44 protein-coding genes and 1 pseudogene (1 of these 45 only partly in view) are annotated in these 57047 nt (G+C 75.6%); 18 read left to right on the top strand and 27 right to left on the bottom strand.

Annotation, left to right across the window (positions count from 1 at the left end; genetic code table 11):
* Positions 1–497, top strand: partial view of a virginiamycin B lyase family protein gene (locus tag ACZ6Y7_RS24180; protein WP_465760013.1) — the 3' portion only. 391 nt of this gene lie to the left of the window's left edge; the window shows 497 of its 888 coding nt (coding positions 392–888); its start codon lies beyond the left edge, outside the window; its stop codon occupies positions 495–497.
* On the opposite strand, the gene ACZ6Y7_RS24175 is transcribed toward ACZ6Y7_RS24180, so the two are convergent.
* The 3 genes from ACZ6Y7_RS24175 to ACZ6Y7_RS24165 are packed head-to-tail and all read right to left on the bottom strand — an operon-like array spanning position 488 to position 4999.
* The gene (locus ACZ6Y7_RS24175) at positions 488–1045 is read right to left on the bottom strand and encodes a GAF domain-containing protein (RefSeq protein ID WP_465760012.1); all 558 of its coding nucleotides are present in this window, start codon (positions 1043–1045) and stop codon (positions 488–490) included. The genes ACZ6Y7_RS24180 and ACZ6Y7_RS24175 overlap by 10 nt on opposite strands.
* On the bottom strand, positions 1029–1886 hold the full coding sequence (locus ACZ6Y7_RS24170; RefSeq protein ID WP_465760011.1) for a S8 family peptidase: 858 nt from the start codon (positions 1884–1886) through the stop codon (positions 1029–1031). Before ACZ6Y7_RS24170 ends, ACZ6Y7_RS24175 begins: the two co-directional genes overlap by 17 nt.
* Positions 1883–4999 (bottom strand): adenylate/guanylate cyclase domain-containing protein, encoded by a 3117-nt coding sequence (locus ACZ6Y7_RS24165; protein WP_465760010.1) that lies wholly within the window; start codon positions 4997–4999, stop codon positions 1883–1885. Before ACZ6Y7_RS24165 ends, ACZ6Y7_RS24170 begins: the two co-directional genes overlap by 4 nt.
* A gap of 383 nt (positions 5000–5382) precedes the next feature.
* Between ACZ6Y7_RS24165 and ACZ6Y7_RS24160 the strand changes: the two genes are divergently transcribed.
* The 3 genes from ACZ6Y7_RS24160 to lanKC all read left to right on the top strand — a co-directional run bounded on the left by ACZ6Y7_RS24160 (position 5383) and on the right by lanKC (position 9845).
* Positions 5383–5556 carry a hypothetical protein gene (locus tag ACZ6Y7_RS24160; protein WP_465760009.1) on the top strand — a complete coding sequence of 58 codons (174 nt, stop codon included), beginning with the start codon at positions 5383–5385 and terminating at the stop codon, positions 5554–5556.
* 218 nt (positions 5557–5774) lie between these two features.
* Positions 5775–7100, top strand: coding sequence for an MFS transporter (locus tag ACZ6Y7_RS24155; protein ID WP_465760008.1), 1326 nt, complete (start codon positions 5775–5777; stop codon positions 7098–7100).
* A 126-nt stretch (positions 7101–7226) separates the two neighbouring features.
* Positions 7227–9845, top strand: coding sequence for a class III lanthionine synthetase LanKC (gene lanKC / locus ACZ6Y7_RS24150; RefSeq protein ID WP_465760007.1), 2619 nt, complete (start codon positions 7227–7229; stop codon positions 9843–9845).
* A 47-nt stretch (positions 9846–9892) separates the two neighbouring features.
* Here lanKC and ACZ6Y7_RS24145 read toward each other — a convergent pair whose 3' ends face one another.
* Positions 9893–11749, bottom strand: a complete 1857-nt coding sequence (locus ACZ6Y7_RS24145) for an AfsR/SARP family transcriptional regulator (protein ID WP_465760006.1) — start codon at positions 11747–11749, stop codon at positions 9893–9895.
* Positions 11750–12420: 671 nt separating this feature from the next.
* On the opposite strand from ACZ6Y7_RS24145, the pseudogene ctaD reads away from it, so the two are divergent.
* The 3 genes and pseudogenes from ctaD to ACZ6Y7_RS24130 all read left to right on the top strand — a co-directional run.
* Positions 12421–14163: pseudogene (ctaD, locus tag ACZ6Y7_RS24140) on the top strand (aa3-type cytochrome oxidase subunit I); the annotation flags it as partial.
* A 286-nt stretch (positions 14164–14449) separates the two neighbouring features.
* The gene (locus ACZ6Y7_RS24135) at positions 14450–14986 is read left to right on the top strand and encodes a hypothetical protein (protein ID WP_465760005.1); all 537 of its coding nucleotides are present in this window, start codon (positions 14450–14452) and stop codon (positions 14984–14986) included.
* A gap of 173 nt (positions 14987–15159) precedes the next feature.
* Positions 15160–15876: a response regulator gene (locus tag ACZ6Y7_RS24130; RefSeq protein ID WP_465760004.1), complete on the top strand. Its 717-nt coding sequence runs from the start codon at positions 15160–15162 to the stop codon at positions 15874–15876.
* A 24-nt stretch (positions 15877–15900) separates the two neighbouring features.
* On the opposite strand, the gene ACZ6Y7_RS24125 is transcribed toward ACZ6Y7_RS24130, so the two are convergent.
* Positions 15901–16284, bottom strand: coding sequence for a hypothetical protein (locus tag ACZ6Y7_RS24125; protein WP_465760003.1), 384 nt, complete (start codon positions 16282–16284; stop codon positions 15901–15903).
* 101 nt (positions 16285–16385) lie between these two features.
* Between ACZ6Y7_RS24125 and paaI the strand changes: the two genes are divergently transcribed.
* Positions 16386–16799, top strand: coding sequence for a hydroxyphenylacetyl-CoA thioesterase PaaI (gene paaI, locus ACZ6Y7_RS24120; protein ID WP_465760002.1), 414 nt, complete (start codon positions 16386–16388; stop codon positions 16797–16799).
* 20 nt (positions 16800–16819) lie between these two features.
* Here the strand turns inward: paaI and ACZ6Y7_RS24115 are convergent, their stop codons facing one another.
* The 11 genes from ACZ6Y7_RS24115 to ACZ6Y7_RS24065 all read right to left on the bottom strand — a co-directional run bounded on the left by ACZ6Y7_RS24115 (position 16820) and on the right by ACZ6Y7_RS24065 (position 30717).
* A complete protein-coding gene (locus ACZ6Y7_RS24115; protein WP_465760001.1) occupies positions 16820–18088 on the bottom strand; it encodes a phenylacetate--CoA ligase family protein in 1269 nt (422 codons plus the stop codon).
* A 13-nt stretch (positions 18089–18101) separates the two neighbouring features.
* Positions 18102–19001 (bottom strand): SDR family NAD(P)-dependent oxidoreductase, encoded by a 900-nt coding sequence (locus ACZ6Y7_RS24110; protein WP_465760000.1) that lies wholly within the window; start codon positions 18999–19001, stop codon positions 18102–18104.
* Complete coding sequence (locus ACZ6Y7_RS24105; RefSeq protein WP_465759999.1) at positions 18998–20311, bottom strand: MFS transporter; 1314 nt, start codon at positions 20309–20311, stop codon at positions 18998–19000. The genes ACZ6Y7_RS24110 and ACZ6Y7_RS24105 overlap by 4 nt, the downstream gene beginning before the upstream one ends.
* The gene (locus ACZ6Y7_RS24100) at positions 20308–21534 is read right to left on the bottom strand and encodes an AMP-binding protein (protein ID WP_465759998.1); all 1227 of its coding nucleotides are present in this window, start codon (positions 21532–21534) and stop codon (positions 20308–20310) included. Before ACZ6Y7_RS24100 ends, ACZ6Y7_RS24105 begins: the two co-directional genes overlap by 4 nt.
* Positions 21531–22583 carry an ATP-grasp domain-containing protein gene (locus tag ACZ6Y7_RS24095; RefSeq protein WP_465759997.1) on the bottom strand — a complete coding sequence of 351 codons (1053 nt, stop codon included), beginning with the start codon at positions 22581–22583 and terminating at the stop codon, positions 21531–21533. The genes ACZ6Y7_RS24100 and ACZ6Y7_RS24095 overlap by 4 nt, the downstream gene beginning before the upstream one ends.
* Positions 22580–24112, bottom strand: a complete 1533-nt coding sequence (locus tag ACZ6Y7_RS24090) for a KamA family radical SAM protein (RefSeq protein ID WP_465759996.1) — start codon at positions 24110–24112, stop codon at positions 22580–22582. The genes ACZ6Y7_RS24095 and ACZ6Y7_RS24090 overlap by 4 nt, the downstream gene beginning before the upstream one ends.
* Positions 24113–24140: 28 nt before the next feature.
* Positions 24141–25847, bottom strand: coding sequence for a class I adenylate-forming enzyme family protein (locus tag ACZ6Y7_RS24085; RefSeq protein ID WP_465759995.1), 1707 nt, complete (start codon positions 25845–25847; stop codon positions 24141–24143).
* Between the two features lie 230 nt (positions 25848–26077).
* A complete protein-coding gene (locus ACZ6Y7_RS24080) occupies positions 26078–27487 on the bottom strand; it encodes a flavin monoamine oxidase family protein (protein ID WP_465759994.1) in 1410 nt (469 codons plus the stop codon).
* Positions 27488–27618: 131 nt separating this feature from the next.
* Complete coding sequence (locus ACZ6Y7_RS24075; RefSeq protein ID WP_465759993.1) at positions 27619–27918, bottom strand: acyl carrier protein; 300 nt, start codon at positions 27916–27918, stop codon at positions 27619–27621.
* Positions 27908–29464, bottom strand: coding sequence for an AMP-binding protein (locus ACZ6Y7_RS24070; protein WP_465759992.1), 1557 nt, complete (start codon positions 29462–29464; stop codon positions 27908–27910). Before ACZ6Y7_RS24070 ends, ACZ6Y7_RS24075 begins: the two co-directional genes overlap by 11 nt.
* A 278-nt stretch (positions 29465–29742) precedes the next feature.
* The gene (locus tag ACZ6Y7_RS24065; protein ID WP_465759991.1) at positions 29743–30717 is read right to left on the bottom strand and encodes a helix-turn-helix transcriptional regulator; all 975 of its coding nucleotides are present in this window, start codon (positions 30715–30717) and stop codon (positions 29743–29745) included.
* 551 nt (positions 30718–31268) lie between these two features.
* On the opposite strand from ACZ6Y7_RS24065, the gene ACZ6Y7_RS24060 reads away from it, so the two are divergent.
* A complete protein-coding gene (locus ACZ6Y7_RS24060; protein WP_465759990.1) occupies positions 31269–32588 on the top strand; it encodes a thioester domain-containing protein in 1320 nt (439 codons plus the stop codon).
* Positions 32589–32645: 57 nt separating this feature from the next.
* Here ACZ6Y7_RS24060 and ACZ6Y7_RS24055 read toward each other — a convergent pair whose 3' ends face one another.
* The gene (locus ACZ6Y7_RS24055; protein WP_465760112.1) at positions 32646–34343 is read right to left on the bottom strand and encodes a sensor histidine kinase; all 1698 of its coding nucleotides are present in this window, start codon (positions 34341–34343) and stop codon (positions 32646–32648) included.
* Positions 34344–34836: 493 nt separating this feature from the next.
* Between ACZ6Y7_RS24055 and ACZ6Y7_RS24050 the strand changes: the two genes are divergently transcribed.
* Positions 34837–35721: a universal stress protein gene (locus ACZ6Y7_RS24050; RefSeq protein WP_465759989.1), complete on the top strand. Its 885-nt coding sequence runs from the start codon at positions 34837–34839 to the stop codon at positions 35719–35721.
* Between the two features lie 131 nt (positions 35722–35852).
* On the opposite strand, the gene ACZ6Y7_RS24045 is transcribed toward ACZ6Y7_RS24050, so the two are convergent.
* The 3 genes from ACZ6Y7_RS24045 to ACZ6Y7_RS24035 are packed head-to-tail and all read right to left on the bottom strand — an operon-like array spanning position 35853 to position 38850.
* Positions 35853–36338, bottom strand: coding sequence for a copper chaperone PCu(A)C (locus tag ACZ6Y7_RS24045; RefSeq protein ID WP_465759988.1), 486 nt, complete (start codon positions 36336–36338; stop codon positions 35853–35855).
* On the bottom strand, positions 36335–38692 hold the full coding sequence (locus ACZ6Y7_RS24040) for a heavy metal translocating P-type ATPase (protein ID WP_465759987.1): 2358 nt from the start codon (positions 38690–38692) through the stop codon (positions 36335–36337). The genes ACZ6Y7_RS24045 and ACZ6Y7_RS24040 overlap by 4 nt, the downstream gene beginning before the upstream one ends.
* On the bottom strand, positions 38689–38850 hold the full coding sequence (locus tag ACZ6Y7_RS24035) for a hypothetical protein (protein WP_465759986.1): 162 nt from the start codon (positions 38848–38850) through the stop codon (positions 38689–38691). Before ACZ6Y7_RS24035 ends, ACZ6Y7_RS24040 begins: the two co-directional genes overlap by 4 nt.
* Positions 38851–39824: 974 nt before the next feature.
* Between ACZ6Y7_RS24035 and ACZ6Y7_RS24030 the strand changes: the two genes are divergently transcribed.
* Positions 39825–41210, top strand: coding sequence for an erythromycin esterase family protein (locus ACZ6Y7_RS24030; RefSeq protein ID WP_465759985.1), 1386 nt, complete (start codon positions 39825–39827; stop codon positions 41208–41210).
* 428 nt (positions 41211–41638) lie between these two features.
* Positions 41639–42286 carry a hypothetical protein gene (locus ACZ6Y7_RS24025; protein WP_465760111.1) on the top strand — a complete coding sequence of 216 codons (648 nt, stop codon included), beginning with the start codon at positions 41639–41641 and terminating at the stop codon, positions 42284–42286.
* A gap of 204 nt (positions 42287–42490) precedes the next feature.
* On the opposite strand, the gene ACZ6Y7_RS24020 is transcribed toward ACZ6Y7_RS24025, so the two are convergent.
* Positions 42491–43216, bottom strand: coding sequence for a TetR/AcrR family transcriptional regulator (locus ACZ6Y7_RS24020; protein ID WP_465759984.1), 726 nt, complete (start codon positions 43214–43216; stop codon positions 42491–42493).
* Positions 43217–43327: 111 nt separating this feature from the next.
* On the opposite strand from ACZ6Y7_RS24020, the gene ACZ6Y7_RS24015 reads away from it, so the two are divergent.
* Positions 43328–43642 (top strand): putative quinol monooxygenase, encoded by a 315-nt coding sequence (locus ACZ6Y7_RS24015; RefSeq protein WP_465759983.1) that lies wholly within the window; start codon positions 43328–43330, stop codon positions 43640–43642.
* Positions 43643–43974: 332 nt separating this feature from the next.
* Here the strand turns inward: ACZ6Y7_RS24015 and ACZ6Y7_RS24010 are convergent, their stop codons facing one another.
* The 3 genes from ACZ6Y7_RS24010 to ACZ6Y7_RS24000 all read right to left on the bottom strand — a co-directional run bounded on the left by ACZ6Y7_RS24010 (position 43975) and on the right by ACZ6Y7_RS24000 (position 46668).
* Positions 43975–44373 (bottom strand): PIN domain-containing protein, encoded by a 399-nt coding sequence (locus ACZ6Y7_RS24010; RefSeq protein WP_465759982.1) that lies wholly within the window; start codon positions 44371–44373, stop codon positions 43975–43977.
* A 115-nt stretch (positions 44374–44488) separates the two neighbouring features.
* On the bottom strand, positions 44489–44902 hold the full coding sequence (locus ACZ6Y7_RS24005) for a PPOX class F420-dependent oxidoreductase (RefSeq protein WP_465759981.1): 414 nt from the start codon (positions 44900–44902) through the stop codon (positions 44489–44491).
* A 341-nt stretch (positions 44903–45243) separates the two neighbouring features.
* Positions 45244–46668, bottom strand: coding sequence for a D-alanyl-D-alanine carboxypeptidase family protein (locus ACZ6Y7_RS24000; protein WP_465759980.1), 1425 nt, complete (start codon positions 46666–46668; stop codon positions 45244–45246).
* Positions 46669–46829: 161 nt separating this feature from the next.
* On the opposite strand from ACZ6Y7_RS24000, the gene ACZ6Y7_RS23995 reads away from it, so the two are divergent.
* Positions 46830–47027: a hypothetical protein gene (locus tag ACZ6Y7_RS23995; RefSeq protein ID WP_465759979.1), complete on the top strand. Its 198-nt coding sequence runs from the start codon at positions 46830–46832 to the stop codon at positions 47025–47027.
* Between the two features lie 134 nt (positions 47028–47161).
* On the opposite strand, the gene ACZ6Y7_RS23990 is transcribed toward ACZ6Y7_RS23995, so the two are convergent.
* On the bottom strand, positions 47162–48535 hold the full coding sequence (locus ACZ6Y7_RS23990; protein ID WP_465759978.1) for a serine/threonine-protein kinase: 1374 nt from the start codon (positions 48533–48535) through the stop codon (positions 47162–47164).
* A 388-nt stretch (positions 48536–48923) separates the two neighbouring features.
* Here ACZ6Y7_RS23990 and ACZ6Y7_RS23985 point away from each other — a divergent pair, with 388 nt between their 5' ends.
* Positions 48924–50084: a HEAT repeat domain-containing protein gene (locus ACZ6Y7_RS23985; protein ID WP_465759977.1), complete on the top strand. Its 1161-nt coding sequence runs from the start codon at positions 48924–48926 to the stop codon at positions 50082–50084.
* Positions 50085–50107: 23 nt separating this feature from the next.
* On the opposite strand, the gene ACZ6Y7_RS23980 is transcribed toward ACZ6Y7_RS23985, so the two are convergent.
* A complete protein-coding gene (locus ACZ6Y7_RS23980) occupies positions 50108–50902 on the bottom strand; it encodes a TetR/AcrR family transcriptional regulator (protein ID WP_465759976.1) in 795 nt (264 codons plus the stop codon).
* An 81-nt stretch (positions 50903–50983) separates the two neighbouring features.
* Between ACZ6Y7_RS23980 and ACZ6Y7_RS23975 the strand changes: the two genes are divergently transcribed.
* Positions 50984–51835 carry a siderophore-interacting protein gene (locus ACZ6Y7_RS23975; protein WP_465759975.1) on the top strand — a complete coding sequence of 284 codons (852 nt, stop codon included), beginning with the start codon at positions 50984–50986 and terminating at the stop codon, positions 51833–51835.
* Between the two features lie 278 nt (positions 51836–52113).
* Here ACZ6Y7_RS23975 and ACZ6Y7_RS23970 read toward each other — a convergent pair whose 3' ends face one another.
* The gene (locus ACZ6Y7_RS23970) at positions 52114–52281 is read right to left on the bottom strand and encodes a hypothetical protein (protein ID WP_465759974.1); all 168 of its coding nucleotides are present in this window, start codon (positions 52279–52281) and stop codon (positions 52114–52116) included.
* Between ACZ6Y7_RS23970 and ACZ6Y7_RS23965 the strand changes: the two genes are divergently transcribed.
* On the top strand, positions 52280–55732 hold the full coding sequence (locus ACZ6Y7_RS23965; RefSeq protein WP_465759973.1) for a S8 family serine peptidase: 3453 nt from the start codon (positions 52280–52282) through the stop codon (positions 55730–55732). The two genes, ACZ6Y7_RS23970 and ACZ6Y7_RS23965, sit on opposite strands and share 2 nt — an antisense overlap.
* A gap of 202 nt (positions 55733–55934) precedes the next feature.
* On the top strand, positions 55935–56906 hold the full coding sequence (locus ACZ6Y7_RS23960; RefSeq protein ID WP_465759972.1) for an alpha/beta fold hydrolase: 972 nt from the start codon (positions 55935–55937) through the stop codon (positions 56904–56906).
* Positions 56907–57047: the final 141 nt, after the last annotated feature.

Here is a 57047-nt window from a genome sequence, read left to right as displayed (position 1 = left end):
CGCTGCCGGTCGCCGGGGCCTTCCCCTCGATGATCACGGCCGGGCCGGACGGCGCGCTGTGGTGCACGCTCAACCAGGCGGACGCGGTGGCCCGGATCGGCACGGACGGGGAGGTGACCGTCCACCGGCTGCCCACGGCGGGGACCGCGCCGGTGGGGATCACCGCCGGGACCGACGGCGCGCTCTGGTACGTGGGCATCGGCGGCGGGCTGGTCGGGCGGATCACCGTGGACGGCGCGGTGACGGAGTACCCGCTGGCCGACCGGGCCGCCAAGCCGCACGCGATCGCGGCCGGGCCGGACGGCCGGCTCTGGTTCACCGAGTGGGGCGCCGGACGGATCGGGGTGCTCACCCCGGACGGGCGGCTCGACGGCCACCCGATCCCGGGCGGGGGCGCCGAGCCGCACGGCATCGCCGTCGCCCCGGACGGCGCGGTGTACGCGGCGCTGGAACGCGGCGAGATCCTCCGGATCGCGCCGGGGGAGGGTCAGGCCTGACGGCGCAGCAGTTCCTCCAGGTCGGCCAGCAGGCCCAGGGCGGCGGCGCGGTCGGGGACCGGCTCCGGGGCCGGGGTGCGCTCGGCGATCACCCGCAGGGCGGCGGCGGCCTGACGGGCGAACAGCGCCAGCAGGTCCAGCTCGGGCAGGCTGGAGCGGGCCTGTGGGGCCGGGTCGAGGACCTCCAGGACGCCGAGGACCCGGCTGCCGTGGGTGAGCGGGGCGGCCATCAGGGCGTTCGGGACGTAGGCGGTGGACTCGGCGAAGTCGCGGTCGAAGGTGCGGTTGGCGGCCAGGTCGTCGACCACCATCGGCTCGCCCGAGGCGGCGACCCAGCCGGCGATGCCCCGGCCGGCCGGGAAGCGGCGGCCGACCAGGGACTCCTCGCCGCGCCCGGAGACGGCCTGGAAGACCAGCTCCCCGGCGGTCTCGTCCAGCAGGCAGACCGAGCCGGCCTGGGCGCCGAAGATCGCCCGGGCGACGTCCACCACGGACTGCAGCAGTTCGCGGGCCAGCGGATCGACGGCGGGGTCAGTGCTGAGGGTCATCGGGCGCCTCCGGGGTGGGGGTGGTCGGGACCTTGACGTTGGCCGCGGTGAGGTAGAGCGCGCTCTTCAGCTGGAAGGTGGTCAGCCTCGGCCGCCGGGACAGGATGCGGGCGCAGAGCCCGGCCACGTACGGGGTGGCGAAGCTGTTGCCGGTGGTGCGGATGGTGGCACCGCCGAGCCAGGGCACCCGGACGTTCTGGCCGGGGGCGAAGAACTCCACCGGCGGCGCCGGGTTGTACAGGTGCAGGGCCGGGTCGTCCTCCTGGTGGCTGCCCACCGAGATGACCGAGGAGAACCGCCACGGGAAGCTCTCCACCGGGGTGTTGTGGGCGGAGGCGACGATCGCGGTGCGGGCGAAGAAGGCGTCGTCGGCGATCGCGTGCAGCTCCTCCAGGAAGCGGGTCCGGGTGGTGGAGAGGCTGAGGTTGACGACGTCGAAGCCCTGCCGGACGGCCCAGCGGAGCCCGGCGATCAACATGTCGCCGGTGCCGGTGAAGCGTTCGCCGAGGACCCGGACGCTGTAGAGCTCGCAGTCCGGGGCGGTGCGGCGGATGATGCCGGCGCAGGCGGTGCCGTGGCCGCAGGTGTCGCCCGCGGTGTCCGGGCGGACGGCGAGCTCCCGGGTGACCGGGTCCTTGACCACCGCCCAGGAGCCCTGCAGCGGGCCGACCAGGGGGTGGTCGGGCTCGATGCCGGAGTCGACCACGCAGACCCGCACGCCCCGGCCGGTGCCCTGCTCGGAGGCGGTGCCGCCGTCCGGGCCGACGGCGTCGGCGAGCACCGTCAGCTCGTCGGGGGTGCGGTCGCGCAGGCTCCAGGTCAGCCCGTCCGGGCCGCTCACCGGGTGCCCCCGAGCCGTTCGGCGCGCCGGATGCCCGGCAGGTGGCCCTTGGCGGCGAAGCGGTCCCGGGCGGTGGCGGCGGCCGTGGCGGCCTCGGCGGGGCGGTCCAGCAGCAGCAGGGCGTGCGCGCGGTCCAGCGCGGTCAGCGCCTGCAGCAGCAGCGACTCGGTTGCCTGGGCGGCGTTCAGCGCGGCCGCGGTGAGGTCCAGCGCGGGCTGGGCCTCGCCCCGCGCGGCGGCCAGCCGGCCGCGCAGCGCGTCCAGTTCGACGGCGAGCACCGGGGGCAGCGCGGTGGCCGCGTCGGCGCCGTCCAGGTGGCGGGCGGCGTGGGCCGGGCGGTCGGTGTCCAGCAGGACGCGGGCGGTGGTGAGGGCGAGCCGGGGCAGCGGGGCGGCGGTGCCCTGGCGGCGGGCGATCTCGGCGGCGTCGGCCAGCAGGTCCAGGGCCTGGTGGGACTGGCCGGTGGCGGCCGCGGCCTGGGCGGTCAGCGCGGGCAGCGCGACCATCGCCTCGGCCAGCGACAGCTCCCCGGCCAGGCCGTTGGCCTCGGCGAGCAGCAGCTCGGCCTCCTCGGGGCGGTCGCGCAGGGCCAGCAGGACGGCCAGCGGGCCGTTCAGCGCGACCCGGACGGTCCGGCGGCCGGCGCCGTGCTCGGCGAGCAGGGCCCGCAGCCGGAAGGTGGCGTTCGGGACGGGCTCGGGGCCGGCCAGCAGCGAGGCGGCCAGCGCGGCCAGCACCGCGGCCCGGTCCAGCTCGGCGTCGGTGCGCGAGACGTGGTCGAGCGCCTGGTCGAGCAGCCGCTCGGCCTCGGTGTGCCGGCCCGCCAGCAGGTGCTCCTCGGCCAGCCGCAGCCGGGCCCGGGCCTGGCCGAGGTCGTCCCCGGTGTCGGTGAACAGCGGCAGCACGGCGCGGGCGGTGGCGGCGGGCTGGTCCTGACCGGGCGGCAGGCCGCGGGCGGCCAGGGCGAGCCGGGCGTGCGCGGCGTCCAGCGGGTCGGCGGCCGCGTCGCGCACCTGCGCGAGGACGGGCAGCGCCTCGTCGGCGCGGCCGAGCGCCAGCCGGGCCTCGCCGAGGCGGCGCAGCACCGGGCCGGCGGAGCGCTCGTTGGGGTAGTGCAGCCGGACGGCGCGCTCCAGCAGGTCGGTGGCGGTCGGCAGGTCGGCCCGGGCGAGGGCCTGGGCCCCGGCGGCGCCGAGGGCGGCGGCGGCACGGGTGCGCAGGGCGTCGGTGCGGGCGTCGAGCAGGCCGAGTTCCAGCCGGTAGCGGTGGGCGCGCTCCAGGTGGCCGCCGACGGCGGCGTCCCCGGCGGTGCGGACGGCCGGCAGGTCGGCGGCGCGCTCGTGGCGCTCGGCGCGGGCCCGCTTGGACATCGACTGGTAGACCGACTCCTGGACCAGGCCGCTGCTGAACCGGTAGCCGGTGCCGGCCGCTTCGACCAGGCCGCGCTCGGAGAGCCGGGCCAGCGCGGCACGCAGCCGGGGCGGGGTGTCGTCGCCGGCGGTGGGCGGGTCGGCCGGCAGGCCGTCGATCGGGCCGGTGAAGACGTCGTCCTCCGGCTCGGCGAAGGCGTCCTGGTCGGTGCCGCCGTGGGTGAGCTCGGCCAGCTCGGCGGCGGTGAAGGCGCGTCCGAGGACGGCGGCGAGGTCCAGGGTGGCGCGCTCGTCGCGCTCCAGTCCGTCGATCTGGGCGCTGAGCAACGCCCGTCCGCTGGGCGGGAGTTCGTCGGCGAGGGCGGGGCCGTCGGCCTCGGTGAGGGCGGCCAGCAGCTCCTCCAGGTGCAGCGGGTTGCCCTCCGCCCGCTCCAGCAGCCGGGAGGGCACCGCGTCCTGGTGGGCGCTCAGCTCGGTCAGCTGGGCGGCCAGCAGGGCGGATTCGTCCCAGGACAGGCCGCCGACCGCGAGCGTCGGCAGCTCCGGACGGGAGGCCGGGAGCTCGGGACGGGCCAAGCAGAGCAGCAGGACGGGGGCGGAGCCGAGCACCTCGGTCAGCCGCTCGGCGGCGTCCAGCAGGGCCGGGCCGGCCCACTGGCAGTCGTCCAGGACGAGCACGGCGGGGCGCTCCACGGTGCGTCCGCGCAGGATCGCGGCCAGCAGCTCCAACGACTGCCCGGTGCCGACGCCCGGCGCGGTCGCCTCGTCCAGCCGGGCCAGCGCCTCGGCCGGGGCCGCGCCCTCGGGCTCGTCCAGCAGGGTGCGGACGGCCTCGGCGAGCGGAGCCGGCACGCCCTGCTCGCCGAAGCTGCGGCAGCGGGCGGTGCCGCAGCGCGCGCTACGCCGGCCCACCCGCTCGCGCCACTCGCGCACCAGGCGGGTCTTGCCGATCCCGGCCTCGCCCGCCACCAGCAGCAGCTCGGCGCCGGAACCGCCCGCCACCCGGGCCAACGCGGCGTCCAGGTCGGCCAGTTCGCGCTCCCGGCCGACCAGCGGGACGTCGAAGCGGCGCAGCAGCTCCGGGTCGTCCTCGTCCAGGCCGACCAGGCGGTAGGCGGTGACCGGCTCCGCCTTGCCCTTGAGCTGCAGCGGGCCCACCTCGTCCACCTGGGCGGCCGGGCCGGCCGCGCGCAGCGTCTGCGGGCCGATCAGCACCTGCCCGGGCGCGGCCCGGGTCTGCAGCCGGGCGGCGATGTTCACGGTCTCGCCGGAGATCAGCGCCTGGCGCGCCGAGGCGTCCGAACCCGCCACCACCTGACCGGTGTTGACGCCGATCCGGACGTCCAGCCGGACCCCGAGGGTGGCGTCCAGCTCGCTGTTGAGGTCCTCCAGGTCCTCCAGCATGGCGAGCGCGGCGGCTAGCGCCCGGTGGGCGTCGTCCTCGCGGATCACCGGGACGCCGAAGACGGCCATCACGGCGTCGCCGATGAACTTCTCCAACGTGCCGCCGTGCGCCTCGATCTGACGGTGCATCCGCTCGAAGTAGCGCAGGATCACCTCGCGCAGCGTCTCCGGGTCGAGCGCGCCGGACAGGGCGGTGGAGTCGACCAGGTCGCAGAAGACCACCGTGACCAGCTTGCGCTCCTCGGCGGCCAGGTCCAGGGCCGCGGACCGGGGCGTGCCGCAGGAGGGGCAGAACTGGTCGTTCGTGGCGACGAGTTGGGCGCAGAGTGGGCAGGGCATGGGGGCCGTCCTTCGGTCGTCCTCCGCTGTGCGGGGCGTACGGGGCGTACGGGGCGGCGCGGGCGGGTACGGCGCCGCGGTGTCCGGGCGTTCCGGCGTGCGTTCCGGGCCAGGGTGGCCGGGGCGGCTTCGGGCCCGGTTGGGGAGCGCTTGGCAGCCGGTATGGCCGCAGCCCGGGCGGGGTGCGGTGGTCTCCGGCGAGGCGGCGCGGCGCTGGCCGCGCGCCGCCGGCCCCACCGCGACCTGCGGCCATACCGGTCGCCAAGCGCCCCCGAAGCCGGGCGCAGCCGGCCCCGCCGACGATGGTCGGCACGGCGGGCGGTCGCCCGCCGCCACCGTGACGGCCCACCTGCGGCGGTCCCACCTGTGAAGGGAGTTCGACCATGGCGGAGAACATGGACCAGAACCTCGGCGAGAGCGGCGAGGAGACCCCGGAGGTCGAGGCGCACGCCGCCAACGTCCTGGACCTGCAGTCGATGAAGGTCCTCGCCGAGTCTTCGGACGGCAACTGCTTCAGCCTGATCAGCTACGTCGGCGGCGCCGAGACCAGCGCCTGACCGACACCGGTCGCCAGGCCGGACGCCGGACCGACCGGCCGATGACGGTCCGCTGGTCCGACCGGTCGGATGCCGGGCCGCACACGGGGGCGGGCGCACCACCGCCCCCGGTCGCCGGCCGTGCGGCCTCCCGCACCCGGAGCAAGGCCCCCGGGGCGGTCCCGTCACGACGGGACCGCCCCGGCCCGATCCCGCCACCACCCCCACGGAGGACGGCCATGGAGCCCACCGCCCCGGAGCCCACCGCCCCGGATCCCACCGCCCCGGAGGCCACCGCCTCGGAGCCCACCGCCCCGGAGGCCACCGCCTCGGAGGTCACCGCCCCGGAGGTCACCCCGCTCGCCCGCAACCGGGACTTCCGACTGCTCTGGGTCGGCGGCCTGCTGGCCTCGCTCGGCTCCCAACTCGCCTCGATCGCACTGCCGTTGCTCGTGCTGCGGGAGACCGGGTCGGCCGCCCGGGCGGGCGCCATCGGCACCGTCTCGGTCGGTGCGCTGCTGCTCACCATGCTGCCCGGCGGCGTGCTCGCCGACCGGATCGAGCGGCGCCGACTGATGCGGATCTGCGACGTCGGCAGCCTGCTGGCGGTCGGCGCCCTGGTCGTGGCGGTGCTGCGCGGCAGCGCGCCGCTGCCGCTGGTCCTGCTGGTCGCCGCCGCCGGGGCTTTGATCTCCAGCGTCTACGGACCCGCGGCCGGTGCCCTGCTGCGCACGGTGGTGCCGCGCGCACAGGCCCGGGAGGCCTCGGCGCGGATGCAGGCGCGCGGCGCAGCGGCCCGGCTGATCGGCCCGCTCGGCGGCGGGGCGCTGTTCGCCTGGCACCCGGTGCTGCCGTTCCTCGCCGAGGGCGTCGGGCTGCTGCTGTCCACGGTCTGCGTGGCCTTGATGCGGACCCGCTCCGCGCCCGCCGAGAAGAGCGGATCGGTGTTCAGCAGGACGGAGTTGACCGCCGGGCTGGCCTTCATCTGGCAGCAACCCTATCTGCGGACCCTGCTGCTGATCTTCGGCCTGGGGATGAACTTCGCGTTCAGCGCGCTGATGTTCGCCACCCTGGCCGTGGCCTCCGACGGCGGGCACTCCGGGATCGGCGGTGGCACGGTGGTCTCCTGCACGGCGGCCGGCGCCCTGGCCGGTGCGCTGCTCGCCCCGAAGCTGGGCGCCCGGGCACGGGACGGCAGCCTGGTGGCGCTCGCCTGCTGGGCCTCCGCGTTGACCGCCGGGGTGCTGACGGTCACCCGGGTGCCGCTGGTGATCGGGCTGCTCTGCGCGGCCTGCATGTGCCTGTCCACCATCGCCAGCATCGGCTTCGTCTCCGGCATGCTGCTCGCCGCGCCGCCGGACCGGATCGGCCGGGTGCAGAGCGCCGCCGGGTTCCTGTCCACCCTGATCCAGCCGTTCGGCCCGCTGGTGGGCGGCACCCTGCTCGGAGCCGTGGGCGGCCCCCGGACCTTCGGGCTGCTGGCGCTCGCCATCGCGCTCTGCGCGGCCGTGGTCACCTGGGCGCCGCCGGTGCGGCGCGGGCCGGTACTCGGCCCGGCGGTCTGAGCCCGGCGGTCTGAGCCCGGCCGTCGTCGGCCGCGCCGTTCCCGCCGTTCCCGCCGTTCCCGCCGTCCCGCCCCGCCCCGCCCCGCTCCGCCCCGCCGTCCGAAGCCGTTCCGGAAGGGAGACGCCATGGCCGGCGCCCACGAGACCCAGCTCCACTGCCTCGCCGACCCGCTGTACTACGACACCCCCGGCCGGCTGCGCGACCGGGCGAGCCGCTACCCCCTGGGGCTCGGTGAACCGCCCGAGGGCTGGCGGCGCGATCAGCGCGGACTGTGGACGGTGCTGCGGCCCGAGGGCGGGACGCTGCCGGAGCAGGGCTGGAAGCTGCACGTGTCCGCGGTCGAGGACGGCGCCGAGGAGACGCTCGCCGTGGTCGCCCGGATCTGCGCGGAGCGTCGCGTCGCGTTCAAGTTCCTGCGCAGCGCGGCGGCCCTGCGGGTGGCGAACGGCAAGTACACCGGGCGCGGGAGCAGCGGCAAGTTCATCACCGTGTACCCTGCCTCCGACGAGCAGTTCGCCGACCTGGCCGAGGAGTTGGCGCAGGCGCTGGACGGCCGCCCCGGCCCGTATGTGCTGACCGACCTGCGGATCGGCAGCGCCCCGGTGTACGCGCGCTACGGCGCGTTCGTCGAGCTGTGGTGCGAGGACGGGGCGGGCCGGCCGGTGCCCGCGCTGCGCGACCCGGCCGGGGCGCTCGTGCCGGACTCGCGCGAGCCGGTGTTCCGGCTGCCGGCGTGGGTGGAGCCGCCCGAGGTGCTGCGCCCGCACCTGGCCGCCCGGGAGGCCGCCGCCGGGGACCTGCCGTACCGGATCCTGGAGGTGCTGCAGTTCTCCGGTGCCGGCGGGATCTACCTCGCCGAGCACCGGGGCAGCGGCGCGCGGGTGGTGCTGCGCGAGGCCCGCCCCTACGCCGGGCTGGACGCCGCCGGGGCGGACGCGACGGCCAGGCTGCGGCGCGAGCAGTGGGCGCTGGAGCGGCTGGCCGGGCTGGAGTGCGTGCCCCGGCTGCACGAGGTGCGGACGGTGTGGGAGCACACCTTCCTGGTGCAGGAGCACATCGAGGGCGTCCAGCTGTTCACCGAGGCGGTCCGCCGCTACCCCCTGGTGCACCAGGACTGCACGGCCGAGCGGCGCGCCGCGTACGCGCGCTGGGTCGACGGCGTGGTCGCCGGGCTGGAGAAGGCGCTCGACGCGCTGCACGGGCGGGGCGTGCGGTTCGGGGACCTCCACCCGGCCAATGTGGTGCTCCGGCTGGACGGTTCGGTGGTGCTGGTCGACTTCGAGTACGCGGCGCCGCTGGACGACCGCCGGGTGCCGACCGCCGGAGCGGCCGGGCTGCCGATCCCGCCCGGGCTGGACGGCGCCGAGGCGGACCGGTTCATGCTGTGGGCGACCTGGCTGATGCTGCTGATGCCGGTGCAGGAACTGGCCGACCGCGACCCCGGCAAGCTGCCGGCGCTGGAGCGGCGGGCACGGGAGTGGTTCGGACTCGGGCCGGAGGAGGGGCCGGTGCGACCGGCGGCACGGGCGGCGCTGACGGCGCGGACGGAGTCGGCGAGCGAGCGGCGCGGCCGGGAGCTGCTGGTCGGCCCCTCCTGGGCCCCGGCCCGGCGCGAACTGGTCGCGGGCATCCACGCGGGCGCCACTCCCGACCGGCCTGACCGGCTGTTCCCCGGCGACGTGGCCGGGTTCGCCGACGGCGGGACGGGCGTCGCGCACGGCGCGGCCGGGGTGCTGTACGCGCTGCACCGGGCGGGTGCCGACTGGCCGCAGGAGTACGCGGACTGGCTGGTCGCGGCGCTGCGCCGGCGCGGGCCCCGGCCGGGCACCGGAGGACTGTACGACGGCCCGCTCGGCATCGCCGTGGTGCTGGCCCGGCTGGGCCGGACGGAGGAGGCCGAAGAGCTGACGGCGCGGGCGCGCACGGCCCGCCCGGCCCGCCAGGTCGGCCTGTTCGGCGGGCGGGCCGGCGCCGCGCTCGCCCGGCTGCGGCTCGCCGACGCGCTGGACAGCCCGCGCGAGGCGGCGGACGCGGTGCGCGACGCCTGCGAACTGGCCGCGGTGGTCCGCGGCGAGGCCGTGGACGGCCTGGACCAGCCCTCGGCGGCCGGGCTGCTGTACGGGCTGGCCGGCATCGCGCTGCTGCAGTTGAGGCTGTACCGGCGGACCGGGGAGCGGTGGCTGCGGGACTCGGCGCGGGCGGCGCTGGAACGGGCCGTGGGGCAGTGCGTCCGGGTGCCGGACGGCTCGGTGCAGGTGCTGGAGGCCGGGCGACGGCTGGCGTACCTGGACCGGGGGAGCAGCGGGATCGCGCTGGTGCTGCGGGAGTACCTGGGGACGGCCGAACTGGCCGGCGCCGAGGCGTTCCTGGCGGACGTGCGGAAGGTCTGCGCGCCCGGGTTCATCCGGGAACCGGGGCTGTTCCGGGGCCGGGCCGGACTGACCCTGGCACTGGACCGGCTGCACGGGCGGGACGGGCGGGACGGGCTGGACGGGCGGGACCGGCTGCGGGGTGAGGGTGGCGCGGAGCCGGACCGGCCGGGCGCCCCGGCGGGGGCGGTGGCCGAGCAGGTGGCGCGGCTGCAGTGGCACCTGGTGGCCCGGCCCGAAGGGCTCCTGGTGCCGGGGATGCGGCTGCGGCGCTTCTCGGCGGACCTGCACACCGGGGCGGCGGGCCTGCTGCTGGCGCTGTGGGGGCTGGAGGAGGACCGCGGGGAGGTGCTGGACCTGCTGACCCTGGGGTGAGCCCCGACCGCGCGACGGTGGCCGGGCCGTCAGACGGTGCCGGGCCGTCAGGAGCCGGCGCCGAGGACCGTCGCGGTGCGCTCGCGGGCGTGCAGATGGGTGAGCCGGGGCAGTGCGTAGAGGGCGGCGTGGGCGGTGACCTCGCCGGTCGGCGAGGTCACCGCGCCGGTGTCGATGAGCGCCTCCAGGGTGCGTAGGGCGAGGCGTTCGGGCCGGCCGAGCGCGGCGGCGGCCTCGGGGAGGGTGAACAGCAGGGACAGCGGCAGGGCGGCGAGCCGGGCGAGCGCGAGCCGGCCCTGCTCGCCGAGGTCCTGCCAGCCGGAGTCGAGCCGGGCGCGGACGGTGACGTCCCCGGCGACCAGTTCGTCCAGCGCCCCCGCCGGGTCCTCCAGGCGCGCCGCGTACTCGGCGAGCGGCAGGTGCCGCAGCACGGCCAGCCGGGTGCCGGCCACCCGGACGGCCAGCGGCAGCAGCCCGCAGGCGTCCACGATCCGGGCGGCGGCCGCGCGGTCGGCGCCGATCCGGCCGGTGCCGACGATCCGGCCGAGGAGCTCCAGGGCCTCGGCGGCCGTCAGCGGCGGGACGGTGATCCGGTGCACCGAGGCCAGACCGGCGAGTTGGCTGCGGGCGGTGACCAGGACGGAGCTCGGGCCGTGGCCCGGCAGCAGCTCGCGGACCACGGACTCGCCCGGGGCGTCGTCCAGGACCAGCAGCATCCGGCGCCCGGCGAGCGAGGCGCGCCACAGGGCCGCGGCCTGACCGGGATCGGTCGGCGCGGCACCGGTCGGCGCGGGACCTGTCGGCGCGGCGGCCGGCCGGCCGGTGAGGGCGGCGAGTTCGGCCAGTACGTCGGGCAGCGGGCGCGGGGTGCCGTCGGCCGTGCGCAGCCGGACCAGCAGCCGGCCGTCCGGGAAGCGGTCGGCGAGCAGACGGCCGGCGTGCACCGCGAGTGCGGTCTTGCCACTGCCGGCCGGCCCGGAGAGCACCGCGACGCGCCCGCCGCCCTCACCCAACACGTCGACCAGTGCGCGTAGTTCCGTGGTCCGCCCGGTGAAGTCGGCGGTGTCGGCGGGCAGCAGGTCGCCGTGCGGCGCCGCGCCGCGCTCCGGGCGGGCGGCGGCGGGCCCGGTCCGGCCGCGGGCCAGCAGCTCCCGGTAGCGGGCGGTCAGCGCGGGGCTCGGCTCCAGGCCCAACTCGCGGGCCAGCAGCTGGCGGTGGCCGTCGTAGACCGCGAGTGCCTCGGCCTGCCGACCGCACAGGTGCAGCGCGTTCATCCGGGCCGCCTGCAGACGCTCGCGCAACGGGTGGCGCTCGGCGAGCTCGGTCAGCTCCTCGGCCACGGCGACGGCGTTGCCGAGCTCCAACTCCGTTTCAGCCCAGTCCTCGTGGACGCCCAGGCAGCGCGCCTCCAGCCGCTGCGCCTCGGCCTCGACGGCGGGCGAGGAGCGCAGGTCGGCGAGCGGCGGGCCCTGCCACAGGTCGAGGGCCTGACGCAGCAGCCGGGCGGCCGGGGCGAGCGCACCGCCGTCGGCGGCGGCCCGGCCGGCCCGGGCCAGGGCGCGGAACTCCAGCAGGTCGAGCTCGGATTCGGCGACCCGCAGCAGGTAGCCGCCGGCCGAGTGGACCAGCCGGTCGGGGCCGTCGTCACGGCCGAGCAGGGTGCGCAGGGTGCAGATGTACACCTGGAGGTTCTTGCGGGCGGTGCGCGGCGGCTCCTCGGGCCAGACCGCGTCGGTGAGCAGGTCGACCGGGACGGCGGTGTTGGCCCGGCTGAGCAGGACGGCCAGCACCAGCCGCTGCTTCAACGGCCCGAGCGCGAGCGGGCGGGCGCCGGCCTCGCCGGTGAGCGGGCCGAGGACGGAGAACCGCAGCCGAGTGGGGGCGGCGGGCTGGGCCAGGGGCATCGGCGTACCTCCGGGGGCGAAAGCGGGGCGAGGGCGAGGGCGAGGCGGGCGCGGGAGCGGGGCGAGGGCGAGGCGGGGGCGGACGGCGGCGCGATCGCCGTCCGGGAGCGGTTCGGTGGCGGTTCGGGAGCGGTTCGAGGTCGGTTCGGTGGCGGTTGTCGGGCGGTTGTCGGGCGGTTGCCGGGTGCTTGACGGGCGGGTCCCGGGTGGTTCGACGGCGGTCGTCGGTCCGCGCAGGCTACTGGACCGTCGACCGCCCCTGAAGGGCACGGAATCGGGCGGGTTCGCACACGCCGTCCGCACAACCCGGGCAGCCGGGGGTGGGATCGGCGGATGCTTTCGCACCGGTGTGCGAGCGGGGTTCCGGCAGGTCGGGCGGGGCTTCCCGGGTGTCGAACGGGTGGGTGGAGGAGTGTCGCGCGGAGGCCGCTCGGCCAGGTGTCCGCGCCGCGCGGGCGCGCGGTGTTCCGGCGGTTCTCGACCGGGGCTCAGGAGCCGGGCGAGCACGGCCCGAGCGGACGGGGAGGGTGGCCAGGGGTCCCGGTCGGGGCCCCTGAACTCGGGCCCAGGGGCCCCGGACCGGCGGGCCCAAGGGCCCTGGGGCGGGGAGCGGCCCCGTCCCGATCATGGATCGCCATCCATTCGCACCACGTTCCCGAGGAGATGGGTCCTTGACCGCCACCCAGGCCCAGGGCGACCCCACCGACCCCGCCCGACCGTCGACAGCCGTGCCGCCACTGCCGTCGGCCGTGCCGCCGCCGGCCGTGCCGCCGACCACCGCACCGGCCGACGCGGTTCGGCCCAGGCGGGCCGGTTCGGCCCTGGTCCGGCTGCTGACCACCACCGACCACAAGACGATCGGCACCCTGTACCTGGTGTCCTCGTTCGCGTTCTTCCTGCTCGGCGGCGTCATCGCGCTGGTGATGCGCGCCGAGCTCGCCCGGCCGGGCACCCAGCTCCTCTCCAACGAGCAGTTCAACCAGGCCTTCACGATGCACGGCTCGATCATGCTGCTGCTGTTCGCGATGCCGCTGTTCACCGGCTTCGCGAACTGGATCATGCCGCTGCAGATCGGCGCGCCGGACGTCGCCTTCCCGCGCCTGAACATGCTCTCGTTCTGGCTGTTCCTGTTCGGCTCGCTGATCGCCGCCGCCGGCTTCGCGACCCCGCAGGGCGCCGCCGACTTCGGCTGGTTCCTCTACGCCCCGCTGTCCGACGCGATCCACTCGCCCGGTGTCGGCGCCGACATGTGGATCATGGGCGTGACGCTCTCCGGCTTCGGCAGCATCCTCGGCGCCGTCAACTTCATCACCACCATCATCTGCATGCGCGCCCCGGGCATGACGATGTTCCGGATGTCGATCTTCTGCTGGAACGTGCTGCTCACCTCGGTGCTGGTGCTGCTGGTCTTCCCGGTGCTGGCCGCCGCGCTGCTGGCGCTGGAGTGCGACCGCAAGTTCGGCTCGCACGTCTTCGACCCGGCCAACGGCGGGGCCATGCTGTGGCAGCACCTGTTCTGGTTCTTCGGGCACCCCGAGGTGTACATCCTGGCCCTGCCGTTCTTCGGGATCGTCTCCGAGGTCATCCCGGTGTTCAGCCGCAAGCCGATGTTCGGCTACGCCGGCCTGATCGCCGCGACGGTGGCCATCGCCGGCCTGTCGGTGACGGTGTGGGCGCACCACATGTACGTCACCGGGCAGGTCCTGCTGCCCTTCTTCTCCTTCATGACCTTCCTGATCGCCGTGCCCACGGGAGTGAAGTTCTTCAACTGGGTCGGCACGATGTGGAGGGGCTCGCTGAGCTTCGAGACGCCGATGCTCTGGACGGTCGGGTTCCTGGTCACCTTCCTGTTCGGAGGCCTGACCGGCGTGCTGCTCGCGGCCCCGCCGATCGACTTCCACGTCTCGGACTCGTACTTCGTCGTCGCCCACTTCCACTACACGCTGTTCGGCACCGTGGTGTACGCGATGTTCGCCGGATTCCACTTCTGGTGGCCGAAGATGACCGGCCGGAAGCTCGACGAGCGGCTCGGCCGGATCACCTTCTGGACGCTCACCGTCGGCTTCCACACGACCTTCCTGGTGCAGCACTGGCTCGGCGCCGAGGGCATGCCCCGCCGCTACGCCGACTACCTGGCCTCGGACGGCTTCACCACCCTCAACACCGTCTCCACCATCGGATCGTTCCTGCTCGGCCTGTCGATCCTGCCGTTCCTCTACAACGTCTGGAAGACCGCCAAGTACGGCGAGAAGGTCACCGAGGACGACCCCTGGGGCTGGGGGCGCTCGCTGGAGTGGGCCACCTCCTGCCCGCCGCCGCGGCACAACTTCGTCAAGCTGCCGCGGATCCGCTCCGAATCCCCGGCCTTCGACCTGCACCACCCGGACATCGCGGCCCGGGACGCGCTGGAGAACACCGGCAAGCCCGCCGCGCACCTGGGCGACGTCGAGCCGGCGAGGTACGACCGGCCGCTGAGCCGGGCGGACCGGGCGCGGGTGGCCGCAGGCGGGAGGCGGCCGGAGACGCCGGTCGGCGCTCCCGAGTCCTCGGCCGACACCCCTCCCTCCGACGGCTGAGGCGGCCGGCGCCCCCGAAGGCCCGCCGCCCCCGAACGCAGCGCCCGCCCCCGAACGCAACCCCCCGCCCCTTGCCCCTCGCCCCCGCAGCCTCGCCCCTTCGTCGACCAGGAAGGCCGGGTCCGTGAACCACACCGTGCTCGCCATCGGCACCGCCGCCCTCACCGCGGGCGGCTGCGTCTGGTACCTCCCCGCCATCGCCGACCTCCAGGCCGGCGCCGACCGGCCCCGCTCCACCCGGACCGCCGCGGCGGCCTGCGTGCTGTGGTGGGCGGCGCTCGCGCTGGCCGGCGGGCTGTTGCTCGTCGTCCCCGACTGGCGGCCCGCCGCCCAGGTCGCGCTGGCCGGACTGGTCGGCGGCGGCGCGCTGCGGGCACGGGCGCTGCGCGAGCGCCGGCGGGAGGTGCGGGAGACGGCGGCGCGCTGGGCCGCGCTGGACGCCGGCCCCGCCCCGCGCGGCGCCCGGCCGCTCGCCCTCGCCCTCGCGGGCTGGTTGGTGGTCGGCGCCGCCGTCGCCTCGCTGGGCGCGGTCGCCGTCCTGTTGTCCGGCGGAGGCGGGATCGGCCCGCGGGTGGTGCCGGCCGCGGTGAGCGGCGCGGCGCTCGCCCTGGCGTTCCTGCTGATGGGGCTCGGGAACCTCCGGCGGCAGGGCCGCCGCTGAACCCCGCCGTGCGGGGCCGTGCGGGGCCGTACGGGACCGCACGGCGGGGGCGGCGGGGCGGCGTGGGTCCGGCGGAATGGGGCCGTTCGACCCTGGGGCGCGGCCGCCCGGTGGGCGATGATGCGCTGGGCCCCGCCGGGAGTGCGCGGGGGTGACGAAGGTGGAAGCGCGAGATGGCGACCAAGACGGAGGGTGCCGGGGCCCCGGCACCGGTCCGGGTGTTCCTGCTGGACGACCACGAGGTGGTGCGCCGCGGCGTGCACGACCTGCTGGACGGCGAGCCGGACCTGGAGGTGGTCGGGGAGGCGGCGACCGCCGAGCAGGCACTGGTGCGGGTGCCGGCGCTGCGGCCCGACGTCGCCGTGCTGGACGTCCGCCTCGGCGACGGTGACGGCGTGTCGGTCTGCCGGGAACTGCGGTCGCGGATGCCCGGCCTGGCCTGTCTGATGCTCACCTCCTTCGACGACGAGGAGGCGCTGCTGGACGCCGTCATGGCGGGCGCCGCCGGTTACGTGCTCAAGCAGATCAGCGGCACCGACCTGGTCACCGCCGTCCGCACCGTCGCCTCCGGCCGCTCGATGCTCGACCCCGGCGCGGCCACCCGCCTGCTCAACCGGCTGCGGAGCGACGCCGAACCCGCCCGGCCGGCCACCACCGGCCCCGGGCTGACCGCGCGCGAGCAGGAGGTGCTCGCCCTGATCGGCGAGGGCCTGACCAACCGGCAGATCGGCGAGCGCCTCTACCTCGCCGAGAAGACCGTCAAGAACCACGTCTCCCGGCTGCTCGCCAAGCTCGGGGTGGAGCGGCGGGTGCAGGCGGCCCTGATCGCCACCGAGCTGCGCCAGGCGTCGGCGGCCCCGTCCTCCCCGCTGCGCGGCGGCCGGGGCTGAGCTCCCGGTGGCCTGCGCGGCGCGTCAGCCGCGGGAGAGCAGCCAGGACCAGCGGCGCCGCTCGGTGACGAGGGTCGCGGCGGCCAGGGCGGTGACGGGTACGGCCGCCCAGGCGGGCCAGGCGAGCCAGGAGGAGGCCACGGCGGCGGCGAGTTGGAGCAGCACCAGGACGACCGTGGCCCACCCGGGCACGGCGACGATCACCCGGGTCTTGTCGCCCGGCGTGGCGAAGACGGTCGGGAGGCCGATCAGGACCAGCACCGACAGGACGGCGAGCGGCCAGGAGTGCCCGGCCAGGGCCCACGGGGTGGCCACCCAGGCGGCCAGTTCGGTCGCGAACCGCAGCGCGGAGCCGACGCGGTCGTCGGGTCGGCCTGAAGTCGCCTCTGCACCTGGTGCGTTGATCACCCGCGGAGGATCTCACGGCGCGCGTCCGGCCGGTAGGGGCGCGGCAGCGGACCGTCCCCTACGCTGGCCCGGACATTCGCCGACGGAGGGACCGCGCCGCCATGTTCGACCCCGTGACCGCCGCCCTGTACGAGCGGGACGCGACCAGCCGGTCGCTGGGCATCGTGCTGGAGGAGGTGTCGGCGGGCCGGGCGGTGATGCGGATGACGCTGGCCGCGACGATGGTCAACGGGCACGGGACGGCGCACGGCGGCTTCCTCTTCCTGCTGGCGGACGCGGCGTTCTCGTACGCCTGCAACAGCCACGGCCCGGTGACCGTCGCCCAGGCCGCGCAGGTGGCCTTCCTGGCGCCGGCGGCCGTCGGGGACGAGCTGGTCGCCGAGGCGGTGGAGCGCTCGCGGGCCGGGCGCACCGGGATCTACGACGTGACGGTGCGCCGGGTGGCGGACGGCACGGTGATCGCCGAGTTCCGCGGGCAGAGCGTGACCGTCGGGGGCCGGCCGCGCGGCGACTGAGCGGCCGGCCCGCGCCCCGGTCAGTCCTTCGGGCGCTCGTCCAGGACCTGCTGGAGCTTGCCGGTGCGCGGGTTGGTGACCAGGTCCGAGCGCGGCACCCACTCCACGGTGAGGGGGCGGATGCTGCCGAGCGCGACCTCCGCGGGGTAGAGCGGGACGGCCTCGTACACGGCCTCGACCAGCCGGTCGGCGAGGGCCGCGAGCTCGGCGGGCGGCGGCTGCCCGATGTGGCCGAGCCGCAGGATCAGGCCGTCCCGGCCGTCCCGGCGGCGCTGGACGAGCTGCATCCCGGCGATGTGCCGGTCCGGGTCGGCGGCGATCAGGACGCGACGGACGTCCTCGGTGGGCAGGGCGACGGTGCCGACCCGGGCACCCTCGCCGGCGCGGCCGAGCAGGCGGAAGCGGTGGCACGCGCCGTCCACCCATTCGGCGCGGTCACCGGTCGGGTAGCGCAGGATCGGCATCAGGGTGCGGAAGAGGTTGGTGACCACGACCCGGCCGGGCGTGCCCGGGGCGGTGATCGCCTCGCCGGTGACCTCGTCGAGCAGTTCCACCACCGTGCGCTCGGCGAAGGCCTCGTGGACCCGGACGTCCGCCCCGGGGACGGGTGCGCCCACCAGTCCGGCGTCGTTGGAGGCGTAGCCGACCGAGGCGACGGCCGCCTTCGGGAAGGCCCGGGAGAGCAGCGGGCGCAGGTCGGCGAAGAGCAGGTCCCCGCCGAACAGCAGCAGTTCGACGCCCTCGGCGCTCTCCCCCCGGGCGACCAGGCACTCGGCGACGGCGCTGAGCTTCATCGGCTCACCGGCCAGCACGTGCACGCCGAAGCCCGCGATCAGATCGGCGACGTACGGGTCGGGGGCCGCGCCGCCGACGCCGAGCCGGACGTTGTCCACCGGCGCGTGGTGCAGGGCGTTCTCGATGTAGAGGAAGCCGCCGTAGAGTTCGCCGGCGGTGAAGAGGTTGGCCACCCGGTGCCCTGGCCGCAGGCCGGCCCGGACGAGTCCGGCGCCGAAGGCGGTCACCGAGTCGGCGTGCTCGGTGCGGGTCCACGGCGAGAACTTGGGGACGCCGGTGGTGCCGCCGGTCTTGTAGACGCCGGCGTCGGTGAGCGGGCCGGTCAGGACCCGGTTGTCCGGCCAGGTGTTGGCGGCCCAGAACGCGGCCTGGTCGATCACCGGGAGCAGGTCGAGCCGGTCGACGGCCGGCGGCAGGCCGCGGTAGAGCTCGGCGTAGAACGGCGAGTTGGCGCGGGCGAACCGGACCAGCTCGGCGAGGGGCTTGGCGGGCATGGGGGCTCCGGGGTCAGGAGAAGGGGTGACCGGTGGCCGGCTGTCCGAGCCAGGTCCGGGCGAGGGCTTGGACGGTCGAGCCGTCGGGGTCGGCGAGTTTGGCGGCCAGGTAGTCGGCGGCCCAGGCGTTGGTGGGCACCCGGAACGGCGGACGCGCCTCGCGCAGGGTGCGGACCACGACCTCGGCGACCTCCCGGGCCGGCTGCCCGGCCGACTCCCAGCCCTGGCCGCCGACCCAGTCGAGGTAGTCGGCGAAGGTCGGCGCGTACGGTCCCGAGGCGGCCTGGATGGTGGTGCGGTCGACGTCGGGGAAGACGCCGAACGCGGTGTCCGGGACGAAGCCGGGCACCACCACCGAGACCCGGACGCCGTGCGCCGCGGCGACCGGGGCGAGCGCCTCCATGAACCCCTCGACGGCGAACTTCGCCGCGCAGTACGCCTCGTTGAACGGCTGGCCGACCACCCCGTGCACACTGCCGACGGTGACGAGCCGGCCGCCCGCCGCGCGCAGCAGCGGCAGCGCGGCCCGGCTGACGGCGGCCACGCCGAAGAAGTTGACCTCCAGGTTGGCGCGCAGCGCCGCGTCGGTGGACATCTCCAGGGTCGGGTCGCAGTTGGAGACGCCGGCGTTGTTGACGAGGGCGTCCAGCCGCCCGTACGTCCGCCGCACGGCGTCCAGGCAGGCGGTGACCGAGTCGTGGTCGGTGACGTCCAGCCGGCGGACGTCCACGGCGACGCCGGCGGCCGCGGCGGCGGCGCGCAGGGCTCCGCCGCGGGCGGGCTCGCGCATCGTGGCGACGGTGGTGTAGCCGGCCCGGGCCGCGGCGACGGCGGTGGCCAGGCCGATGCCGGAGGAGGTGCCGGTGATCAGCAGGACGCGGCCGACCGGGTCCGGAAGCGGATCGTCGCTCATGCGGTGCCCTCCGCGACCGGCGCGCGGGTGTCCTGCTCCTCGGCGGCCCGGTCGCGCGCGGCGGTGTCCAGGAGCGGTTGGAGGCCGAGCGCGGGGAGGAAGGAGCAGGCCGCCAGGAGGGTGCCGCCGGCCATCACCACCCGGGCGGCGTGCAGGATCCCGAGAGGTCCGGTGAGCAGCGTGACGGCCAGGCCGCCGACCAGGGCGGCGAGCGGGATCACGCCCCAGGTGACGGTCCGGAAGGCGGCGTGCATCACGCCCTGGTGGTGCGCGGACATCCGGGACTGGCGGGTGGGCGCGCTGCACACGTTGATGCAGGACATGAAGAAGCCGTAGCAGCCCATGGTCACCGCGATCACCGGCCCGGAGGGCAGCGCGGGCGCGGCCAGCACGCCGAGGCCGACCAGGCAGTGCAGCAGCAGCGACCAGGCCATCGTCCGGCCGAGGCCGAACCGCCTGCCGAGCCGGGGCGCGGCCACGGCCCCGGCCAGCGCGCCGAGCGCGGCGACGGACATGGCCGCGCCGAAGACGCCGACCCGCACGTCCAGGCCGCGGTAGGCGAGGACGGGCAGCACGGTGACGAAGACCGGCCCGCCGCAGTTGAGGGTGACGGCTGCCAGCACCACCCGGCGCAGCACCGGGTCGGCCCAGTTGAGGCGGAACCCCAGCGCCAGCCGCTCCCGGATCGAGCCCTCCACGACCGTCCGCTCGCCCCAGGGGCGCATGGCGCGGAAGCAGGCCGCCGAGACCAGGTAGCTCGCGGCGTCGACCAGCAGTGCGGCCACGCCCAGCGCGCCGTAGAGCGCGGCGGCGACGGAGGGCCCGGCGACCTCGGAGACCGAGCCGCTGCCCTCCAGCCGGGAGTAGGCGCGGACCATGCCGTCCTCGGGCACCACGGCCGGGACGGCGACCAGGTAGCCGACGTTGAAGAAGATCGTCGCCCCGCTGACGACGGCCACGCAGCCGAACAGCAGCGGGGTGGAGAGGGCGTCCAGCGCGTACGCGAGCGGGATCGCCGCGACCGCGACCAGCCGGACCAGGTCGCAGGCGAGCATCGTGCGGCGCTTGTCCCATCGGTCGACCAGCACCCCGGCGATCGGCCCGAGCAGCGGGATGCCGAGGTACTGGGCCATCGCCACCACCCCGACCTGGAGCGCGGAGGCGTGCAGCACGAAGATCATCAGGGTCGGGACGACGAAGACGGTGACCTTGTCGCCGACCAGGCTGACGCTCTGTCCGACCCAGAAGAGGGTGAAGCTCCGGCCGAGCGGGGCGGCGCCGGTCCCCGACGGCGCGGAGGTCGCCGTCATGACTCCTCCCGGACGACCAGGGCCGCCGTCTTGCCGGTACGGCCGTTGCCGACCAGTTCCTCCACCGGGCGCACCCGGAAGGACTCCGGGTCGTGCTGGAAGGCGGTGCCGAGGGTGAAGGTGGCGGTCAGCAGCTCCTTGCGCAGCCGCTCGGCGTCCGGGGCCGCGTCCGGACCGGCGGGGAGCAGCAGGACCTCCAGGGCGCTCGCCCGGCCGCCCTGTTCGGTGAGCAGCACCTGCGCCCGGGCCACCCCCGGTTCGCGTTCCGCCCGGGCGATCAGCTCGTCCACGTCCAGCCCGAGGCCGCGCACCTGGACGACGCTGTCGCGCCGGCCCAGGACGCGCATCGCCGGCTCCGGGCGGCCGCACGGGCAGGCGGTCAACTCACCGGCGTCGCCGGTGCGGTAGCGCAGCACCGGGTTGAGCATCTCCGGGTCCAGGGTGGTGAAGTCCAGCAGGCCGTCCGGGTCGGTGTGCACCAGCTGGTGGGGCAGCGGGTGGAAGACCTCGGCCGGGCAGTCGGGGGTGTTGGTGGCGACCACCCAGGTCTCGGTGCTGCCGAACATCCCCCAGCGCCGCGCCCGCGGGGCGACCACGGCGAGGTCCTCGTCGAGCTGCGGCTGCCAGGCCTCGCCGAGCCAGAGCACCTTGCGCAGGGTGGGCAGTCGCACCCCGGCCGCCCGGGCGTGCGCGAACCAGAGCCGCAGCACGCTGGGGGTGCCGCCGATGGCCGTCACCCCGCGGGCGGCGAGGAAGGCCAGCCAGTCGCCGTACTCCTCCCTGGCCACCGAGCCGAGCGCGATGATCCGGCAGCCGGAGAGGTCGGCGAGCGCGGCGGCGAGGAAGTGCGCGCCCCACATCCGCCCGGCGCCCCAGGCGTTGACGAAGACGTCGGTGCGGTCGAGCGGCTGCCAGTGGGCGTGCACGCCGGCCATGTAGAAGCCGGTGGGGGCGTAGCCGACCTTGGGGGCGCCGGTGCTGCCGCCGCTCTGGAACAGCCAGGTGGCGCACTGCCCGGCGGCGGGCTCCAGGTGGGCGAGGGCGGTGTTGAGGTCGTCCTTGGCCAGCGGCGGGAGTTCGGCGAGCCGGTCCAGGCTGGTCGCGTCGAGGTGCCCGGGGTAGCGGGCGGCCAGGCCGGGGACGCTCCGCAGCCGCTCCAGGGTGCGTCCGGCCACGTGCAGCCGGGGCGCGGCGGCCTCGGGGGAGAGGGAGAAGGAGGTCATCGGCGGTCGTCCGTCCGGTGGTGGGGAGCGGGGGAGAGGTCGAGGGTGAGCGGGCGGGCGCCGTCGGCGAGCCACGTGGCGTGGCCGTCCCGGTAGGCGGCGAAGCGGGCGCGGGTGACGTCCCGTTGGAGGGTGCGGTGCGGGTCGGTGAAGTCCGGGGCGATCACGCCGTCCGGCTCCAGTTCGGAGAACCAGTACCGCTCGCCGTCGTGCAGGAAGTCGACGCAGAAGAACGGGATCGGCAGCCGTTCGGCGAACCAGGCGGTGGCGGCGGCGAGTTCGGGCGGCACCGGAGGGAACTCCATGGCGCCGCCGCGGCTCGCGTTGGCGACCGGGGAGCCGGCCTCCGGGGTGCGCTTCATCACCGCGTACGGCCGTCCGTCGACCACGTACACCCGGTAGTCGACGGTGCCGTCGCCCAGGTACGGCTGGATCACCAGCGTGGTGTCGCCGCCCTGGGCGAGGCTGGCCAGGCCCCGGACGTCCTCGGGGCCGCGCGCCAGGTTGATCCCGCCGCCGCCGCACCAGCCGGCGGGCTTGACGATCGCCGGGTAGGTCATGCCGCCGAGCGCGACCTCGTAGACGTGCTTGCCGATGTCCCGGCCGGTGCCGATCCGCACGGTCGGGATGGTGGGCACCGGGGAGCCGGCCAGGAACAGCAGCGTGGCCAGCTTGTCGTTGCCGATCAGCGACACCTGGGGCGGGAACGGCAGGTAGAAGCCGGCCTGTTCGAGCACCGCGTAGAGCGCGTACTGGTTGAACACGTCCATCGACTGGTACGGCAGCGAGTAGAGCGCCGTGATGAACAGGGTGTCCTCGGGGGTGACGGGCTCGTCGTCCACGTACACCCGCGGGCGGCCGGGGCGGGTGGCGTCCACGGTCACCGCGTCCGGGGCGTGCCGGCTCCAGCGCAGCCCGAGGTCGGCGGCGCTCTCGGCGTAGAGGTCCCAGAAGAAGCCGTGCCACATCTCGGCCATCCGGGAGGACTCCCGGTCGGGGAAGATCCAGCACATCCGGCGCAGTTCGCCGGGCGGGGCGGGGGTGCTCATCGGGCTCCTCGTGCGGTTCGGGGTGCTCGTACGGCTGCCGGGGCCGGCTGCGCTGCCGTGCTGCGGGGCGCGGCTGCCTGGGCTGCCGTGCTGCGGGCCGCGGGTGCTGCCGTGCTGCGGGCCGCGGTCGCCGGTGCGGCCGTGCTCCGGGGCGCGGCCGTCTTGCGCGGCGCGGCCGTGGACTCGGCCCACCAGCGGCGGCCGGCCTCCGGGAGGGTGTCCACCGGGTCGTAGAAGGGGTGGCGGCGGTCGAGGGCGTCCTGCGGGTCGCCGTCGGCCTCCAGACTGGTGCGGTAGTTCTTCGTCCAGTACGAGACGCCGCGCTCGCGGTCGTACTCCACCGCCTGGTGCACCCAGCGCTTGCCGACGTGCGGGACGTCGCAGACCAGGCGGGGCGTGGCGTAGCCGGGCAGGTAGCCCATGATCGCCTCCTGCAGGTGCTGCGCCCGGTGCAGCGGGGTGCGCCAGTGCTCCGCGCCCGGCACGAGGTCGCAGAGGTAGAAGTAGTACGGCAGGATGTTCGCCTCGCCCTGGAGGGCGAAGCAGAGGTCCAGCAGCGCCTCCGGGGTGTCGTTGACGCCGCGCATCAGCACGCCCTGGTTGCGCACGTCCCGGACGCCCGCGTCCAGCAGCGCCCGGGCCGCCTCGGCGACCAGCGGGGTGACGGAGCGGACGTGGTTGGCATGGGTGTGCACCGCCAGGTTGACGGCGCGGCTGGCGGCGATCCCGGCGACCTTCGCCACGCCCGCCAGGACCTCCGGCTGCAGCCAGTGCTGCGGCAGGCCGACCACGGCCTTGCTGGCGAGCCGGATGTCGCGCACCGTGCCGAGGTCCAACAGCCGCAGCAGGAAGGACTCCAGGCGCGGCCAGGGCACGTTGGCGAGGTCCCCGCCGGAGACCACCACGTCGCGCACCGAGGGGGTGCGCTTCAGGTAGTCCAGCATCTGCTCCTGCCGGTCGGCCGGGCGCAGCAGCAGCCGGGTCTTGGCCACCTGCGGGGTGGAGGTGCCGACCAGGTCCATCCGGGTGCACTGCCCGCAGTACTGCGGGCAGGTGGCGGTCAGCTCGGCCAGCACCTTGGTGGGGTAGCGGTGGGTGAGGCCCTCGACCGCCCACATGTCCGCCTCGTGCAGCGAGTCCCGTTCGGCCAGCGGGTGGCTGGGCCAGCGGGGGTGGCGGTCGGCGCGCACCGGCAGCATGTAGCGGCGCACCGGGTCGGCCAGGAACGCCTCGGTGAAGGCCTCCGGGCGGCCCGGCGCGTCGGGCGCCATGGTGTTCAGCACCTGGGGCGGCAGCAGGATCGGCATGGTGGCGAACTCGGCCTGGTCGGCGGCGAGTTCGCCGTAGAAGCGGTCGGTGAGCAGGTCGCCGACGACGGCCCGCAGCTGGCGGGCGGTCTTGACGGAGTGGGCGCGCTGCCACTGGGCGTCGCGCCACTGCGCCGCGGTGACCTGCCGCCAGCCGGGCAGCCGGCGCCAGTCGGGTTCGACCAGCGCGGTCCGCGCGTACTGGTACGGCTGGCGGATCACGGGGTGGTCCATCGTGCTCGACCGCGCCCTACCGGCCGGTGAGGAGGGTGGCGTAGCGGGTGCGCAGCTCGCGCTTCAGCACCTTGCCGGTCGGGCCGAGCGGGAAGTCCTCCGGGGTCCGGGCGATCAGGACGGCGGCGAGGGCGGCCAGCCCGGCCCCGGCCAGCGCCTTGTTCGCGGCGGACCGCACCTCCTCGGCCTCCGCCCCGGCCGCTCCGGCCTGCAACTGCACCACGGCGATGGGCTGCTGGCCCCGGCCGGACCCGGCGGGGACGCCGACCACCGAGCAGTCCCGGACCAGCTCCGCGCAGTCGGCCAGCAGCACCTCCTCGATCGGCAGGCTGTAGGCCGGGCCGTCGACGGTGTCGATGACGTCCACCGTGCGGTCGAGGTGGTGGAAGCGGCCGTCGGCGTCCCGGCGGGCGACGTCGCCGGTAAGCCAGTAGCCGGCCAGCTCGAAGCTCGCGGTCAGCCGCTCGTCGTTCCAGTAGCCGGGTGTCAGGGAGGGAGCGTCGACGGCGAGCAACCCGACGGTGCCGTCCGGGACTTCCCTGCCGTCGTGGTCCAGCACGGCGGCCCTGCGGACCACCTCCAGCGGCTTGCCCACACAGCGGTCGTCCCGGGCGCTCTCCGGCGTGGTGACCTGGCCGAACAGCGCCATGCCCATCTCCGAGGAGCCCAGCCCGTCGATGAACTGCGAACCGGGCAGCGCGGGTTGCTCCTCCTTCTCGTGCGGCAGCAGCCAGGGGCGGATCAGCCCGGCGGGCCGCTCCCCGAGGGTGACCAGCCGGCGGATGTGTCCGTGGTGGGCGCTGTCACCGGTGTTGAACCAGGAGTGCACCCGGGCCGCGCCGCGCACCGGCAGCTCGCCGGTGGCCAACTCGACGAAGGTGCGCGGGAAGGAGGCGACCATGGTCGGCTGGAAGGCCTCCATCACCGGCTCCACCACGGCGCGCCGCCAGTCGGACATCACCACGGTCGGCAGGCCGAGCAGCACGGCGGTGAGGAAGTAGCTGAGGCCGCCCGCGTGGGTGTGCGGCATCAGCGACATCAGCCGGTCGTACGGCTCGGCGGGGAAGCGCACCATCCGGGGCTGCTTGCCGTCCCAGAACCGGCGGTGCGCCAGCATCGTGGACTTGGGGGTCCCGGTGGTGCCGGAGGAGTGGATCAGCGCGACCACGTCCTCGGCCGCGTGCCGGTACGGGTAGGCGTCGGGCAGCCGCGCGGCGGCGGCGTCGAACGCCCGGACCTCGGCGGCCAGGGCGAGGAAGCGCGGGCGGCGCTGCGGGTCCTCCCGGTAGGCGGCGGCCAGCCGGGTGGTGTCGTCGGCGACCACGCCGACCACCCCCACGTGGTCCAGGTAGCGGACCATCACGTCGTGCCGCATCGCGTCGTTGACCAGCGCGGGGACGGCGCCGAGCGCGCTGAGCGCGAGGAAGTGCAGCAGCGGCTCCAGGCCTTCGCCGATCACGACGGCGACCGGTTCGCCGGGGCGCACCCCGTTGGCGTGGTACCAGGCGGCGTAGCGGTCGCGCAGGGCGACCAGGTCGAGCAGGCTGTGGCCGCGCAGCACCACCTCGCCGCGGTGGTCGGTGCGGTGGGTGAAGACGAAGGGGACGGAGCGGTGGGGGTTGGCCGCGACCGCGTGGTCGAGGAAGTTGCCCGCCCCGAGGTCGGGTTCGGTCATCAGCCGCTCTCTGGCGGCGAGGGGCGTGAGGGAAGTCTGGTCGCTCATGGCGGTCTCCGGACGTGGGGTGCCGTGCGCGGGCTCTCGTGGAACCGGCGCCTGGGGACGTGGGGGTGAGGAGGCGGAGCGGACGGCCGTCGGGGCCGGGGAGGGGGCGGGGAGGGGGTGGGGAGGAGGTGCTGCGGACGGCCCGTCGGAGGGGCCTGGGAGGGCTGGTGAGGAGCCGGGGAGGCCGGGGAGCAGCCGGGGAGCAGCCGGGGAGGGGGTGGGGCGGCGGGTCAGAGGCGGTCGAGGACCTCGGCGACCACCCGGTGGCCGGAGCGGATCGCGCCCTCCATCAGCCCGAAGAAGGCGGTGCTGGTCTCGGTGCCCGCCCAGTGCACCCGTCCGTGCGGCGTGGTGAGCGTCGGGCCCAGCCGCAGCCAGTCGCCGGGGCCCAGGAGGGCGGCGTAACAGCCCCGGCTGAACGGGTCGTTGAGCCAGTCCGTGACGTGGAAGCCGGTCGGCTCCGGCAGCATCGGGAACAGCCGGGCGGCCTGGGCGAGCGCCTCGGCGCGCTGCCGCCGCGGGGTGAGCGCGGCGAAGCGGTGCGCCTCGGCGCCGGTGACGAAGCCCGTCAGGACGCCGATCCCGCCCTCGGGGGAGTCGTCCACGGTGGAGAGCAGCGGCCCCCGGGCGTTGACGGACCAGCCGGAGAGGCCGTGCTCGCGCCAGAGCGGCGCCGGGTAGACCAGGTGGACCTTGACCGCGCAGCCCCGCACGGTGCGCTCCCCGGCCCGGGGTACGGGCAGGGCGGGCCGGTGCTCGATCGCGTCGGCGAGCAGCGGCGGCAGCGCCAGGACGGCGACGTCCGCCCGGTGGCCGCCCCGGCCGGTGCGCACGGTCACGCCGCGGTCGTCCTGGTGGACGGCCCGGACCGGCTCGCCCAGCCGTACCCGGCCGCCCAGCCGCTCGGCGAGCCGCTCGCACACCTGGTGGGCGCCGCCGTCGATCCGGTCCTGCTGGGCGCCGCCGGCGAAGGCGTTGAGGTAGCGCAGCCCGCCGCCGGAGCGCAGGTAGAAGGCGAGGTGCAGGACGGAGACGTCGGCCGGATCGGCGGCGCACATCTCGCCGAGGAAGAGCGGGAAGAAGCGCCGGGCATCCGGGTGGCTGAGGTGCCGCTCGGCCCACTCGGCGGCGGTGCTGGTGTCGAGCCGCTCGGCGTCCGGGGTCAGCCAGGGGGCCTCCGGCCGTACGGCGGCGGTGAGTTCGGCCAGGCGGTCGAAGAGGTCGCCGAGGGCGACGGCGTTGAGCGGCGGGAACCGGCCGTCCCGGGTGGCGGCCTCGCTGTCGGCGTCGGCGGTTCCCTCGGTGGTGCCGTCGCCCTCGGCGGTGCCGGGGGCGATGGCGGTGTCGGGGTCGGTGGCGGTGGCGCGGTCGGTGCCGGCTTCGCCGCCGAGGGCGAATCGGCTGGCGCCGAGCATCGTGGTGGGCGTGGTCTTGAGACCCAACTCGGCCGTCATTGCCAGGAGTTCGGTGTGCCGGTCGCCGAGGTAGGCGGCGCCGGCATCGACCCAGGCGCCGGGCGCGGCCTCGATGCCGTGGGTGCGTCCGCCGACCCGCTCCCGGGCCTCCAGGACGGTCACCTCGATCCCGCGGGCGGCCAGTCCGGTCGCGGCGGTGAGGCCGGCCAGGCCGGCGCCGACCACGACCGCGCTGCGGACGGGGGCCCCGGGGCTGTGGCCCCCGGGTCCGTGGTCTCCGGGTCTGGGGCACCCGGGTCTGTGGCCGTCGGGTTGGTGCTCCCCGGATCCGTGCTCCCCGGATCCGTGCTCCCCGCTCATGCGGCGGCTGCGATGCGTTGCGCGAGTCGGCCGGGGCTGGGTGCGAGCAGGAAGTCGTCGAAGGTCAGCTCGACGCCGTGGGTGCGGGCGACGGTGCTCAGTACCCGGGTGGCGACCAGCGAGTCCCCGCCGAGCTCGAAGAAGTCGGAGTCGACGGTGACGTCCTCGCGCTCCAGGACGCGCCGGAAGACGGCCACCAGGGCCTCCGGGGTGGCGGGGGTGGTGGGCCCGCTGCCAGGGTCGGCGCTGCTCACGGGGGTGCTGCTTGCGGGGGTGCTGCTCAGGTCAGTGCTCAAGGGAGGTCTCCTTCGACCCGTCGGGGGGAGCCGCGTAGCGCAGGTGGCAGCCGGCCCGGTCGATCTTTCCGCTCGGGGTGTGCACCAGCCGGGGCACCAGGGTGATCCGGCCCGGTACGAGGTGGCCGGGCACCCGGGCCCGCAGGTGGTGCAGCAGGTCGCGGTCCAGCGCCCGGCCCGCGTCGTGCGGGCGCGCCACCACGTACGCGACCAGGGTGGTGCGGCCGGCCGTGGTGGTGCCGGTGACGGCGGCCGCGGTGACGTCGGGGTGCGCGGTGAGGTGCGCCTCGACCTCGGCCGGGTCGACCCGGATGCCGCGGACCTTCAACTCGCCGTCCAGGCGCCCCCGGTGGGTGAGCAGCCCGTCCGGTCCGCGGCTCATCCGGTCGCCGGTGCGGAAGAACCGCCGGCCGTCCAGGGTGGTGAACCGCGCCGCGGTGGCCTCGGGCAGGCCGAGGTAGCCGAGCGCGACACCCGGTCCGCCGATCAGCAACTCGCCCTCCTCGTCGAGGTGTTCGACGACGTGCGGCAGGGCGCGCCCGATCGGCGCGGCGGTGGCGCCGTCCCAGGACCGCCCGGGTGCCAGCGGGCCGGCGAGGTCCACGGCATGGGTGATCTGGGTGGTCTCGGTGCAGCCGTAGGTGTTCAGCAGCCGGACGCCCGCGGTCGGCAGCCGGGCCCAGTCGGCCAGCCGGGCCGGGCCGGCCGCCTCCCCGCCGATCACCACCAGGCGCAGGCAGGAGGGCAGGCGGTCGCCCGAGTCGACCAGGTGGTGGACCAGTTCGTGCCAGAAGGCGGTCGGCAGGTCCAGCACGGTGATCCGCTCGCGCTCGACCATCCGCAGGAACCGGGGTAAGGAGCCGCTGTGCGCGTCCCGGTCCAGGACGAGGGTCGCGGCGCGGGTGAGGGTCGGGAGGATCTCCTCGAAGCAGGTGTCCCAGTTGGGCGAGGCGAACTGGAGCACCCGGTCCTCGGGGGTGAGGCCGAACAGCTCGCCCAGCGCGTGGGCCGTGGCCGCGACGGCCCGGCGGGGCGTCACGACGGGTTTCGGCTGCCCGGTCGAACCCGACGTGAAGAGAATGTAGGCCGGTTCTTCCGGGCCGGGCCCGGCGGGATTCGCCGGGTGCCTTCCCGGGGGATCCCCGGTGAATTCCGTTGGTTCCGGTAACTCCACCACGGTGGTGTCGAGCCGGAGGATGTCGCCGGATCGTCCGGACACCGCGGTACGGCACCGCGCGGCCGCCGCCATGGCGTGTCGGCGGCCCGCCGGGAATGCCGGATCGACGGGGCAATAGGTGCCCCCGGCGGTCAGCACGCCGAGAAGTGCGACCACCGTTTCCGGTGCGTGGAGGGCCGGCACGGCGACCGTGCCGGGATCCGGGCCCAGGCGGGTGGCCAGGGCGTTCGCCGACTCCAGGAGTCGGCCGTAACTCAGGGCGAGTCCGTTGTGGACAATCGCCGGACGACGGGGATTTCGACGTGCGATATCGCTGAACACGTCGAGCAGGTCGGGGGCGACCTGGAGAGAACCGTGACTAATTGACATGCCCGCCCCAAATGGCGCTGAGAAGTGCTCATCCGTGCTCGGCGAACGGCGACTCTACCTTCGAACATGCGTGGCGACAATGGATGTTGAGGCGGTTGTTCCGGGAAGCCGTGACGGAACCGTGAATCTCCCCCGCGGGTTCGGTCGTTCGCATGGAGACGGTATGCGGTCCAGGATCTGACGGGGCGTCGGATTCCGAACTCCCGCGCCGGGCACGGCGGAGCGGTGGCCGTCCGCCCTCGCCCGTGGTCCGCGCGGCCACCGCCGTCCCGGCGCCGTCAGAGCCAGTTCCGTTCGCGGGCGGCGAGCGCGGCGCGGAAGCGGTTGGGCGTTCCCAGGCGGCGCAGGAGCGCGGCGACATGCCCCCGGTAGGTCCGCAGGGACATGCCGAGTTCCCGTGCGCCCGCCTCGTCCTTGTCGACCCGCGCCATGGTGCGCAGGACGCGGGTCTCGGTCTCGCTCGGCAGCTCGTCCGCGAGGTCGAAGGCCCGTGACCAGCGGGATTCGAAGAGGGCCAGCAGGTGTGACAGCAGTCCCGGCTGGCGGACGACCAGTGCGCCGCTCGTGATGTCCGTGGCGTCGGTGGCCACCAGGGCGGTGTGCCGGTCGAAGATCACGACGCGCTCCAGGGAGCCGGCGGTCAGCCGCACCTGAGCGCCCCGGTCCGACAGTTCCGCGGCGAAGCGTTCGACCTCCGGGGTGCGCAGAGCCCCGGAGTGCACGATGGTCCTCATCCGCAGGCCCCGCCGCAGGCAGGTCAGATCGGAGCTCCTGACCGCGTCGAGGGCCGCGGCGAGGATCGGCCCCGGATGGGTGGTCAGCCGCTCCTCGCGGGCGAAGAAGGACAACTCCTCCACGCAGGCGACGACTTGATCCACGCCCTCGACATGCCGCAGTTCGGCGACCGGGGCCTGCTGCCCCGCCCGCCGGTCCGCGGCCAGGCTGTCCACCAGGTGGCGCGACGAGGCGACTCGCCGGATTTCGCCCTGGAGGCCGCGGATCCGCGTCCGGGCCAACCGGTCGACCACGGACGCCGGATCCGCGCCGTGGTACGTCCGCCCGTCGTCCGTGGTCACCGCTCCGAGCTCCCGGAGCCGCTCGACCGCGGCTGCGGCGTCCTCCCGGTCGAGTGCGCACCCGAGGGCGATCGCGGCGAGCGCGATGCCGGGTGACCGCAGGGTCATCCGGTAGACCGCCTCCTCGCGCGCGCCCACTCCGAGGATCGCGAGCGTATTGCCTGTCACCGTGTCCATCCCGACTGCCTGCCGATGTCCGAGGAAGCGGGCGGCCGGAGCCTGCCGACTCGGACCATCCGCCGACGGAGATCGTCCAACGCGCCCCGGAATTCCCCCAGGGACCAAAGTCCGTGCCCGACGGGACCAGGTGCCCGGGACGCATCGGGAGGATCCGTGGGGAATCCGGGATTCGATCGGCGGGGACGATCATCCACTTCGGCGGGTAAAGGGCTTGGAAGGCAGCGCGATTGACGGTACGTCGGCGGTCCGCTCGGCGCGCGTACGGTGCCCCCGGTCCGGGAATCGCCCCATAGGGCGCGCCTATGGCGCCATAGAACGGCCACGTCCGGGCGCCCAGCCGCCGGGACCCATGGCCGGGCGTGCAGCAAGTTGCAGCCCTGATCGCAGGAAGTGCACGACATTTCCGGCCGTCGACCGCTCCTGCCGTCGATAGCGTTTCCCGGGCCCCGGAGTGCCGATGACGAGGCGGTCGCCCCGCGACGGCCCGGGGGTGCGGGCCGGATCGACCGAGCCCGAAGTTTCCTGTGCCGCAGGGGAGAAGAGACGAAGTGACACGTACGCAAACAGTTCGATCCGCCGTCGCGGTGCTCGCGGGCGGAATCCTGGCCGGCGGAACACCGATGACGGCGGTCGCGGCGGAGGGCGACGCCCGCGACGGCCGGATCGTCGTCACGGACGCCTGGAACGTCGAGAGCGACTACATCGCGCACGTCCGGGAGCCCGAGGGCAAGGACGACGGGCTGCCCGGTGGCCTGCTCAAGGTGACGACCCGGGACGGCGGCACCCTCTTCGCCTACTGCCTGGACTCCGGCACACCCCTGAAGCCCGGCGCCACGTACCGGGAGGACGCTTGGTCCGAGGTGCCCACCCTGCAGGGGAACCCGGTCGCGGGGAAGATCAACTGGATCCTGCAGCACTCCTACCCGACGATCTCCGAGACCGCGCTCGGCGAACTGACCGGCAGCAAGCTCACCAAGGGGGCGGCGGCCGGCGGGACCCAGGCCGCCATCTGGCGCCTCACCAACCACGTCAAGGCGGTCCCCTGGAACCCGGCCGCGGCGACGCTCGCCGACTACCTGGTGGCGCACGCCGAGGAGGCCGAGCCGCCCGCCCGCCCGCTGACCCTCGCCCCCGACACGGTGACCGGGACCAGCGGAACGGTCATCGGCCCGATCGGACTCGCCACCACCGGCGACCAGGCCGAGGTCTCCCTCGACCCCGCGGCCGTCGCGGCCGGGGCCGCGCTGACCGACCGGGACGGCACCGTCCTCTCCGACGCCGGCGGCACGCTGGCCCGACCGGCGAAGAACGGCGAATCGCTGTTCCTGAAGACCCCGGCCGGCGCGCCGCCGGGCAGCGCCACCGTCTCCGCGACGGCGTCCGTGCCCGTACGGGCGGGGCAGGCGCTGGTGAGCCCGGACAGCCAGCCGCTGGCCCTCGTGAAGGGCGACCGGATCCCCGTGGCCGCCGCCGCGAAGGCGAGCTGGGTCACCGGCGCGGCGCCCTCGCCCACCGCCACCCCGACCGATCGGCCGAGCCCGTCCCCGACCCACTCGGCTGGCCCGACCACCCAGCCGACGCGGCCGTCCCCGACCGGTACCGCCGACCCGACCGCCACCGACGACCCGACCGCCCCGGGCCCCTCGGGCACGCCGACGCCGGGCGGGTCCACGAGTGCGTCCCCGAGCGCGACGGCGGCGCCGTCCTCCGGCATGACGCCTCCGGGCGGCGCCGGTGGGCCGGCACTCGCCTCCACCGGTGCCGGGAGCGCCCTCGGTCCCCTGGCCGTCGCCGGGGCCGGGCTGATCGCGACCGGTGGCGCCCTGGCCCTGCTCCGTCGGCGGGGCCGACGCCGCACGAGGGACTGACCGGGGCCGGGCGCCTTCGGGGCCTGAGCGCGCCGGTCTCCCGTGGAGCCCGGGGGGTCACGACCCGATCGGGGCCTCCCAGGCCAGCCGGGTGCCCCCGCCCTCGGCCGGGTCGACGGCGAAGGTCCCGCCGACCCGTTCCGCCCGCTCGGCGAGGTTGCGCAGCCCGCTGCGCCGTCCACCGCCGGGCACGCCCACGCCGTCGTCGGTGACGGTCAGCGTCACCCGGCCGGCGAGTGCGCGCAGCGTCACCTCGACCCGGGAGGCGCGGGCGTGCCGGGCGGCGTTGCTGAGCGCCTCGGCGAGGACGGCCACCACGTGCTCGGCCAGCTCCTGCGGCACGTCGGTGTCCAGCAGGCCCTCCATGCTGAGCCGGGGGGCGAAGCCGAGGGGCCCCTGCGCCTCGGTGACCACCCGGGTGGCCCGGGCGCGCAGGCCGCGGTCGGGTTCGCCGTGGGCGCGCAGGCCGAAGATGGTCGAGCGGATGATCTTGATGGTCTCGTCCAGGTCCGCCACCGCCCGGGCCACCCGGTCCGCGGCGGCCGGGCTCTCGATCAGCCGGCCCGCGCTCTGCAGCGTCATCCCGGTCGCGAACAGTCGCTGGATCGCCAGGTCGTGCAAGTCCCGGGCGATCCGGTCGCGGTCCTCCAGTAGGGTCAACTGCTCGGCGTCGCGCCGCCGTTCGGCCAGTTCCAGGGCCAGCGCGGCCTGGTCGGCGAAGCCCAGCAGCGGACCGGTCTCCTCCGGTCCGAAGGCCGGCTGCCCCTGCGCCCTGGCCAGCAGCAGCACACCCCGCCCGTACCCGGGCCCGGTGCCCAGGGGGACGGCCACCGCCGGGCCCAGCCCGTCGAAGCGGCCCGCCGGTCCGGCCGGGTAGCGGGCGTCACCGGCCAGGTCGTCGCTGGTGGCCGGCGAACCGGACGCGTACGCGGCGCCGGACAGCGTGCCGTCCACCGGCACCGTCACCCCCAGCCGGACGGACGGCCGACCGCCCAGCGCGACCTCGACCGCCAGCTCCTCGGCCCGCTCCTGCGTCCACGCCAGCGCCACCGACACGTCCGCCAGCTCGGCGCCGGAGATCTCCCGGGCCCGCCGGGCGATCAGCTCGACCACCTCCAGGCGCGGCGCGCCCGACAGCAGACTGCGGGTGATCTCGGTGCTCGCCCGCAGCCAGCGCTGGCGCAGCTGCGCCTCCTCGTACAGCCGGGCGTTGTCGATCGCCACCCCGGCCGCGACGGCCAGGGTGGCGATCACCGCCTCGTCGTCCTCGTCGAAGTCCAGCCCGCCGCGCTTGTCCGTCAGGTAGAGGTTGCCGAACACCTCGCCGCGCACCCGCACCGGCACCCCCAGGAAGGTGTGCATCGGCGGGTGGTTCGGCGGGAACCCGGCCGAGGCCGGGTGGTCCGACAGCACCGGGCAGCGCAGCGGCCGCGGCTCGCGGATCAGCTCGCCGAGGATGCCCCGGCCGGCCGGGGGCGGGCCGATCGCCGCCATCTCCTCGTCGGTCAGGCCCACCGTGAGGAACTGCGACAGCGAGTGCCCGTCCGGCCCGATCACCCCCAGCGCGCCGTAGCGGGCGTCCACCAGGTCCACGGCGGCCTCGACGATCCGGTGCAGCGCCTGCGCCAGGTCCAGCTCGCGGCCGACCGCCAGCACCGCCTCCAGCAGGCTGTGCACCCGGTTCTGCGTCCCGCGCGCCGCATCGATCCGCCACTGGAGTTCCTCCAGCAGCTCGTCCAGGCGCAGCCGGGGCATCCGCGCGCCGCCGCCCGCCGCGTCGCCGTCCGCTCCGCCCACCGCTGTCCTCCTCGTCGTCCTGCCCCTGACCGGCCGTCAGCCGGCCCCACTCCGACCCCGGCCCAGGTGCCGTCCGACCAGCGGGATCGTCCGGTTCACGGTAGTGGCAGGGTGTCGGCGGCCGGTACGGCGGGGGTCGCCCGTAGGCTCCGCCCGGCGGGCCTTTCGTCCTGCGGGCCTTTCGTCCTGCGGCCGAGGGTCCTGCGGCCCTGTCGCCGGGCCGGAGGCGACTGCCAGGGTGGGGGAGGAGCGGACGGGGCGTCAGCCCGCACCGGCCCCGCGCCGACCCGCCCGGCACCGGAGAGGCGCAGCACGTCACCGCAGCAGGTAGCCGCAGCACGTTGACCACAGCACGGAACAGCAGCACGAAACAGGAACAGCAGCACGTCACAGCAGCACGTCACTGAAGCACGTCACCGCCCAGTGCCGACACCCCCTGGAGGAACCGCCGATGACCGAGCGAAGCGATCCGACGTCGACCGTACTGGCGGGGGTGGACGGCTCGCCCCAGAGCGCCGCCGCCGCCCACTGGGCCGCCGAGGAGGCGGTGCGGCGGGGCGCGTCGCTGCGTCTGGTGCACGCATGGCCGTGGCTGACCGACGGCGTGGACTCGTTCGCCGATCCCGAGCACCTGCCCGAGGCCGTCCAGCGGGCCCTGGCCGAGGTGGCGGCCGACCTCCGAGCCCGCCACCCCGAGCTCGCCGTGCGGACCGACGCGGTGCTGGACGCGCCGATCGACGGCCTGGTGGCCGCCGCGGCGGACGCCGAGCTGCTGGTGGTCGGCTCGCGCGGACGGGGCGGCTTCGCGGGCCTCCTGCTCGGCTCGGTCAGCATGGCGGTGGCCGGGCGCAGCGCGGTGCCGGTGGTGGTGGTGCGGGAAGGGCAGGTGGAGGAGGGCGGTGGCGACGGCGCGGCCGAGGTGGTGGTCGGCGTCGACGCGCACGGGCCGGAGCAGGAGCAGGACGTGCTGGCCTTCGCCTTCCGGGAGGCGGCCCTGCGCGGGGCCCGGGTCCGGGCGGTGCACGGCTGGGACCTGCCGCCCGTGTTCGGCTACGCGGGCGGGGCCGTCCCGGCGGCCGAGATCGCCCAGCTGGAGGCGTTGGAGGCGAAGCTGCTCGCGCTCGCGCTCGCCGGCCCCCGCGAGCGGCACCCGGACGTCCCGGTGGTCGAGAACGTCCGGCTGGGCGCGGCCCGCGGCCTGGTCGAGGCCTCGGCCGGGGCCGCCCTGGTGGTGGTCGGCCGTCGCCACCGCGAGTTCGGCCCCCGCCTCGGCCGGGTCGCCCACGCGGTGCTGCACCACGCCGAGGCGCCGGTGGCGGTCGTCCCGCACGGGTGAGGTCGCCAAAGGCCCAGTGGCTGCCGGGAGTTCGGCTCTGTGTCCTGCCGGGTGCGGCGCCGCCCAGCCGAGGGCGGCGCCGCACCCGGCCCGCCCTCGGCGGGGGAGTGCGGCGGCCGGCCCGGAGCGGGTCAGCGCGGCCGGTCGGCCGCTGCCAGCACCTGCGCGCTGAGCCGGAGTTCGGGGCTGTGGCGGAAGGTGAGGGTGAACTCCACCCGCTGGCCGGCCCGGAGTGGCGGCGGGTCGGCGATCATCAGGTCCGCGTCCTCCGGGGACATCGCCAGCTCGCCGCGGCCCGGGACGGGCAGCGTCGGAACGGGCTCCCAGCGGCCCGCCGCGCCCTGGTGGAGGTGCCGCTTCAGGGTGATCCGTCCGCCGAACTCCCAGCTGGCGCCGGTCAGTTCGTCCGGGACGTCACCCGGGTTGCGGACCGTGAAGAAGGCCGCCGTGGCGGTGGCGGCGCCCGCCACGGGCAGCAGGACCCAGCCCGGCTCGGCCGTCACCGGGCGGGTCCGGCCGGCCCCGCCGACCGCCGTCCACCCGGTGAGCAGGACCAGCGCCAGCGCCGCCGCGCCGACCGGCGGACCGGCCACTCCCAGTCGGGTCAGGGCGCTCATCGCCGGGCCCCCGTCCGGCCGCGGGATCCGGACGCACGTGACGGACCGCCGCGCCCCGGCTCCCAGGTGCGCAGCCGCAGGCTGTTGCCGACCACGAGCAGCGAGCTGAGCGACATCGCGACCGCTGCCAGCATCGGGTTGAGCAGTCCGACCGCCGCCAGCGGGATCAGCACCAGGTTGTAGCCGAAGGCCCACAGCAGGTTGGCCCGGATCGTGGCGAGGGTCTGCCGCGCCAGCCGTACGGCGTCGACCACGGCCTCGATCTCGCCGCGCACCAGGGTCAGCCCGGCCGCGCCGATCGCCGCGTCGCTGCCGGAGGCCAGCGCCACCCCGAGGTCGGCCGCGGCCAGCGCGACCGCGTCGTTGACGCCGTCGCCGACGACCGCCACCGTCCGTCCGGCGGCGCGCAGTTCGGCCACCACCGCGGCCTTGCGCTCGGGCGAGGCCGAGGCGTGCACCCGCCCGATGCCGAGCTCGGCCGCCACGGCCCGGGCGGCGCCGGGCCCGTCCCCGGTCAGCAGGACGGTCTCCAGGCCCATCCCGCGCAGCCGGTGCAGGGCCCGCCAGCTGCCCGAGCGCAGGGTGTCGCCGACGGCCAGGACGGCCGCCGGCCGCCCGTCCAGCTCGACCAGGACGGCCGTGCGGCCCGCGTCCCCGGCCGCCCTCACCGCCGCGGCGAGCACCGGGGGAAGGACGGCACCGTCCGGGCGGAGCACCCGGACCGCCCGGCCCTCGACCCGCCCGGACACCCCGAGCCCGGTGGTGGCCGCGAAGCCGTCCACGGGCGGCAGCGTGCCGCAGCGCTCCCGGGCCGCAGCGGCGACGGCCCGGCCGATCGGGTGCTCGGAGCGGTGCTCGACCGCGCCGGCCAGGCGCAGCACCTCCTCCTCCGTGCACTCCCCGCCGGGACCCCCGGCGGCACCCCGGGCCGTGGCGGGATCCCCGGTGAGGCCCCCGGCCGTAGCGGGATCCGCGGTGGCACCCCGGGCCGTGGTCACCGCCGTCAGCTCCATCCAGCCGGTGGTCAGCGTCCCGGTCTTGTCCATCACCACGGTGTCCACCCGCCGAAGGCTCTCCAGCACTTCCGGCCCGCGCACCAGCACGCCGAGCTCCGCCCCCCGTCCGGTCGCCGCCAGCAGGGCGGTCGGCGTGGCCAGCCCCAGCGCGCACGGACAGGCCACCACCAGCACCGCGACGGCCGCCGTCACCGCCGCCTGCGGGGCCGCGCCGGCGCCCAGCCAGAAGCCCAGGACGGCGGCGGCGACCGTCAGCACGCATGGCACGAAGACGCCGGCCACCGCGTCCGCCAGCCGCTGCGCCCGGGCCTTGCCGGCCTGCGCGTCCGCCACCAGGGCTGTGATCCTGGCCAGTCGGGTGTCCGCGCCGACGGCCGTGGCCCGGACCACCAGCGAGCCGCCGACGTTCACCGTCCCGCCGGCCACCCGGTCTCCCGCGCCGACCTCCACCGGCACGCTCTCGCCGGTCAGCAGACTCAGGTCGAGCGCCGAGCCGCCCTCGACCACCACCCCGTCAGTGGCCACCCGCTCGCCCGGGCGCACCACGAACTCCTGCCCGGGCAGGAGCAGTTCGATCGGTACCTGGCGCTCCTCGCGGTCCGCCCCGCGCAGGCACACCTGCTTCGCGCCGAGCTCGGCCAGCGCCCGCAGCGCGGACCCGCTGCGCCGACGCACCCGGCCCTCCAGCAGCCGCCCGGCCAGCACGAACAGCGGCACCCCGACCGCCGCCTCCAGGTAGACGTGCGCCGTACCGGCGCCGTCGGCGGTCAGCGAGAACGGCATCCGCATGCCCGGATCCCCGGCCCCGCCGAACAGCAGCGCGTACGCGGACCAGCCGAAGGAGGCCACCACGCCCAGGCTGACCAGGGTGTCCATGGTGGCGGCCGCGTGCCGCAGGCCCTGCCAGGCCCGGCGGTGGAAGGCGGCCGACCCCCACGTCACCACCGGGAAGGCCAGCGCGAAGCAGACCCACTGCCAGGCCGTGAACTGCAGCGCGGGCACCATGGACAGCACAAGCACCGGGACGGCCAGGAGGGTGGTGACCAGCAGCCGCCGCGACTCGTGCGGCTCCTCCTCCGTCGCCGCCCCGACCGGCGCCCCCTCGGGCACCGACGCGGCGGTGTAGCCGGCCGCCTCGACGGCCGCCACCAGCTCCGCGACCGACACCCCGGCCGGGTGCAGCACCCGGGCCCGGCCGGTCGCCAGGTTCACCCCGGCCGTCACCCCGTCGATCCTGCCCAGCCGCTTCTCCACCCGGCCCACGCAGGCCGCGCAGGTCATCCCGCCCACCGCCAGGTCGGTGGAGACCAGGGCGCCGGGATCCGTGACGGCGCTCACCGCATCCCGCCCATGTCGTGCCCGCCCATCCCCGGCGAGGCGCCGCTCCCGCCGCCCGGCCGCAGCCCGGGCGCCACCGGCCCCACCTGCCGGCCCACCGCGTAGGCCACCACGAACACCACCACCAGCAGCAGGGCGAACCCCGCCAGCACACTCAACGGCCGGACTCCCGGCGACTTCGCACTCACCCCCCACCAGTCGGACGGGCACCGCCCTCGGTTCCCGTACGTCCGGAAGATCCCGGCCCCGCCCACACCGCGCCCGGGACGCCGCACCCGCCCGACACCCCGCCACCACCCCGCGCCGCGCCCCGACGGCCGTCCCCCCCGCCTCCGGGCCACCCGCCCCGGCAGTACCGACAGCACCCCGCTCGCGCCCTCGGACCAGCAGCCCCGTACGGCCCACGGATCGACGTACGGCACGACCGGGCCCGTCACCTCGAACAGGACCACCATCCACAGTGCCGCCGGCCTGGGCACCCCCTCCTCCGCCACCAGGAGCAACTCCGCGCCTGACGAGTCCGCGACGGGCGTGGAGCGAGTAGCCGCGACGCTCGAAGCCCCCGGTGAGGGTGCACATCCCCTCTCACCCCGGCCCGTCCGGCTGAACGCCGAGCGCTCGCTGACCCGAGGCGCCCCCACCGCAGCGCCGGCTCGCCCCCAAGAGTGCCCCACCGCCGACGCGAGCCACGAGGAACGGCTCGGCACCGGGACCGTGGGTGAGCCCGACGCCGAGCCCGCACCGGTCGCGTCCCCAGCCCCCAGACGGCTGGGCGATGCCCGCCGCGCCATCGTCCTTGGGGGAGACCACGACGTGCCGCGACTGCCCGGAGCGCCGGTCGAACCCGGAGTGGCGGCGCGGCCGGCCGGTGGGGTCGTCACGTCCTCCTCCACCGGTTCATCCGGTCCGGATCGCGCGCAGCTCCTGGCGGCACGGTGGCGGTGATCGCTCGCCTGTAACGGCCGGCGGGCCGTCGGCGGCCGGGGGGACGGCCGCCGAATCCGGTCGGGGGGTTACCCCCCGTGAAGACGGCGGTCCGCCCCAGCGCGCGGCGGGCCCCGCCCCGGTGAAGATCGACTCACCGAACGCCGCAGGCAGCGGCATTCCGTCGAGGCGAGGAGTGATCACGACGATGGCAGGCAGCAAGGGGATCGGGCGGCGCGGACTGCTGACGGCGGTGGTGGCCGCCGCGGCCGCACTGGTCCCGGTGGCGGCGGTCGCCGCGCCGGCGGTGCCCGGGCCGACCGCCTCGGCCTTCGCGGCCGGGGACCAGGCCGCGACGCAGCGTTCCGCGGTGGTGCGTGCCCTGGACGGCGTCGCCCAGCCGTTGCGGACGACCGAGCCGGGCGGCCGCACCACCGACCTGCACGCGCTGGGCGCGATGATCGGCGACGCGAAGGTGGTCGGCCTGGGCGAGGCCACCCACGGTTCGCACGAGTTCTTCGCGATGAAGCAGCGGCTGTTGCGCTACCTCGTCGAGGAGAAGGGCTTCACCGCCTTCGCCCTGGAGGCGAGTTGGAGCAGCGGTCTGCAGATCGACGAGTACGTCCAGGGCGGGCCCGGCGAGGCGCGGCAGGTCGTCAAGGACGCCCTGGGCGGGAGCCCGTGGGACCGCGAGGAGTTCGCCGACCTGATCACCTGGATGCGGCAGTACAACCGGAGCCACCCGCAGAACCCGGTCCACTTCGTGGGCGACGACCTCGGCCTGCCCAGGCTCGGCGACCGGATCTTCGACCAGGTCACCTCGTACGTGCGCGGAGCCCGCCCCGGCGTCCTCCCGCAGCTCGAAGGCCTCTACGCGGGCCTGCGGCCGTTCGACGACGTCCTCGCCTACCTGAAGAAGCCGCTCGCCGAGCGCCGGGAGAACGCCGCCAAGGCACAGCAGGCGCTCGACCTGGTCGCCGCGAGCGGCGCCGGCTCCTCCGACGACGCCCACGCGTGGGCGGTCCAGCACGCCCGGAACATCGCCGACACCTTCGCCTTCGCGACCCTGGACATGTCCGACCCGGCCTCGGTCTCCGCCGCGGAGCAACTGCGCGACCGGGCGATGGCGGACAACACCGCCTGGTGGCAGCGCCACACCGGCGGCAAGGTCCTGCTGTCCGCGCACAACGGGCACGTCGGCTACCTGGCCACCGACACCTTCCTGTACCCCGCGCCGCAGGGCTCACGGCTGCGCGACACCTACGGCCGCGACTACGCGGCGATCGGCTTCACCTTCGACAGCGGCTCCTTCCTCACCAACGACGCCGTCCTGACGGACGACTGGAAGACCGTCACGGTGCCGCCGGCCACGTCGGACATGAACGAGTACACCCTCGACAAGGTCCGCTACCGGGACTACTACGTCGACCTCCGCACCGCCCCCCGAGCGGCCCGCGACTGGCTGGACACCTCCCGCCCGACCTACGAGGCGGGCTCGGTCTACGTCAACGACCCGAAGCCGCGCCTCGCGATCGGCCGGGCCTACGACGTCCTGATCCACCTGCACCAGGTCACCCAGGCCCGGAAGTTCTGACCCCGCCCCCCAGCCGGGACGCCCGTCCGGTGCTCGCCGAGGCCCACGCCGGAGCACGCACCGGACCGGCCCGGTCTCGGAGGGCGGAGACGCTCCCGCCGCCGCTCGTCCCTTCGTCCCCGGGCGGGCGGGCCGAGGTGATCCCCGCGGACGTCGGAGGCACTCGCGTCCTGTTGCTCCTCGGCGACGACACCGAGCACCAACCCGCCTTGCGCACCGACCTGGTGACCGCACGGATCCACCGACTCGCGATTTCCACGGCGACGGGCTGAGCCGAGCAGGCCCCGGCGCGCGGCCGACGAGAACGACGGCGTCGGTCGGCCTTCGCGACGACGGGAGGTGTCGCCGGTGTCGGAGCGGGCGGGATGCTCGGCGACATCGGGAGACGAGACGGACGCGAGTGCGGCACACTGCGGCGGGTGATCGTGATGCAGCCCGTCCTGGAGATCAAGATCCGCGACGGCTTCGACCTCTGGCCCGTCGCGCCGGTCGCGCCGGTCGAGCCGGCCGCCTTCCTCGCCCTGAACGGCGGGCTCTCAGCCGCCGAGGTCGGGACGGCGATGATGCGCATCATCGACTGCAACGACGTCGACCCTGACGGGGACCGCCGGCCCCGACCGGACGACCCGCTCGGGTCGTTCCTCCACGGCCTGCTGACCGGCGAACTCCTCTACGCCGCCGGCGGCCTGAAGGTCACCGATCACTCCACGGGGGCCACCTTCCTGCCCGGCTGTTGCGACGGCCTGGAGGACTGGCGCGACTGGCACGCGTTCGTGGACGGCGGCAGTCTGCTGGGGTTCGGCCACGAGCCCGTGTCACCGATCGCGGAGCGCTTCGGCGACACCGTCCGGCTCACCGTCAACGCCGAGGAGCATGACAGCCCGGTGATCGAGCTGTCCGTGGCCGAGCTCCGCCGGCTGCTCGCGGACGCCGAGCGCGACCTGACCGCCTTCCTCGCCCTGGCGACCGGCTGGAGCCGTCGGCACCTGCCCGAGCACTCCGCGGCCGTCGTCGCCGCCCTTGCCCGCGTCCTCGACCTGCCCGCCCCCGCCGCGCCGCGCGAGCCGCAGGCCTGACCCGGCCGGGGCGACGCCGACGCCGAGGTACCACAGGCGCGGCCGCCCCGGTCCGGGCCCTCTCGGCACCGATCCGTGGGCCGGCAGTGCGAGCAGAGTCGTCGGCATCGGCGGGGCACGTGCCCGACCCGCCCGGCAGGCCGGCTTCGTTCACCGGTGCCGCCGGCAACGGCGTGCCGGGTTCCACCAGTGCCCGGGGAGCGTTCAGGTTCCGTCGTGTGCCTGGTGCGCCCGGATGCCGGCGATGATGAGGTCGATCCCGGCGGTGAACTGCAGCCGGTCGTCGTGGTCGAGGCCCTGGTCCGCAACGGCCCGGGTGAAGGGGTAGTCCGCCGGGTCGAGTCGCCGCCACGCCTCGGCCACCGTGTCGAGGTACGCGCCGCGTCCGGTGTCCGGGTCGAGGCCGCGCGCGCGTTCGGTGTTCGCGGCGTGCTGGCCGGCGGCGCCGAGGACGTAGTGCAGGAGCGCGGTCGTCGCGGTGAACCAACTGCTCGCGGGAGCGCCCAGGGCGTGGACCTCGCGCCCGATGGCCTCGAAGAGGCGCGTCGTCGCCGGGCCCGCGGGGTGGTGGGAGAGCTGGGCGGTGAGCTGGGACGCGAGCCACGGGTGCTTCGCCATCGTGTCGAAGAGGCCCAGGGCGGTGGCGTGCAGTCCGTCGGCCGGACCGTCGGCGGGATCGGTGCCCTGGGCGAGGGCGACGGCGAGGGCGAGGGCGACGGCCCGGTCGGCGGCCGCGGCCAGCAGCTCGGCCTTGCCGGCCACGTGCCAGTAGATCGCGCCGGGGCCGGTGGCCAGGCGCTCGCTCAGGGCGCGGAAGGTCAGGCCGTTCTCGCCGGCCGTGTCGAGCACGTCGATGGCGGCCTCGACGATCTGTTCGCGGGAGAGCGCGCCGGCACGCCGTTCGGTCTTCTTCGTGGTCGGTGGTGTCACCCTGCCAGTTTGACACGACTGGAACGTCGTTCCATCCTGCTTCTGGAACACCGTTCCAGAGCGGCGGCCGGTACGTGCTGGAACCCGGCCGCGACACAGGAGGAGCACGACATGGACCTACGGGACCAGCCCGCCTACATCATCAGGATGCGTGCCAAGCCCGGACTCGGTGACAGGCTCTTCGAGCTGGCCACGGCGGGGATGGAGAAGTCGGGAGCCTCGGACCGGTTCATCATCGCCCGCGAGGACGACGACCCCGACGTGCTGTGGAACATGGAGGTGTTCCGCAGCCACGAGGCGAAGGACGCCTACGAGAACAGCCCGCTGGCCGACGAACTGCGCGACGAGATCATCGGCCTGCTCGCCGAGCCGCCCCTGCGCATCGCGGCCCACCCCTACTCCGCCCTGCCCGCCTACCCGGCCTGAGCAGGCCGGGAAGGCTCCGCCTACCAGGACGCCGCCTCCAGCGGCCTGCCCGCCCTCGTCCTGCTCGGACGCCGCAGCGCCCTGCTCCGGCCGCGCCAGGCGCTGGAGCGGGTCACCGCACTGACCGGGCGTCCAGGCCGAGACCGTCCAGCGGGCCGGCCACGGCCTCAACCTGGAGCGTCCCGAGCTGGTCAACGAACGGCTCCTGCGGTTCATCACCGCACTCCCGTCCCGGCCCACCCGGTCCGAGGAGCGCCGCCGCCGTCGACAGGGGTCGCCGACCCGGCGGACGGGCCGCCGGCGCGCCCGACGGGCCCCGACGGCGCCCGGCGTCAGGGCCGTACGCTCCGCGGGCCCGTCACCGTGGCGCCCAACGCGCCCACGCGGGAACGCAGTTCACGGTCGGCGGTGGCGACCAGGCAGTCCCGGCCGGGGTGTTCGGCGCGCGCGGCCCGGACCAGCTCGACGATCCGGTCGTCCCCGCTGCCGCTCGCCCCGACCACCCGGACCGCGGGCAGCCCGGTGACGCCCCGGGCGGCGCCCTCCACGACCAGGACCACCTCCAACGGGCCCGGGTGGTCCGGCAGACCCCGTTCGGCGACGGCGACCAGGGCGTCCCGCAGCCGCTCGGCGGCGCCCCGGCGGTCCTGCCACCAGCCGTCCGGCACCGAGCCGACCACGTTCGCGCCGTCCACCACCAGCAGCGTGGGCAGGTCCTCGTTCTCGTCCATGGCCGCCAAGCCTGCCACCCCGCCCCGGGCTCGGCCGAACCGGAGACGCCCCGGCATGTCCACCGGCATGTCCGCCGGCATGTCCGCCGGGCCCCGTTGCGGCACGTGGTGGGCGTCAGTCCGCCAGGGTGATCCGGATGCCGACGGTGCCGCGCTCGCCGCGGCGCAGCCGGCTGCCGAGCAGGGTGAGCACTCCGAGCAGGCCGTACTTCTGGCGCAGCAGCGTGCGGTAGGCGGCGGTGCGCTCGGGGCCGAGGATCTCGGCGGTCGCCGGGTACTGCTCGCCGGTGGGGCGGCCCTTGACGTCGCAGGGGCCGACCAGCACATCGGCCCGGTTGCGGATCCGCTTGACCTTCCACGAGTCCGCGACGGTCCAGACGCCGAGCGCCTCCCCATCGCGGACCACCCACACCGGGGTCGGCACGGCCGTGCCGTCCTTCTTGTACGTGGTGACGAGCAGGTAGCTCCCGCTGGAGAGCCGGACGATCCGGGCGAGCCGGTCCGCGGCGGTGGGGTCGGGCGTGGTCATGGCCGGAAGTCTAGAGGGCCCGAGCCGCTGCTCCGGTCACCGGAAGCGGGCGAGGGCGCTCGCCGTGAACGGCGTGGGGGACGCGCCGAGGGCAGCAGGGGCGGCAGCCGGACGGCCACCGCCCCGCCGACGACCAGCACCCGGAGCAGGACCGGCGGTTCGCCGCTGCTCATGCTGACCCGGTCCCGGCGCCGGGCGATGACGTCGTCGACGTATGTCGAGGGTGTCCTGGGCCTGAACGTGGAGGCCTGCTCGGCCTGCGACCGTGACTCGGACCCGCGCAGCACCGCGTCCATCGCGTCCGGCTCGGCGGCCGGGGCTCCACGACCGGCCCCGGTCGCTCACCGGGCTCGGCGGGTGCGGACGCCGTGGACCAGCGCGCGGGCGCGGCGGACCAGCCGGCGCCGGCCGCCGCCGCCGACGGCCCTGGAGCCGCCCGCACCGCCCGCACCGCTTCCACCGCCCGCACCGCTCGCGCCGTCGTACGGCCGGGCGGTGCCGCCGCCGCGGACCGGGGTGGCGGCGACCGGCTGGGGCGCCGTCCGGCGACGGGTGGCGGCCCGGGTGCCGGCCCAGGCGGCGAGGGCGGTGCCGAGGACGGCGACCGACCAGGCCGCCGGGGCGAGGCCGGGGCCGTCGCCACCGAGGACGGGCGGACGGGACCACGGCGGCAGCTGGGAGTCGGCCGCCGCCTCCGGGGCCGTGGAGGCGCCGGGCGCGTGGGGCGCGTCGGAGGCGTGGGCCGGGGCCGAGGCCGGGGCGGTGTCCTCGACCAGCTGTCCGACCGGCTGGACCTTGCCGGCCGCCGCGAAGCCCCAGTCCAGCAGGGCCGCGGCCTCGTCGTAGACCTTGCCCTGCGCCTCGGGGTGCATCACCGTCACCAGCAGGGTCCGGCCGTCGCGTTCGGCGGCGCCGGTGAAGGTGGCGCCCGCGTTGGTGGTGTAGCCGTTCTTGACGCCGATCAGGCCCGGGTACTTGCCGAGCAGCCGGTCGGTGTTGGCGATGTCGAAGCTGGTGCGCTGGCCGGTGAGCTTGTCCAGCCCGCCGGGGAAGCGCGCGGTGCGGGTGGCGCAGTAGGACCGGAAGTCGGCGTTGCGCAGCCCGGCGCGGGCGAACAGGGTGAGGTCGTAGGCGGAGGAGACCTGGCCGTCCATGTCGTAGCCGTCGGGGGAGACGACCTTGGTGTCCTTCGCCTGCAGCGTCCCGGCGCGGGCCTGCATCTCGGCGACGGTCCGCTGGATGCCGCCGTTCAGGTGGGCGAGGACGTGGACGGCGTCGTTGCCGGAGGCGAGGAAGACGCCCCGCCAGAGGTCCTCGACCCGGTACGGCAGGTTCTCCTTGACGCCGACCAGGCTGCTCCCGGCGCCGAGGTCGGCGAGATCGGCGGGGGTGACCCGGTACTCCAGCGTGCGGTCGAGCTTGGGCAGCACGGTGTCGGCGAACAGCATCTTCAGGGTGCTGGCCGGCGGGAGCGGCAAATGGGCGTTGCGGGCGGCGAGCACCTCGCCGGTGGCGGCGTCGGCGACCAGCCAGGACCGGCCGGACAGCGCGGTCGGCAGGGCGGGCGCCCCGGCCAGTGGCGAGACCTGGACGTCGGGGCTGCCGAGCCGTTCCCCGCCGACCACGGCGGAGGCGTCCTGCGCCCGGACCGCGGGGGCGGCGGGGGCCGCCGTGGCGGCCGCGGCCAGGACCAGGGCCGAGGCGGCGGCGCCGGCCGCGGCCCTGGCGAGGTACGGGGACTTGCGGGATATGCGCGTGGGCTGCACACCGCGAACGTACCCGCGCCGCCGCCGGGCCGCCGGGCCTGCTGCTCCGTCCGTGCCCGTCCGGCGGCCGGCGCCGGGGTGGGGAGCGGACGACTTTGGTGGCGCCCGGTCGCGCCGAAAGTCGGATGTTCCGGCGGCGGCGGATTCCTACGCTCACGGGCATGAAGACCCTGCTCGGCTACCTCGGTTTCGTGCTGATCCTCGGCGGCGCCTCCGGCCTGCTGTCCGACCGGCTCGGGGGCTTCCGGCTGTTCGGCTTCGTCCGGTATCTGGTGCCGGACGGTCACGAGACGGCCGGGTACGCCGTCCTGCTGGCGCTCGGCGTCCTGCTGGCGATCCCGGCCGCACGGCGCGGCTGACGACCGGTGCCCGGTCACCCTGGGTTTTGACCACCCCGGACGCGGCCGCTGCCGGGCGTGACCGCTGCCCGGGCCTGGCCCTTGCCCGCGCGCGGCCGACGCGCGGGCCCGGCCGACGGCGCTCAGTCCCCCGCCTACGGCCGGAGGTCCACGGTGAGCGGGCCGCCGTCCCGGGGGTGCAGCGTGCAGTAGGCGTAGCGTTCGGCGCCCGAGAACCAGTCGGCCTTGGACGGGCCGAGCACCACCTGGCCGAAGCGCTGGCCGGGGTGGGCGGACTCGGCCTCGTGGACGGTGGTGGTGCAGGAGGAGCCGAGCAGGGCCAGGGCGGTGCTCCACTGGGACTCGGTCGTCGGCAGCGTCATCGTCAGCACCTTGCCGACCTGGGCCTGGTGGGGCCGGCCGCAGTCGACCGCCGTCCAGCCGACGGGGGCGTCCAGGTTCCGCTCCTCGGCGCCGACCGGTGAGGCGTAGGTGACGCAGTCCCCGGCGTGGAGCTGTGCCGGGCGGGCCGAGGCCGTCGGCTGGTTCGGGGCCGACTCCCGGTCGACGTAGTCGTCGGAGCCGAAGGGCGGGTCGGAGATCAACCGCATGGCGAGCATGGCGACCACCAGCACGCCGGCGCTGAACACGACGGCGTTCCTGGCCTGACTCTTCCGCTTCGGTATCGGCCCGGTCGTCCGCGGGGCCCTGCGGCGGCCGTGGCGCTCGGCCAGCTTCCACAGCTGCGCGGCGACGGCGGCGGCCCCGGCCGGTCGGCGGGCAGGATCGCGCTCCAGCAGGGAGTGGATCAGCCGGTCGAGCTCCTCGGGCACGTCCGGCCGCTCGTCCCGCAGCCGCGGCGGCGGGCTGGTGCGCAGCGCGGCGCTCCCGCCGTGGACCGGCGGGTGACCGACCAGCAGGGCGTGCAGGGTCCCGCCGAGCCCGTACAGGTCGGCCCGGGCGTCGACGCGCTGCCCGGTGAACTGCTCGGGTGCCATGTAGGCGAGGGTGCCGACGGCGGTGGTGCGGCCGTCCTGCTCCGCGCCGTCCGGGACGGGCTGCGGGCGCTCGTGGACGAGGCCGAAGTCCAGCAGCTTGACGGTGCCGTCCGCGGTGAGGAAGAGGTTGCCGGGCTTGACGTCCCGGTGGACCAGCCCGGAGGCGTGGGCCGCGGCCAGCGCCTCCGCGACCCGGGCGCCCACCTCGGCCACCCAGCCCACCGCCGCCGCGCCGTCGTCCTGGCGGGCCTCCAGCGAGCGGCCCTCCAGCAGCTCCATGACCAGGAACGGCGCCTTCTCGAACTCGCCGAAGTCGTGGACCACCACGATCCCCGGGTGCTGCAGTCCGGCGGCCGCCCGCGCCTCCCGCAGGAAGCGGGCCCGGGCGTCCTCGTCCGTCTCGTGCAGCAGCTTCACCGCCACCCGCCGGTCCAGCAGCCGGTCCTGGGCCGCCCAGACCTCGCCCATGCCGCCCGCGCCCAGCGGGCGGTCCATCAGGTACCGCCCCGCCACGATCGTGCCGCTCCGCACCGCGTCCGCCTTTCATGGTTCCCGGAAAGCCACTCAGGGTACGGCCGGGCGCCGACGCCGGCGCCGGGGGGTCCGGGCGCGGCGGTGCCCCGCCGGCCGGCGCGCTCGGGCGCCGGGCAGCGGGGCACGGGGTGGACGCGGGCAGGCGTGCCGCGGTGGGTCAGAAGGTCAGGTTCCAGGAGTCGATGCCCGGTGCGTGAGGGGGAAGCGTGGGGATCGCACGGGAATTGAAGGAAACATGCCAGATAGACCGGGACTTGGGGAAGACTTTACGCCTGACGAGCTTTCACGCAAGCGTCACCGTTCCATCTCCGTGCGCCCCCGGCCAGGACCGGACTCGGCCGAAATCCCCTTGGACCGCGGCGCCCCCCGCTGGGACGATCCCCGCATGATCGACGAGCGTGACGCGCTGCTCCGGCTCTGGGGCCGGCAACTGTACGAGCGCCAGAGCGAGCCCCTCGTCTGGGCGGAGACGGTCCTGCGGGCCGCAGGCCGCCCGCCGGCAGCGGTCGCGGCGGCGCTGTCCGGCCGGCTCGACGCCCTCGCCGACGCCCTTGTCGACGACCCGTCCGACCCGGCCGAACCGCTGTTCCGCGCGGTCGCCAAGCTGGCCGCCAACCTGTGCGGCAACGGTCGCTACGACGCGGACGTCGGCACCCGGATCGGCCCGCTGGCCCTGCGGCTCGGCGAGCGCGAACCGGACCTCGCGGGCCCGCTCGGCGATGCGCTGGGCCACCTGCCGGACGGGCCGGAGTCCCTGGTGGCCGTCCACGCCGCCGAGTTGCGGGGGCGCCGCGCCGTCCGGGCGCGGGCGATCGACGCACTGCTGGAGTGGGCCGAGCGCGGCCATCCGCAGGCGCTGGCCGCCCTGCGCGAGGTCGCCTCCGACCATCGCGCCCAGGACCTCACGGTGTGGACCAAGGCGCTCAACCGGATCGGGCTGTTCGGCGACGAGGCCCTGGAGCCGGGCCTGCTGCGGGCCCTCGCCGACGCCGGGCACGGCGGGCTGCGCTGGTCCGCGCTCGCCTGCGCCGAACTGGGCCTGTGCCGGGCTGTTCCGCTGGTGACGGCGCTGCTGGAACACCGCGACCCGATGGTCCGCGAGGGCGCCTGCGAAGCGCTCGGCCTGTTCGGGGAGCCCACCGCCGTGCCCGCCCTGGCGGCCCGGCTGGACGACGGAGTCCCCTGGGTGGGCAGCGCGGCCGCCCGCGCCCTCGGGCAGATCGGCGGCGACACGGCGCTCGCGGCGCTCTGGCGGGCCATGACGGAGCGCCGTAATCCCAAGGCCGGTCATCTCGCCGCGGCGATCGGTGCCTTCGGCCCCGCGGTGGTCGACGGTCTGATCGACCTCACCGCCGACCCCGACCCGGACCTGCGGGCGTTGGCCTGCCGGGCCCTCGGCGCCACCGCCGACGACCGGGCGCTGCCGGTCCTGGAGCGCCTCGCCGCCCGGGACCAGGCCAGGACCGGACTCGGCGGGCTGGTCGCGACGGCCGCCAAGCAGGGGCTGCGCACCGCGCGGCGCGTCCGCGCACGCCGGTCCGGCTGAGGGGGGCCGGGCGGAGCCGCGGGTCAGGCGGAAGCCCGCGGCGTGGCCGCCGTCGCCGCCACGCCGTCGAGCAGGACGGTGAGGCCGGTGCGGAACGCCTCCCGGTGGCTGTCCTCGGGGGAGCCGCCGGTGGCGCTCTGCAGGCCGGTGAGCAGCGGGAAGCGCTCGGCGAAGTCCGGCGCCAGTTCGGCCAGTTCGGTGGAGCGGGCGATCCACCAGTCCTCGTCCGCGACGCCGGTGGCGGCGGCCGCCGCGCGGGTCTCGGCGGTGGTGGCGGCCAGGCCGCGGACGAACTGCCAGAGCGCGGCGACCGCGCCGCGCAGCCGCTGCGGGTCCAGCGCGGCGGGCCGCAGGGCGCGCAACAGGCTCTCCATGGCGGCGAGTTCGGCCGGGCCGAGGACGGGGCGGGCCTGCGAGATCCGGAGCATCCAGGGGTGGCGCAGGTAGCAGGCGTACAGCGCCTCGGCCCAGGCGGTGACGGCGGTCCGCCAGTCCTCGGGCGCCGGCGCGCCGGTGGGCGGTCCGGCGGGTGGGACGAGTTCGGCGAGGGCCCGGTCGTGCATCAGGTCGAGCAGTTCGGCCTTGCCCGGGACGTACGTGTAGAGCGCCATCGCGGTGCGGCCGAGTCGTTCGCCCACGGCGCGCATCGACAGCGCGTCCATGCCCTCGGTGTCGGCCACCGCGATTCCGGCGGACACGATCGCGTCCACACTCAGGCCCGGTTTGGGGCCGCTGCGTCCGGTGCGCGGTTCCGCGGGCGCGCCCCACAGCAGGGCGAGTGAGCGGCGGGCGTCGCCCTGCCCGGCGTAGACGGTCATCCGGCATCTCCTTATGGCGTAAAGTATCGCGCGGTCGGCAACTCTTTATGCCGTAAGGTTATCAACCGAAGGGGTTTCGCGATGACACTGCCCGTCACCTTCGTCGAGGTCGTGGAGACGCGCCGGATCACTCCGCGCACCGCCCGGATCACCTTCGCGGCCGAGGAGCTGGCCGACACCGTCGGCGGCGCGCCCGACCAGCAGCTCAAGCTCTGCTTCCCGCGCCCCGGGCAGGCCGAGCCGGTGCTGCCCCCGCCGCAGGACGACCCGATGGGCTGGTGCCAGGCCTACCTGGCGATCCCGGAGGCCGAGCGGCCCCCGATGCGCACCTTCACCCTGCGCCGGCGGCTCCCCGGCACCCGGCTGGTCGAGATCGACTTCGTGCTGCACGGCGACACCGGGCCGGCCGCCGCCTGGGCGCTGCGCGCCGCACCGGGGGACCGGCTCGGGATGGTCGGCCCCTCGACGCTGTACGCCCCGACCGTCCCGTTCGCCGAGGCCGCCGCGGCGGCCGACTGGGTGCTGCTGGCCGGGGACGAGACGGCGCTGCCCGCGCTCGCGACGCTGGTCGCGGCCCTGCCCGCCGGGGTGCGGGCGCTCGCGTACGTGGAGGTCGCGGACGAGGCCGAGCGGCAGCCGCTGGAGAGCCGGGCCGAGCTCGCGGTGCACTGGCTGCACCGGGACGGCGCCGCCCCGGGCGCGCTGCTGACCGGAGCCGTCCGGGCCGCCGAGCTGCCGCCCGGCACCCCGTTCGCCTGGCTGGCCGGCGAGGCGGGCGCGGTCCGGGCGCTGCGCCGCCACCTGGTCGAGGAGCGGGGGGTGCCGAAGCCCTCGATCGACTTCACCGGGTACTGGCGCCACCGGCTGGCCCAGGACGACGCGCCGACCGCCGAGGACCTGGCGGACGTTCAGGAGCGCCTCGCCGGCCAGTGAGCCAGGGCTCGCGGGGTCCCGTTCCGGGCGCGGGACTCCGTCTCCGCCGCGGGGCCCCTCATTCCGGTGGCGCCGCCGCGGGACCCCTGTTTCCGGTGGCGCCGCCGTGGGAAGGGAATGTCGCGGTGTCGACAAAGCGGCCGACCGGTGGCGGGTTTTCGCCAGTGTCCGGAGTTCGCCACCGGAATCGCCGGCGAGCGGGTGTTCGGGGCCGGGCGGGGCCGGACAGGGCCGATCGGCTGAAAGATGCGGATTCGGCCCGATTTCCGCCGTGAATTTTACTGAGAGATGGTCAACTTTACTTTCTGATGGGGATTTACCCCCTTGTCGTGATCGCGTTCAGGTGCGTTGGATTGCGTCAGCCATTCATCAGACGAAAGGATGTCCATGATCGGCTGGCGGAAAACCCAGCTAGCAGCTGCCGTCACGGTCACCGCCGCGTCCATGGTCCTGAGCTTCGGGACCGGCGCCAACGCAGCTCCGACCCCGGAACCGCAGAACGCCCAGGCGGCGTCCGCGGACGGGTCCCCGGTGCCGGTGATCGTGATCCTGAAGGACCAGATAACGGATGCCCCGGCCGATCACGGTCACCTGGGCGCCCGCCAGCAGAAGGCCGCCGACTCCCAGGCACCGCTGCTGAAGAAGGTCAAGGCGGGCGGCGGCACCGACATCAAGACCTTCGTGGTCGGCAACGCCTTCTCGGCGACCGTCAGCCCCGCCCTGCGAGCCCAGCTCCAGGCCGACCCGGCCGTCTCCTCCGTGGTGGCGGACACCCAGGTCCAGGTCGCCCCGGCCGCCGCCGGCAAGGCCAAGCAGGCCAAGGACGCCGCCGACGCCGCGAACGCCTCCGGCGCGAAGGCGCCCAAGGCCGCCGCCGCACCGCAGGCCGTTACGGGCAGCAACGGCCAGGGCGCCGAGGAGAACGCGACCAACACGGCGTGCCCCTCCGACCCGAGCAAGCCGCTGCTGGAGCCCGAGGGCCTGTACTCGGTCCGGGCCTACACCGGCAACGGCAAGGCCGGCGTGGAGAACCTGGCCACCGGCAAGGGCGTCAAGGTCGCCTACATCGCGGACGGCCTCGACCCCAACAACCCGGACTTCATCCGGGCCGACGGCTCGCACGCCGTGGTCGACTACAAGGACTTCGCGGGCGACGGCTGGGACGCGCCGACCGGTGCCGCCGAGGCCTTCGGCGACGCCTCGGCGGTCATCGCCCAGGGCCGCCAGACCTACGACGTCTCGCAGTTCGTCAACCCCTCGCACCCGCTGCCGGCCGGCTGCAACATCCGCATCCGCGGCCTCGCGCCCGACGCCGACCTGGTCGCGCTGAAGGCCGGCGGCGAGCTGATGTCCAACTCGTCGATCCTGCAGTCCATCGACTACGCGGTGCGGGTCGCCCACGTGGACGTGCTGAACGAGTCCTTCGGCGGCAACGTCACCCCGGACAGCGGCGCGCACGACACCATCTCGCTCTTCAACGAGCAGGCCGTCAAGGCCGGTGTCACCGTCGCCGTCTCCTCCGGTGACGCCGGCATCAGCGGCACCGTCGGCACGCCGTCCACCGATCCGTACGTGATCTCGGTCGGCGCCTCCACCGACAACCAGAACTACCAGCAGACCGGCTACGCGGCCTCCCAGTTCTCCAACAAGACCTGGAGCGACAACCGCATCTCCGCGCTCTCCTCCGGCGGCTTCACCCAGGCCGGTCGCACCGTCGACCTGGTCGCGCCGGGCGAGTCGGACTGGGCGCTGTGCACCCCCGACACCGCCAAGTACCAGGACTGCACGGGCTTCAACGGCAAGCCCTCGCCGATCCAGCCCTTCGGCGGGACCAGCCAGGCGGCCCCGTTCGTCACCGGCGCCGCGGCCCTGGTCATCCAGGCCTACCGCGACACCCACGGCGGCGACTCGCCGTCCCCCGCGCTGGTCAAGAAGTTCCTCACCGGCACCGCCACCGACCTCGGCGTGCCCGCCGAGGAGCAGGGCGCCGGCCTGCTGAACGTCCGCGCCGCCGTCGAGGCCGCCCGCGGCTACGACGACGGTGACGGCACCGAGGGCGCCAACACCGTCGTGGTCAACACCGGCCAGGTCGACATCGCCGGCGCCCCCGGCTCGGCCCACACCACCGACGTGTCCGTCACCAACACCAGTGACGAGCCGCAGACGGTCAGCGCCGCGACCCGCAGCTTCGCTCCGCAGTCGAGCAACCAGCAGACCGTCCAGCTGGACTCGGCCTCGACGGACACCTTCAAGTACGCGACCAACGGCGCGGACTGGGTGCAGAAGCAGGTCAAGTTCACCGTCCCGGCCGGCGCCGACCGCCTCGCGGCCTCGATCGCCTGGCACGGCGCGCCCAACCCGGTCACCAACGGCCCGGTCGTCCGCATGACGCTGCTCGACCCGTCGGGCCGCTTCGAGACCAACACCCGTCCGCAGGGCGGCGCCACCCCGGCCGACTTCGGCCTGGTGGACGTCCCGCACCCGGTGGCGGGCGAGTGGACCGCGATCCTCTACACCCCGGCGGGCAAGAACGGCTTCACCGGTCCGGTGCAGTTCGGCACCGCCACCCAGCGCGCGGTGCCGGCCGGCGCCGTGAGCCCGAGCAGCACCGAACTCAAGCCCGGTCAGACCAAGACCCTCAAGGTCCAGCTGACCACCCCGGCGACCAGCGGTGACTCCAGCGAGGCGATCGTCGTCTCCAGCTCCAACGGCAACACCACCAGCGTCCCGGTCACGCTGCGCAGCCTCGTCCCGGTCAACCAGGGCAAGGGCAGCTTCACCGGCACCATCACCGGTGGCAACGGCCGCAGCGCCTCGCCGACGCAGAGCTTCACCTACGGCTTCGACGTCCCGAAGGGCCAGAAGGACCTGCGGGTCGGCGTCACCGTCGGCAAGGACTCCAACCTGCTCATGCAGGGCGCCCTGATCAGCCCGAACGGCACCCCGATCGACATCGAGGGCAACGGCCAGTTCGACGCCCAGGGCAACCTGACCGGCACCGCGGCCGGCGTCTCCGCCACCACCGTCAACCCGGCCGCCGGCCGCTGGCGGTTCGTCCTGAACGTGCTCGGCCCGGTCAGCGGCCAGCAGCTCGCCCAGGACTTCACCGGCACCGTCGCGTTCAACCAGAACCAGGCCACCGCGGCCGGGCTCCCGAACGACGCGCGCACCAAGCTGGCGGCCGGCAAGCCGGTCACCGTCCAGGTGAACTACACCAACAACACCGTCGCCACCCAGAAGATCGCGGCCGACGGGCGCCTGGACAGCCGGGTGGACCTGCCGCTGGTGCCGCAGGGCGCCTCGGCGAGCCTCAACCTGCCGCTCAGCCTGAGCTCCTCGGTGCCGTTCTTCCTGGTGCCCCCGGGCACCGACCAGCTGAAGGCCGTGGCGGCGTCCTCGACGCCGGCGCAGATCGAGCTGAGCGCCACCACCGGCTCGCCCGACCTCTTCGGCGACCTGAAGAAGGCCCAGAACGGCTCCACCATCTCGGTCGCCACCGACAACGGCACCGCCGAGCAGCCGGTCGTCCCGGGCAACTGGAGCACCTTCGTGCAGCAGATCGGCCCGTTCGGCAACGGCGGTGCCCCGACCGGCACCTCCACCATCACGGCCACCGCGCACACCCAGGCCTTCGACCCGGCGCTGACCTCCAGCACCGGTGACCCGTACGCCGCCTCGGTGAACGCCTCGGCCCAGGCCGCCACCCCGGTGACCGTCGCGCCCGGCGCGACCGGCTCGCTGCAGGTGACCCTGACCCCGAACGGCCCGAAGGGCAGCACCGTCAAGGGCGTGCTGTACCTGGTGTCCGGTCCGACCGGCGTGGCCACCGCCAACAACGCCCTGAACACCACCGGTGCGGTGCTCGCGGCGATCCCGTACAGCTACACGGTGAACTGACCCCGCGTCAGTCGCACCCGCTGAGGCCGAGGCCGTCCCGGATTCCCCGGGGCGGCCTCGGCCGCTCGTCGTTCCGGTCTCCCGCTCTCCCGCTCTCCCGGTCTCCCGGTGGCCCGGCGGCCCAGCGGCAGGCCGGGATTCCGGAGGCGCCCGACTGGGCAGGTTCGGAAACGGACGGATGTTCTGACGATTGGGGATGCACGTGTCGTACGAAGCGGTCAAGCACAGCGAGGTCGAGGTGAACGGGGTGCGGCTGCACCTCGCCGAGCAGGGGGAGGGCCCGCTGGTCCTGCTGCTGCACGGCTTCCCGGAGAGCTGGTACTCCTGGCGGCACCAGTTCGCGCCGCTGGCCGAGGCCGGCTACCGGGTGGTCGCGCCCGACCAGCGCGGGTACGCCCGCAGCGAGCAGCCCGCGAGCGTGGACGCCTACACCCTGCTGCACCTGGTCGGTGACGTGACGGCGCTGATCGCCGCGCTCGGCGAGGAGCGGGCCGTGGTGGTCGGACACGACTGGGGGGCGCCGGTGGCCTGGGCCACCGCCGCGCTGCGCCCCGACCTGGTGCGCGGCGTCGCCGGGCTCAGTGTGCCGCCGCTGCCGTCCGGGCCGACCCCGCTGGCGCCCGCCCGGGAGAAGTACGGCGAGGGCTTCTACCAGGTCTACTTCCAGGAGCCGGGCCGGGCCGACGCCGAACTGGCCGCCGACCCCAAGTCCACCTTCCGGCGCCTGCTCGGCACCGGGCTGCGCCCCGGCGGGGAGCCGACGGCCTGGGTCGTCCCCGAGGGCATGAAGCTCCTGGACACCATCCCGGAGCCGGAGCGGCTGCCCGGGTGGCTCACCGAGGCGGACATCGACGCCTTCGCCGCCGACTACGGCCGGCACGGCGAACGCGCCTTCACCGGCGGGCTCAACTGGTACCGGAACATCGACCGCAACAACGAGCTGATGGCGGCCTTCCACGGCCGGCGGATCGAGTCCCCGGCGCTGTACGTGGTCGGCGAACAGGACCTGGTCAACGCGATGGTCCCGCCGGAGGTGATGGCCTACCTGCTGCAGCAGGTGACCCCGCGCCTGCACCGCCACGTCCGGCTCCCCGAGACCGGCCACTGGACGCAGCAGGAGCGTCCGGCCGAGGTCAACGAGGCCCTGCTGGACTTCCTCGGCTCGCTGGACTGAGGCCCGGGCGCCGTCCGGCGCGTCCCCGGGCGAGGCCAGGCGCGGTCCCCGGCGAAGCCCCCCCCCAACCCGAGACCCCCACACACCCCCCACCCGACCCCCCGTGCACCAGTTCCAGAAGGGGATTGCCCGGTCCCCGAC

This window comes from Kitasatospora sp. NPDC053308, assembly GCF_055585785.1.
This window is presented reverse-complemented; position numbering and strand designations above follow the sequence as displayed.

Coding starts and splice junctions, on each gene's coding strand:
- ACZ6Y7_RS24110 (WP_465760000.1), bottom strand. CDS start 19,001: ATGAGCGACGATCCGCTTCCGGACCCGGTCGGCCGCGTCCTGCTGATC.
- ACZ6Y7_RS24045 (WP_465759988.1), bottom strand. CDS start 36,338: ATGAGCGCCCTGACCCGACTGGGAGTGGCCGGTCCGCCGGTCGGCGCG.
- ACZ6Y7_RS24030 (WP_465759985.1), top strand. CDS start 39,825: ATGGCAGGCAGCAAGGGGATCGGGCGGCGCGGACTGCTGACGGCGGTG.
- paaI (WP_465760002.1), top strand. CDS start 16,386: ATGTTCGACCCCGTGACCGCCGCCCTGTACGAGCGGGACGCGACCAGC.
- ACZ6Y7_RS24025 (WP_465760111.1), top strand. CDS start 41,639: ATGCAGCCCGTCCTGGAGATCAAGATCCGCGACGGCTTCGACCTCTGG.
- lanKC (WP_465760007.1), top strand. CDS start 7,227: ATGGCCGGCGCCCACGAGACCCAGCTCCACTGCCTCGCCGACCCGCTG.
- ACZ6Y7_RS24160 (WP_465760009.1), top strand. CDS start 5,383: ATGGCGGAGAACATGGACCAGAACCTCGGCGAGAGCGGCGAGGAGACC.
- ACZ6Y7_RS23965 (WP_465759973.1), top strand. CDS start 52,280: ATGGTCCTGAGCTTCGGGACCGGCGCCAACGCAGCTCCGACCCCGGAA.
- ACZ6Y7_RS24050 (WP_465759989.1), top strand. CDS start 34,837: ATGACCGAGCGAAGCGATCCGACGTCGACCGTACTGGCGGGGGTGGAC.
- ACZ6Y7_RS24115 (WP_465760001.1), bottom strand. CDS start 18,088: ATGCCCGCCAAGCCCCTCGCCGAGCTGGTCCGGTTCGCCCGCGCCAAC.
- ACZ6Y7_RS24165 (WP_465760010.1), bottom strand. CDS start 4,999: ATGCCCTGCCCACTCTGCGCCCAACTCGTCGCCACGAACGACCAGTTC.
- ACZ6Y7_RS23980 (WP_465759976.1), bottom strand. CDS start 50,902: ATGACCGTCTACGCCGGGCAGGGCGACGCCCGCCGCTCACTCGCCCTG.
- ACZ6Y7_RS24065 (WP_465759991.1), bottom strand. CDS start 30,717: ATGGACACGGTGACAGGCAATACGCTCGCGATCCTCGGAGTGGGCGCG.
- ACZ6Y7_RS23970 (WP_465759974.1), bottom strand. CDS start 52,281: ATGGACGCGGCGGTGACCGTGACGGCAGCTGCTAGCTGGGTTTTCCGC.
- ACZ6Y7_RS24005 (WP_465759981.1), bottom strand. CDS start 44,902: ATGACCACGCCCGACCCCACCGCCGCGGACCGGCTCGCCCGGATCGTC.
- ACZ6Y7_RS24015 (WP_465759983.1), top strand. CDS start 43,328: ATGGACCTACGGGACCAGCCCGCCTACATCATCAGGATGCGTGCCAAG.
- ACZ6Y7_RS23995 (WP_465759979.1), top strand. CDS start 46,830: ATGAAGACCCTGCTCGGCTACCTCGGTTTCGTGCTGATCCTCGGCGGC.
- ACZ6Y7_RS24130 (WP_465760004.1), top strand. CDS start 15,160: ATGGCGACCAAGACGGAGGGTGCCGGGGCCCCGGCACCGGTCCGGGTG.
- ACZ6Y7_RS24010 (WP_465759982.1), bottom strand. CDS start 44,373: ATGGACGAGAACGAGGACCTGCCCACGCTGCTGGTGGTGGACGGCGCG.
- ACZ6Y7_RS24085 (WP_465759995.1), bottom strand. CDS start 25,847: ATGAGCGACCAGACTTCCCTCACGCCCCTCGCCGCCAGAGAGCGGCTG.
- ACZ6Y7_RS23975 (WP_465759975.1), top strand. CDS start 50,984: ATGACACTGCCCGTCACCTTCGTCGAGGTCGTGGAGACGCGCCGGATC.
- ACZ6Y7_RS24055 (WP_465760112.1), bottom strand. CDS start 34,343: ATGCCCCGGCTGCGCCTGGACGAGCTGCTGGAGGAACTCCAGTGGCGG.
- ACZ6Y7_RS24095 (WP_465759997.1), bottom strand. CDS start 22,583: ATGAGCACCCCCGCCCCGCCCGGCGAACTGCGCCGGATGTGCTGGATC.
- ACZ6Y7_RS24105 (WP_465759999.1), bottom strand. CDS start 20,311: ATGACGGCGACCTCCGCGCCGTCGGGGACCGGCGCCGCCCCGCTCGGC.
- ACZ6Y7_RS24070 (WP_465759992.1), bottom strand. CDS start 29,464: ATGTCAATTAGTCACGGTTCTCTCCAGGTCGCCCCCGACCTGCTCGAC.
- ACZ6Y7_RS24100 (WP_465759998.1), bottom strand. CDS start 21,534: ATGACCTCCTTCTCCCTCTCCCCCGAGGCCGCCGCGCCCCGGCTGCAC.
- ACZ6Y7_RS23985 (WP_465759977.1), top strand. CDS start 48,924: ATGATCGACGAGCGTGACGCGCTGCTCCGGCTCTGGGGCCGGCAACTG.
- ACZ6Y7_RS24145 (WP_465760006.1), bottom strand. CDS start 11,749: ATGCCCCTGGCCCAGCCCGCCGCCCCCACTCGGCTGCGGTTCTCCGTC.
- ACZ6Y7_RS24175 (WP_465760012.1), bottom strand. CDS start 1,045: ATGACCCTCAGCACTGACCCCGCCGTCGATCCGCTGGCCCGCGAACTG.
- ACZ6Y7_RS24155 (WP_465760008.1), top strand. CDS start 5,775: ATGGAGCCCACCGCCCCGGAGCCCACCGCCCCGGATCCCACCGCCCCG.